This is a genomic window from Cyanobium sp. Cruz-8D1, from assembly GCF_024345975.1.
In the GTDB taxonomy this organism is placed as follows: Bacteria; Cyanobacteriota; Cyanobacteriia; order PCC-6307; family Cyanobiaceae; genus Cyanobium.
This window is the reverse complement of the sequence record NZ_JAGQCD010000008.1, coordinates 57,672-108,477: the sequence shown is the minus strand read 5'-3', so window position 1 is coordinate 108,477 and position 50,806 is coordinate 57,672. Positions and strand designations below refer to the sequence as shown.

Here is a 50,806-nt window from a genome sequence, read left to right as displayed (position 1 = left end):
ATTAGATGGCCCGCAAGCTCGTGGCCGCCGGCCTGCGCGCCGCCGCCCTGGATGCCTCAAGCCCGCGGGAGCAGCGCGCCGAGCAGATCCGCCGCCTGCGAACCGGCGAGCTGCAGATCCTCTTCGCCGTCGACCTGTTCAACGAAGGCCTCGACATCCCCGAGATCGACACGGTGCTGTTCCTGCGGCCCACCGAGAGTGCGATCGTGTTCCTGCAGCAGCTCGGCCGCGGTCTGCGCCTCTGCCGGGGCAAAAGCTGCCTCACGGTGCTCGATTTCATCGGCCAGGCCCACCGGAGCTTCCGCTTCGACCTGCGCTACCGCGCCCTGCTCGGCGGCACGCGCGACCAGCTGGAACAGCAAATCAAAGGAGGGTTTCCCTTCCTGCCGGCCGGCTGCAGCCTGCAGCTCGATCGGGTGTCGAGCGAGCGTGTGCTGGCCAACCTGCGCGAGTCGCTGCCCACGCGCCGGCCCCAGCTGCTCGCCGAAGCTCGCCGCCTCGGGCGTTGTTCGCTGGCGGCGTTGCTGGAGGGGCTTGGGATGGAGCTGAGGGAGTTTTACAAGGTGGCGGGGTCGTGGGCGTTGTTGCAGCGGGAGTTGGGGTGGTTGGCGGCGGCGGAGGCCACCGGCGATGAGGAGCGGCTGGGGCGGGGGATCGCCGGGGGGCTGCTGCATCTGGACGACCCCGAGCGGATGCGCTGGCTGGCGGATCAGCTGCAGCGGCACCTCGCGCCCGATCCGGCGGGTTTCGATCCCGTCACCGAGCGCAGCTGGCGCATGCTGATGGCCCAGCTCTGGGGCAGCGGCCGGCAGCACCTGCCCCTGGCCGAGGCCCTCGTCCGGCTCTGGGCTGCCGCCGACCTGCGCGCCGAGCTGGTGGAGCTGTTCGCGCTGCTTCTTGAGCGCACCGACCACCTGGTGGAACCGCTCGACTGGGGCCGCACCGATCCGCCCCCCATCCCCCTCAAACTCCACGGCCGCTACTCCCGCGCCGAGGTGTTCGCCGCCTTCGGGTTGTTGAACGAGGCCCGCCCTTTCCCCGGCCGCGAGGGGGTGTTATTCGATGAAACCACCCAGTGCGACGTCTTCTTCATCACCCTCAAGAAGAGTGAGCGGCTGTTCTCCCCCAGCACCCGCTACAACGACTACGCCATCTCCCCCTGGGAGTTCCACTGGGAGAGCCAGAGCCTCACCCGGGAAGCGTCCGCCACCGGCCAGCGCTACATCCACCATGTGGAGCGTGGCAGCAGGGTGATGCTGTTCGTGCGGGAGGAAAGCAAGCGCGGTGGGGTGACGCTGCCGTTTCTGTGCCTGGGGTTCGCGGATTACGTGAGCCACGAGGGCGAGCGGCCGATGGCGATCCGTTGGCGGCTGCAGCGGGCGATTCCGGCGGCGTTCGTGCCGGAGTTGGCGTTGGCGGTTTGAGGGGGGCGATCCCCTTTCGACCTCTCCTATCCTTGGGGCTCTGGAGGTCTGCCATGGCTCTGGCCATTGAGCTCAACGAAGAACAGTCCCGTGCCCTGGCCGAGGTGGCCGGGCTGCTCAACGTGTCTCAGGAGGTCCTGGCCTCGGCCGCCGTACGCGATCTCCTGAGCCGACCCTCCGCAGACTTCGAAGCAGCCGCATCCAACGTGCTGGCAAAAAATGAGGAGCTTTACCGTCGTCTGGCGTGATTCGCTATCTCCGCCTCGGTGAGGTTCTGGAGCTGCACCGCCGATTGATCGCCACCTCCGGGGGTTCCCCCGGATTGCGAGACCTTCGAGAAGGCTGCCATTCTTGGTTTTTCCCTGATCAAGAACCATCCCTTCGTTGATGGCAACAAGCGTGTCGGCCATGCAGCCCTAGAGGTGATGCTCATGCTCAACGGCTATGAGTTGACCGCTTCCAAAGAATCCACAGAAGCCGTTGTTCTTGCTGTGGCCTCCGGAACGCTTGATCGGCAGGCATGGACCGAGTGGGTCAAGGAGCAGATCAAGCCCTTGGGATGAGGTTGGCGGCCGATGGCGATTCGCTGGCGGCTGCAGCAGCGGATCCCTGCGGCGTTCTATCCGGAGCTGGCGGTGGCGGTGTGAGGGGGGGCCAGACTGGATCAACCAAGCTGCTGGCGACCATGACGACCGCCACCGCCCAGCGCCTGACGGCGATCCTGTACCGGGAAGAGGAGGTGTATGTGGCGGAGTGCCCGGAAGTCGGCACCGCCAGCCAGGACGACACCATCGAGGAAGCCCTGGCCAACCTGCGCGAAGCCACCGAGCTTTACCTGGAGGAATGTCCGAAACCGGCTCGGCTTCGAGATCGTGCGCCAGAAAGGCAACCAGGTGGTGCTGCGAAGACAGTCCCCCAACCCTGAAGGGGGCGACGCCAATGTGACCTGCGTGGTGCCTCTCCATCGGCGTGATCTGGCGGTGGGGACACTGGGAAGCCTGCTTCGCCAGGCAGGAGTTGACGCGGAAACGTTCATCGATGTCCTCTGACGCCATTCATCGCGGAACCTGAACCTGTACGTGCAAGTCCGCTACAGCCGCGCCGAGATCGAAGCCGCCCACTGCTTCTCTACAAGAAGGCTGCGCCTACGCAGAAGCCTGGCGGCTATGGCGTCCTCACCGCCGACGCCCCCTGGATCCACCGCGAAGGCGTGCTCGCTCACCTGTCCCGCGCCACCGACCTGCTTTTCATCACCCTGCGCCTATCTGGCCGCAGATCAGCGTGCCGGAGGCACGAAAGCGAAGCCCTCGTCTCCCCCTCCACCCGCTACCGCGACCTGGCCCTCGGCCCCTCTGGGCTTGGCGCGCCAGGAGAGCCACGAGGGGGAGCGGCCGATGGCGGTGGCCTTTCGGGGCTGGCGGCTGGAGCGGGAGATCCCGGCGGTCTGACTGCTCGGCTGTTGTGTGGCACACCAGCTTTCCTCGCCATCCCTGGCGTTGGCGGTCTAGCGTCAGCTCAAATCTCTCAGCGCTCGACAGGCCTGGAGCGCCCATGCGTCTCGCCGAGCTGCAGCAACTGGCCCCCCAGCTCCATGAGCTGCTCGCCCGCCATGGCGCCAGCAATCCGGCCGTGTTCGGCTCCGTGGCGCGGGATCAGGCCACGCCAAGCAGCGATGTGGATCTGCTCGTGGACCTTCCGGCCGGCGCCAGCCTGTTTGACCGTGTCGAGCTGAAATCGGCCCTTGAGGATCTACTGCTTACCCGGGTGGATCTGATCCGCCGCCGCAACCTCAAGCCCGAACTCAAAGCCACGGTGGAAGCCGAAGCCATCCCCCTGTGATGGACGCGAGAGATCGCCAGGCTCTGGTCGATATCCGAGGCGTACTGGATCGGGCTCTCGGCTACCCGATTGACAGCGAAGAGACATTCCTCGCCAAGGCTTACCTCCAGGATGCCGTGATCCGTTGTCTTGAGATTCTTGGCGAGGCCACCAAGCGTCTCAGCCCTGAATTCCGCCGTCTTCACCCCGATCTGCCCTGGCGGGCCATGGCAGGGATGCGAGATGTCCTGATTCACGCCTACGACCAGGTGGATCTTGAAGAGGTCTGGATGGCCTATCAGCGCTTTGCTGAGATCCGTCGCCAGATCGACAGCATCCTCAATCAGAGCTGAGGACGCCAGCCACCGCGAAGGCTTGCTCTGGCACCAGGCCACCCAGTGCGACCTGCTGTTCATCACCCTGCGCCTACCTGGACCCAGGCCAGCGTGCCGGAGGCACGAAAGCGAAGCCATTGTCTCCCCCTCCACCAGCACCCGCCACCTGGCCCTGGGCCCTCCCTGTCCCCGTGGGAAAGCCACGAGGGCGAGCGGCCGATGGCGATCCGCTGGCGGTTGGAGCGGGAGTGTCCCGGCGGCGTGGCTGCACGGCTGTTGCTTGGCATAGCGGCGGCGTTGGCGGTTTGAGAGGGCCGAAGCGGCTAACTTGAGCCCATGGATCATTCCCGCATCACCCACAACCCAGCCCAGTGCGGGGGCAAGGCTTGCATCAGAGGCATGAGGATCCGCGTCAGCGATGTGCTCAACCTTTATGCCGCTGGGCTGTCCCCCGATCAGATCCTTTCCGAGCTTCCTGATCTGGAGCCCGATGATCTGCAGGCCGCCCTCAGCTACGCCGCACGCGAGCTTGATCACCCTGTGCTGGTGGCGTGATTCTCTGGCTTGATGCCCAGTTGTCGCCAGCCCTCGCGAGTTGGATCACAGCACAATTCGATTCGATCCAGGCGGTGCCAGTCAGAGAGCTCGGCCTCAGGGATGCAGATGACCGTGTGATCTTCGCCCAGGCGAGATCGGCTGGCGCCGTGGTGATGACCAAGGATCGCGACTTCCTGCATCTCCTCTTCGAGCTGGGCCCACCACCTCAGGTGATCTGGCTTCGTGTGGGGAACAGTTCCAAGCAGGCTCTTCAGGCCGCGCTGCTGCGCACACTCCAGCCGGCTGTGGCCAGCCTTGGCGAAGGGGACCCCTGGGTCGAAATTCGCTCGCCACGCTGAGCTGCTGCTGCGGCGAGCGGCCGATGGCGATCCGCTGGCGGTTGGGGCGGGAGATCTCGGCGATGTGGCTGCACGGCTGTTGTGTGGCACACCAGCTGTTCCTCGCCATCCCTGACGTTGGCGTTTTGAGGGGGTCAGCACCCACGCCCAGCCCCCGTCAGGCTGAGGCCACGGGACCTGGGCAGATGGAACTCACCGCTGTGCTCACCCCTGCTGAGGAAGGCGGATACGTGGCCTTCAATCCTGAAACGGGCACCACCACGGAGGGGGAATCCATCGAAGAGACCCTCGCCAACCTGCGCGAAGCCACCACGCTCTACCTCGAGGAGTTTCCCGCTGCCATCAAGGGCCATCCCCTTGTGACGATGTTCAGCGTTCCTGCGCATGCCTAAATTCCCGCACCTTGCCGGACGGGAGATCATCCGAGCCCTGGAGCGCATGGGCTTCGCAGCCGTTCGCCAGAGCGGCAGCCATGTGGTGATGCGGAGCGGCAGCCGGGGTTGCGTCGTTCCTCTCCACAAGCCGGTAAAGTTGGAACATTCGCAGGTCTGCTGAGGCAGGCCCAACTTGATCTGCGCGAGTTCCTGGATCTTCTCTGAACTGGCTCGCAAGCGGATCACACCGGCCCGTACAGCCATGGAGGGGCGCTGACGGGCCTGCTGTTCATCACCCTGCGCAAAAGCGAAGCCCTCTTCTCCCCCTCCACCCGCTACCGCGACCTGGCCCCCGGTGCCTCCCTGTTCCACTGGGAGAGCCAGAGCAGCCCAGCAGGCAGCCTGGCTGCTGGTGATGGGATTGGCGGTTTAACCTTAATGAAGGACTCGACTGAGCATTCACTGCCGGCCATGGACGTCAGTTCCGCATCGTTGATCAGTCGGTTGCGCCAGCACGCGCCCGTCTGGAGTGAACGTTTCGGCGTGCGCAGCCTGCGGATGTTCGGCTCCTGGGCCCGCGGCACGGCAACACCCAGCAGCGATGTTGATCTGCTGGTGGAGTTTGATGGCCCCGCCACAGCCAGGCGCTTCTATGGCCTCCAGCTGTTTCTTGAAGACCTTCTTCAGCAACCGATCGATCTGGTGACGGAACGAGCACTGAGAGAAGAGCTCAGGTCTGCGGTTGAAGCGGATGCCATCACCCTCTGACGGCAGTCCGAAACGTGACTGGCGCCTCTATGCGCAGGATATGGATCGGTTTGCCCATCGTGCCGTGAGCTATTGCAAAGGTTTCGATCGGGAACAATTCAATGCCGATCAACTGGTGCAGGATGCCGTTCTTCGCAACATCGAGCTGATCGGCGAAGCGGCTACTCGCCTTCCAGAAAGCGTGAGACTCGCTCATCCTGAGATCCCCTGGCGGGAGATCATCGCGATGCGCCATCAACTCATCCACGCCTATCTGGGGGTCGACCTTGATGTGGTGTGGGATGTGATCCAGGTGGAATTGCCCCTTCTGATCCTTCAGCTGAAGACCGTACTGTCCTGATGAGCAGCCTGGTCGTGAGGGAATGAGGAGCCCCCCTGGCTCCACCGCGAAGCCCGCTTCTCCCCCTCCACCCGCTACAGCGACCTGGCCCTCGGCCCCTCCCTGTTCCACTGGGAGAGCCGGGGCCGCGCAGGCGGCGGGCAGCCAAGGCAGGGTGGCTGCCAGGCTGCTGCCACTCTTTGTTGCACCGAAACTGATTGGTATTTTTAACCGAGGCGGGTTTGATTGCCACCATGATCAGCCTGGATCGACGCTTGCCGCGGCTGGCCGAGCGAGTGCTGCCCTGAGCACCCTTCAGGACGAACAGCTGTAGTGCGACACCCCTCCGGCGTTGAAGAATTCCCTGGGCTTCAATCGGTCATACGTCGCCGCCAGCTCCGCAGGCAGCGCGTCGTAGGGATGGCGGAACACCTCCTGCAGCTCCCGGATCAGGCCATAGTCACCCTGCGCCGCCTGTTCGTAGGCGGGGGCGATCAGCCATTCGCGCCAGGTGACCGCGGGATTCACGCGCTTCATCGCAGCGGCTGTCTCGCGGGGGTCGCCACTGCTGGTGATCTGCCCCCGCCAGCGTTGCAGCCAGCTCGTCCATTGGGCATCGAGCTCCTCTGAGCAGGGCACATAGAAGCTCTCCTGCAGGGCCGAGACGTGCTCGGGGATCTCAGACAGCCTGCGGAAGAAGATCGTGACGTCCACCTTGGAGCTCACCATCAGCTGCAGCAGCTCCTGCACCAGCTCGGCGTCGTAGCGGTTCAGGCCGAGCTTGCTGGCCCACATCGCCTCGAGCTCCTGGCCCATCACTTCCGCGAAGCCCTCACGGATCTCATCCAGCCTGGCCAGCGCCTCGATGTTGCCCTCGAGCAGGGGCCGCAGCGAGGCCCAGAACATCTGGAAGTTGGCTTCCGCCGCCAGCGGTTGATTGAAGAAGCTGAAATGCTGGCCGCCTCCGGTCCAGGGCTGGAAGCGGGGATCGAACAGTTCGCAGAAGCCGAAGGGGCCGTAGTCGAGGGTGTAGCCACCGGCGGCGCAGTTGTCGCTGTTGAAATTGCCCTGGCAGTAGCCCACCCGCATCCAGTTCGCCACCAGAGACGTGAGCCGTCCGCCGAACAACCCCGCCAACTCCACCACCTGGTCGCTGAACGCCAGAGCCGGATCGATCTCCTGGCGGTAGTTGCGCTCGATCAGGTGCTGAACGATCATCCGCAGTTCGTTGCGCGCCTCTGGATGGGCACCGCTGCGGACGCGGCGGGCGAACAGCTCCAACTGGCCCACCCTCAGAAACGACGGCGCCACCCGGGTGGTGATCGCCGCCGGGTTGTCCACCAGGATGTCGGGATCGAACGAACGGGAGTTCGCCGAATACCAGGGCCGGCGCACAGTTTCCGATCGCGACACATAGAGCGTCAGCGAGCGGGAGGTGGGAACCCCCAGGGCATGCATCAACTCCTGCGCCAGAAACTCGCGCACGCTGGAGCGCAGCACGGCCCGGCCATCGGCGCCGCGGCAGTAGGGCGTCGGGCCACCACCTTTGAGTTGCATCTCCCAACGCCGTCCGCCAAAGACGCCTTCGAACACGGAAATGGCCCGGCCATCGCCATAGCCGTTGCCGGTGCCGAACGGGCACTGCTGGATGTATTCGCTGCCGTAGATCGAAAGGGCATAGCCGGTGGCCCAGCCATAGGGCCGCATCGGCCCCTGGGCCGCCGTGATATCACCGGAAAACAGACGGCGAAACGGGTCGTCGTGGGCCAGCGCCTCGCCCAGGCCCAGCTCATGGAAGAGGGTGCTGCTGTGCGCCACCAGCTCCGGCGCTGGAAGCGGCGTGGGTGTCACCGGCACGTAATGGCCGGAGAGCACCTGGCGGGGCTGGTGATCGTCGCCATCGCCAGTGGCCTGGGGATCCGCCTGCAGGCCATCCAGCAGCGAATAATCGGCCCGTTGTGCAAACGCCGCGAACGTGGTGGTCGGCACGGCTTTCGCCACTGTTGTTTGCACGGTTGTCGACACGGGTCTCTCGGATGTAGAGCGGCCTGGGCATGGCCCTGACGCTGAGGTCGTCATCCTGGCGAAGCGGACGGCATTGGTGGCGACCTGGCCGCCTTGCCCTTCCTCTCCATCCCTGGTATGGATTGCAACGGGGCCGCTGGAACTGACTGCTGTGCTCACCCCTGCGGAGGAAGGCGGAGACGTGGCCTTCGACCCTGAAACGGGAACCACAACGGAGGGGGAGTCCATCGAGGAGGCCCCCGCCAACCTCCGCGATGCCACCTCGTTCGCGCCGATTCCAGGGGCGTTCCTTCCGGAGCTGGCGATGGCGGTGTGAGGAGAGGGAAGTGGCTGAGTTGAGATCCTGGGTAAACCTGCCGCCAACCCTAAACTGGGGCCAAGCAGCAATCGTCATGAAGGGTGAGCTCACCGCCGTGATTGAGCCTGCTCCTGAGGGTGGGTACTGGGCGATCTGCCTCGAACTACCTGGTGCCAACGGCCAGGGTCAAACCGTGGAAGAAGCCAGGCAGGATCTGCTTGGAGCAGTCGAACTCCTTCTGGCGGATCGGGAAGCCGACATCAGCCGTGGCCTGCCGGCTGACGCTCTGCGCATGCCCCTGCCCATCGGATGAAGCGGTGCCTGAAACGCGAGGGCAGTGCCCATTCGCTCTGGATCATTCCAACCACAGGAGTGATTGAGGCGATACCACGCCATGCAGAGATCAAAGAACCTCTTGCCAGAAAGATCCTGAGAAGCCTGGGAGCCAATGGACAATAAACATCAATCCATTTTTGTTGATCCCGCATCATCCAGATTGAACATCTTGGCCAGCAACACATTATCTCCGCATGAGAATCAAGCCCAGACCTTTCTCTGTAAAACGCAAGTGCGGCAGATGACAATAGGCGCGGCGACTTGACCTGACCTGACTCTCCTGAGAGTTGCGATCCGCTGGCGGTGTGAGCGTCGAGATCCAGACCCGTCTACACACAGGCTGCGCAAGGTGTCCTCCCGCTCTGCCGCCAGCGGCGCCGCAACCACGCTGTCCAGCCGGTCGGCCAGGCTCACGTTTGGCCTTCCGGCCCTTCCCCCAGCGCCTGATGCCAATGGCACAGCGGCCCCTGGCCGGCGCCGATCGCCAGGGCATGGCGCAAGCCGCCAGCCACGAAGGCCTTGGCCGTGCGGATCGCCGCTTCCAGGGCGGCCCCACGGGCCAGCTCGGCTGTGATCGCCGCCGAGAGGGTGCAGCCACTGCCATGGCTGTGGGGCGTGTCGATCGGCTCCAAGCGAAACCACTGGATCCGGCCGTCACGCCACAGCACGTCGCTGCCGCGCAGACCCGGCAGCCCGCCCCCCTTGATCAGCACCGCCTTGGGCCCCAGGGCGGCGATGCGCTTCGCCGCCAGCTCCAGATCGCCGGCGCTCTCCAGCGACCCCCCGGCCAGCAGCCGTGCCTCCTGCACGTTGGGGGTGAGCAGATCCGCCAGCGGCAGCAACAGGGCTTTGAGGGCCTCAATCGCCTCCGGCTCCAGCAGCACCGCCCCTGTCCGCGACACCATCACCGGATCGATCACCCGGGCGGCCGCCAGCGGCGCGATCGACGCGGCGGTGGCCTCGATCAAGCCCCGGTTGAGCAGCATCCCCGTCTTGAGGGCCGCCACCGCAAAATCCTTAGTCACCGCGGCCACCTGGGCCCGCAGCGCCTCGGGGGGCAGGGCATCCACCCGCTCCACGCCGAGGCTGTTCTGGGCCGTCACGCAGCTGATCGCCGAGCAGCCGTGCACCTGCAGGGCGCTGAACGTCTTGAGGTCGGCCTGGATGCCGGCGCCGCCGCCGGAGTCACTGCCGCCGATGGTGAGCGCAATCGGGATCAGGGCCATGGCAGCGGAGGCGTTGCGTCGTCTCTATCGCAGCGCCTCCAGAAAGGCGATCACCTCATCGCACCAGCCCGCCCCTCAGCAGACTTGCCAAGGCCTTCGACGCCTCCCAGCGGCATGACCCTCCTCCAAGCCGTGAGCGCACCCCTGCTGGCCCTGGCCGAGTACGCGGTGCCTGGCGCCGCCATCGCCCTGGTGCAGGACGGCCGGCTGGTGCTGGCCGAAGGCTTCGGCGTGCGTGACCTGGCCACGGGCGCGCCCACCACCGCCGGCACGGTCTTCCCGCTGGCCAGTGTCTCGAAGACCTTCACCGCCGCCATGCTGGCGGCCCTGGTGGATCGCCGGAAGCTGGGCTGGGAGCAGCCGATGCTGTCGCTGCGGCCGGGCTTCCGCCTCCATGACGCCGACGCCGGCCAGTGGCTGAACGCCAGGGATCTGCTCAGCCACCGCGCCGGCTTCCGCGACCGTCCCGCCCACTCCACCATCGGTTTTTCCTCGCCGGTGAGCTGGCGGCGCAGGCCGGCGGCCAGCCCTTCGCCGAGCTCAGCAGCGATCTGATCTTCCAGCACCTGGCCATGACCCCACCGGGGTCGCCAGCCGCCTGATCGGCGATGGCACGGGTCCCGGAGCGCTCGCCAATGTGAGCCGCTCCCATGCGCTGGTAGGGGATGTACCACCACAACGGCCTCAAGGTGCTGGAGAAGGGCGGCGCCCTCGATGGCGTTCGCACCCTGCTGCTGGTGGTACCCCAGAAACGCTTCGCCGTGGCGATCCTGACCAACCGCAACCTCACGGCCCTGCCAGAGGCGCTGCGGGCGGCCCTGCTGCAGCAGGCCTTTGGACGGCCGGGTGAGGCCGACCTGCAGCCCCAGATCCGAGCCCAGGCAAGGGAACTCGAGGGCCTGCTGCTGGCCGTGGAGCCCAGACCCGCCCAAGCGCAACCCCCGTCCCGCCCCTGGCGGGCCTACACCGGCACCTACGTCAACGACCTGTTCGGCTCCTGGACGGTGGCCGAGCAGAACGGTGCGCTGGTGGTGCTGGCCGGTCCGGCCCGCTACCGCGCCTCCCTGGGCCCCTGGAACGGCGACACACTGCACCGGCTCTGGCCCGGGGTGCTCTCCGCACCGGTGCAGGTGCCCGTTCCAGAGCGATGGCGGCGGCCGGGTGAGCGGCTTCGACTACCTGGGCTACAGCTTCCGGCGCGTGGCGCCCTGAGCGGCCATTGTGATCACTGGATCGCCGCGATTCCACCATGCCGCCATCCCTCGGCCGCCGCCAGCTGCTCTCGCTCTCCGGCCTGGCCCTGGGGGCAGGCCTCTGGCAGCTCTGGCAGCCAGGCGCCGCCCGGGGCGCCACCGCCCTGGCGGCCCCACCCCGCGGCGGCACCCGCCTGGTGCTGATCAGCGACCTCAACAGCTCCTACGGCTCCACCACCTACGTCGCCGAGGTGCACCGGGGCGTGGCCCTGATCCCGCCGCTGCGCCCGGATCTGGTGATCTGCGCCGGCGACATGGTGGCGGGCCAGAAGGCGGGGCTGGGCCGCCAGCGGCTGGCCGCCATGTGGGCGGGCTTCGATCGCAGCGTGCTCAGCCCACTGCAGCGGGCCGGCCTGCCGTTCGCGCCGGCCATGGGCAACCACGACGCCTCCGGCGCCAGCGCCGCCGGCCGCTTCCTCTTCGCCGACGACCGCGCCGAGGCGGCCCGCTTCTGGAACGCGCGCCGTGATGCCCTCGGGCTCAGCTTTGTTGACACGGGCAACTTCCCCTTCCATTACGCCATCCGCCAGAACGACGTCTTCGTGCTGGTGTGGGATGCCTCCACCGCCCAGGTGCCGGCGGAGCAGCTGCGCTGGGCCGAGCGGATCCTGGCGGGCCCCGCCGCCCGCTCCGCCAGCCGGCGTCTGGTGGTGGGCCACCTGCCGCTGCGGGCCGTGAGCCAGGGCCGCGACCGCCCCGGGGAGGTGCTGGCGCGCTCGGCGGCCCTGCAGCCACTGCTGGAGCGCCATGGGGTGGAGGCCTACGTGAGCGGCCATCAGCACGCCTACTTCCCGGCCCGCCTCGGCCAGCTGGATCTGTTCCAGCTCGGGGCCATGGGCAGCGGCCCCCGCCGGCTGCTGGGCCAGAACGCCCCGGCCTTCCAGACCCTCACCGTGCTGGATCTGGTCGGCAGCCCGCCCCGCCTGGTGGACACCAGCTTCGATCTGCGCACCCTGCGGCGCATCGACCCGCAGCGGCTGCCCCGCTCGCTCAGCGATACCGCTGGCCGGGTGCTGCAGCGGCGGCCCAGCGCCTGAGGCGGCCGGGCCAGCGCCGCCAGTTCTATCGTCGCTGGCATCGCAAGCCAACGCCATGAAGCTGCCGGAAGGTTGGCGGATCTACGCCCTGATCCTCGGATTGAACGTGGTGGCGCTTTCGCTCTGGTGGGTCGATCGCGACGCGGTGCCCCACCCCGCCGCCGGCGGCATGGGCGCCTGGATCGCCGCCCGCCTGGGCTCCTGAGCCGCCCGTGACCCCGATGCACACCCAACCACTGCGGCGCCCCTCAGGCCCGCGGCTCCTGGTCGCGTTGCTGGCCCTGCTGCCATCGGCGCCGCAAGCCGCGGCCCTGGCGGCGACTCCGTCCCCCTCCCGCCTCGAGGGGACCGCCTGGGTGCTGGAAAGGCTGGGACAGCGCCAACCCGTCGGCGGCACCACCCTCACGTTGCGCTTCGAGGCTGGCCGGGTGGCGGGCAGCGATGGCTGCAACCGCTTCGGTGCCCCCGTCACGGTTCGGGGCACGGCCCTGCAGGTGTCACCCCGGGGCCTGAGCACGAAGATGGCCTGCCCGCCGGCGGTGATGCAGCAGGCGGAGGCCTTCCAGACGGCACTCACAACCAGCCGGGGTTTCCGCCTCGAAGGCGAGCGCCTGCGGCTGCTTTCCGCCGACGGCCGTCCCCTGCTGGTGCTGGTGGCCCAGTCGCAGCGGCTGGTGGGGAGCACCTGGCGGGTGGCGGGGTTCAACAACGGCCGCCAGGCGCTGGTGAGCCCGATCCTGGGCACGGCCCTCTCGCTGCGGTTCGTCAAGGCCGGCCAGCTGGCCGGCTCGGCCGGCTGCAACCGCTTCACGGCCCCGGTTCGGCTGGAGGCCACCCGCCTGAGCATCGGCACCCCGGTGGCGACCCGCCAGCGCTGCCCCGGCGCCGGCGTGATGGAGCAGGAGCGCCAATTCCTGGCGGCCCTGCCCACGGCCACCAGCCTGCGGCTTGAGGGGGACTCCCTGGAGCTGCGCCGGGCCGACGGTGCCATCGCCCTCAGCCTGCGGCGCGTTCCGGGGCCCTGAGAACCACGTATGGATCTGCCAAGGGTGGTGTTCTTCGGTCGCACCGGGGCTGACGCGCTGGCGTTCTTCAACCTCGATCTGGCGGCCTGGCGGGGCTGCCGGGTGCTGGATTGCCCCGGCGGCCCCGGTTCGTTCACCGCCCTGGCCCGCGCTGCCGGGGTGGAGAGCGTGGCCGCCGACCCCCTGTACGACCTGTCGCTGCCGGAGCTGGAGCACCGCTGCCGCGACGACGTCGCCTTCACCATGGAGCGCCTGGCCCTGAGCCCGACACTGCGCCCGGACTTCGACCTGTCCCGCTTTCGCCAGGGAAAACTGGAGGCCCTCGAGGCCTTCCTGGCCGACCGGCGGGACCATCCGGAGGCCTACCGAGCCGCGGCGCTGCCCTCCCTTCCCTTCGAGGCGGCCAGCTTCGATCTGGTGCTCTGCGGCCATCTCCTCTTCTGTTACGCCCCCATCGCTGACGGCGGCCTCAGCGAGCGGCCCGACTTCGACCTCGACTGGCACCGGCGGGCCCTGGCCGAACTGCTGCGGGTGAGCCGGCGGGAGGTGCGGATCTACCCGGCCCACACGATCGAACGCCACCCCCGGGCCCATCCCTGGGTGGCACCCCTGCTGGCCTCCCTGCCGCCGGGGTGGCAGGGGCAACTGGAGCCCACTGCCTACGACGAGGGCTTCGAGGGCGAGACGCCGATGCTGCGGCTACAGCGCCACAGTGCCGCTGGACCCAGCCAGCCAGAGGGCCTTTGATCACGGTTTCAGCACCTCATTCTGTAAATTTCGATACCAAAAACCGGGAATGTAACGGGCCGTGGCTTGTTTTCGCCCATGGCGACACACTGACAAAAAATTGCACCAGGAGCGAATTCCCATGACGTATCTGACCTGGAGGCGGGAGCTCGTGCGCTCCGCCATCGATCAGATGCTCGCCGCCACCGATTCCGACCGCGGTCCATTCGGGGATGGGGGTGTGCTGTTCAACGCGATGATGCAGGACCTCAGCCAGAGCCTGCCGGCCCTCGAGATCGTGTCGGCGGCCGACGACATCCTCACCGCCCACCGGGGGTTCTGCGAGGGACGCAGCTGCGAGGTGGCCCAGGCCCTCAAGGTGTGCCTGTCGATGCCTGCGGAGAAACAGGGCCTGGAACGGCGCCTCGTGCTGGATCGAGAGCGGGTGGAGCAGAACGCCTTTGGCCATGACGCCAACCTGCTGCTCGTCTGGGATGGGCAGCGCCGTAGCCCCATTGAGGAGCTCAGCGCCGCCGGCCTCAGCCAGCGCTTCCCCTGCCAGGGCGGTGAGGCCCGCTGGAACAGCGGCGAGTTCGTAGCGCTGCTGGAGGCCCGAGCCCTGCAGTGCCGCCGCACCCGAGTGGCCCAGGAGATCGTGGCGGAAGATCCCGCCACCACCCCCTCCGGCGCCACCGTGGTGCTGGTGTTCCCCACCGACCCCGGCACGCGCCCCTGGGTCGCCACCGTGGCCGTGGCCCTGCACTCCGAGGAGCTGGCCGCAAACGAGCCGCCCTCCCTCGACGGCTACCAGGCCATGCGGGTGCTGGTCGGTCCCACCAGGACGTCGGCATAACGGCCGAAGGCCTCCCCCTCGCGGAGGAACAGCCGGGGGATCACCAGCTCGCACTCCAGCAGCAGCAGCTCACCGCCCTCGTTGCGGATCCCATCAATGCGGGCATAGGGCAACACCCCGAAGCGCCGCCGCAGCCGCTCCTCCACCGCAACAGCCCAGCACCGTTCCGCCGCACTCGCCTGCCGCAGCCGGTTGCGGCCGCCGAACCCTTCGTGGGCGATCCAGCCCCCCGCCGCCACGCTCTTGGCCACGGCGTGGGAGAACTCTCCGCCCAGGAACACGGCGCTGAACTCCCCCGCCCGGCAGATCCCTGGCAGGAACCGCTGCACGCACACCTCCCCGTCCAGCGCCAGGCCGGCCAACCAAGCATCGGCGTCAACGGCGTCCAAGGCGGCGGCGGGGCTGGAGCCATCGGCCGCGGTGATCGCCAGGCCCGGGCCCTGGCGGCGCACCCGGTAGGTCTGCCAGCTCTTGGCGCCGATCGCCGGCTTGAGCACCGCCTCACGCCAGCCGCACGCCTCCAGAAGCCCCGTCAACGAACCGCGCCAGCCGCGGGGCAGCCAGCGACTGGGGATCAGGGCCACCCCCTGCCGCTCCAGCTGGGGCAGGTAATGGCTCTTGGCATGGCCCGCCTCGATCACCGCCAGCGGATTGGCCAGCGGCACCTTGAGGACCTCGAGGTGCGCGGCAAGGGCCCTGATCCGGGCCAGGAAGTCGGGGTGGCGATGGCTGTCGCGGCAGTCGCGCACGCTCACCCGATCGAAACGCCCCCAGTCGATGCTGTCGCCATCCGTGGCACCGGAATCCGTGGCACCCCAATCGGCCAAGGCAGGCAGGGGCACCAGTTCGCTGGCAATGCCGCCCTCGGCGAGGAAGGCCCGCAGCTCAGGCGTCTCGTCGTGGATCCGCCCCAGGTGCAGCAGGCCGATCAGGCCGGCAGGATGCCCCACTCGCGCTTCACCTGCACGCTGGTGATCTCCCAGGCCTCCTCGGCCGCCACAACCGGTCCATGCTGTTCCACCGGCGTCAGACCCCGCCTGGCGAATTCGTTCTGCAGCAGCAACTGGAACAGCACGCTCTGGGACACCAGCCCATGCAAGCGCTCCTCACCCCCCACCCGGGCCATCAACACCGGATGGCCCTGGCAATCGCGCAGGGCCCGCAGCTGCTGCTGCAGCCACACCCGCTCGTACTGGAGCATCGCGTCGCTGCAGCGGGACAGATTCTCCCGGTAGCAGCCGGCATGGCACTTGATGGCCCCTTCTGACAGGCCCGCCGCAGCGCCGGCGCCCTCCAGGAGCTGCATCGCCTCGCTCAGGAAACTCACTGTCCGTTCACCGACATCTTGAAGAACCCTAGAAACAGCCGCCATCGATGCCCACCAACATTGGCAAGCGGCAATGATCCGTAGCGAAAAGGAAGTAAAGCCAAATTTGGTGTCGCTTGCTACGCAAGTCAAGTGCTGCGGATCGGCGGCATCAAAGCCACTGCTTGCGGCGGAAAAAGAGGTACAGGCTGGCACTGATCACAAGCATCACTGCCCACACTGAATAGTACCCGCCTCGCCACTCCAGCTCGGGCATTTCCTTGAAGTTCATGCCATACACACCGGCAATGAAGGTGAGGGGAATGAAGATCGTCGAGATGATGGTCAGCACCTTCATCACCTCATTCATCCGATGGCTGAGGGTCGACAGATAGGTGTCATGCATACCCCCGAGAATGTCGCGGTGGGTTTCCACCAGATCGATGATCTGGATGCAGTGGTCGTAGAGATCACGCCAGAACACCCGACAATCAGCCGACAGCAGCTTAGATTCGCTCTTGCAGATCATGGCCACCTCCTCGCGAATCGGCCAGACGGCCTTGCGCAGGCTCAGAATGCCCCGCTTCAGACCATGGATCTCCTTGATGTCGCCGGGGTGGGGATCCTCAAGCAGCCGGTCGTCCACCTCCTCGATGATGTCGCCCATCCGCTCCACCGCGAGGAAGTAATGGTCGACAACGGCGTCCAGCAGAGAGTAGGCGAGGTAGTCGGCCTGCATCCAGCGGATCCGGCCACTGGCGGCGCGGATGCGATCACGCACCCCATCGAAGACATCACCATCATCCTCGAGGAAGGAGATCACGAAGTGATCGCCGAGGATCACGCTCACATGTTCGACGTCAATGGTCTTGGTATCTTCGTTGAAGGCGATCATCTTCAACACCATGAAGACGTAATCTGGAAACTCCTCCACCTTGGGACGCTGGGTGGTGTTGGCGATGTCCTCCAGGGTCATCGGATGGATGCCGAAGCACTCGCCGAGGCGCTCCACCAGGTCGACGTCATGGACGCCGCTGACGTTCATCCAGGTGATGCTGTCCTGGCGCACCACATCGGCGCCACTTCGCGCCGACACATCCAACTGCTCCGACCAGCCGTCACCGTCGTAGTGGATGACATCGATCTGCACCTTCGCCAGCCGTTGTTCGCCCACGAACACCACGGCACCCGGGAAGGATCCGGGCCTGATCCGCTTGCCACGGATGCCGCTGCTGCCGGCGGCAACACGGATGCGCGGGGATTGTCTCGGCGGCCTGGTCTTCATCGGCCGGCCCGGATGCGAAGGAGTTGCTGGGAGCCTATCGGCAGCCCAGGTTCAGAGAAAGTCGGGCCGTAGCCGCTGGCTGAGTTCCAACGACTGCTGCAAGTCCGACCATTGCTCCCCAGCCACCATCGCTTCCAGACAGGCCAGGGAGTGGCGGTAGTGCCCCAGAGCCTCCAGCAGCGCCGCCCGGTTGGCGCGGGCCATCAACATCCCCAGCTCCGGATTGCCGCCGCCGACCCGGGTGGTGTCGGCAAAACCACTGGAGGCCAGGGCCCGCACCAGAGCCGCTCCGGCCTCCGCCCCTCCACCCGCATTGGCCGCCTGCAGCAGGGCTGCCCCCACCAGCACCGGCAGATGGGAGATGAGGGCCACGGCCCGGTCGTGGGCCTCGGCGTCGCAACAGAGCCAGCGGGCCCCTAAGGCCTCCGCCAGCTCTCGCATCGCCTCCAGGGCCGCCGGATCGGTGCCCGCCTCGGGGGTCGCCACCCAGGGCCGGCCGCGGAACAGCCCAGGCTCCCCTGCCTCGACCCCGGCCCGGGCGGTGCCCGCCATCGGATGGGAGGCCACGAAGCGCCAGGGAGCCGGGCCGCCGCCTGTCGCCGCCAGCAGTTCCCGCCAGCGGCGCAGCACCGGCGCCTTCACCGAACCCACATCGGTGATCACGGCCCCGGCCGGCAGGGCCGCCACCAGGGCGGGCTCCGGATCCAGCAGACGGTCGAGGGGCAGGGCCAGCACCACCAGGCCGCACCCTTCCAGCACGGCCGGATCAGTGCTCACCTCGGTGGCCAGCCCGCGCTGAGCGGCCCGCTCGGCGGTGGCCGGACGGTGCACCAGGGCCCGCACCTGCGCTCCCATCGCCATCAGATCGAGGCCCAGCGAGCCCCCGATCAACCCCAGGCCCACCACGCCCACCGGTTCGCGCTGCCAGAGGGGTGTCATCGTCGCTGCGGATCGGCTGGGGCCAGCTTCCTACGATCCAGCCATGTTGGAAGCCCGCGCCCACCAGCACCTCAAGGCTCTCCTTCAGCGAGAGGGGGTGGAACGCTGGCCCCATCACCTCACCCTCAGCCGCCTGGTGGCCCGCAGCCTGCGCCGCGTCGACCACACCCTGGTGCGCCTGGCCCCCGGCACCGCCCCCAGCTGGTGGATCAGCCTGCTGGTGCCCCTGGCCCTCAGCGAAACGCCCCTGGCCCTGGTGGTCACGCCGGCCCTGCGCCAGCGGTTGCTGTTGGTGGAATGGCCGCGCCTGCGCAGCGTGGGGCTGGAGCTTCCCTGCTGGGAAGGGCCCGGGCCCCCGCCCGGCAGCCGGCTCTGGCTGCTCGACCATCGGGAGCTGGTGGTGGCCTGGCGCAACGGCGAGCTGGGGGAGCGGCAACTGGTGATCCCCGAGGCGGAGACCCTGGAAGTGGCCCTGCGCCAGGCCCTTGAGGTGGAACTGGAGCCCCGTCACTGGGATCAGCTGCGCCGCGCCCAGCCCTGCGCCGAAGCCTGCCTGCTCAACCTGCACGAACGGCTCAGCCGCCGGGTGATGGCCCATCCCCGCTCCCCCCACCGGCTGGTGGCCCTCGCCGACGATGACGAAGCCCCCCTGCGCCACCTGCTGCGCCTGCTCGAGCCGCTGCCGGAGCCCTGGCCCCACTGGCTGAGCGCCGGCGCCGGCTGGAGCAGCTGGGCCCGGGTGGATCCGACGTTGTTGCAGTGGAGCCTGCTTCGCCAACCGCTCGAACCCCTGAGCGAACTGGCCGGCCTGCTGGTGGGACGGGGGGCGGTGCTGATCGGGGAGCTGGCCACCGGCCGGGCGGCGGAGGGCCAGCCCGCCTCCGGCGCCGCCCTGGGGCTGGAGCCCGCGGTGGTGCTGGATCTGGCCGATCCCCCCCTGTCCGACCCCTTGCCCCTGTTCGCCCCCTTGCGCCAGCCGCTGCCCAACAGCCCCCACTACGCCCAGCACCTGCTCGAGCAGGGCCGGCGGCTGGTGCTGGGCCAGAGCGGCCTGACGGTGGTGCTGATCGACGATTCGGCCCTCTGCCTGGGCCTGGCCAGCGGCCTGGCCGCCGAGTTCGGCAGCCGGGTGTGCCACCAGAACACGTCACCGGAGAGCAATGGTGTGGTGTGCTGCAGCTGGAGCTGGTGGCTGGAGCACCAGTCACGGCTGCCCCAGCCCTGCCAGGTGGTGGTGGGACTCCTTCCGATCGCCAGCCTGGAGGATCCGCTCACCGCTGCCCGGGTCGGGGTGCTGCGCCAGCAGGGCCGTGACTGGTTCCGGGAACTGCTACTGCCCGAGGCCCTCAACCGGCTGCAGCGAGGCGTGGCTGGGCTACGGCGCAGCGGCGGTCGGCTGGCGGTGCTGGACGGTCGCCTGCGGGGCCGCAGCTGGGGACAGCTGGTGTTCACCGCCCTCGAGCCCTGGGTCGAACTGGTGCGGCTGCGGCCCGACCCCTAGCCTGCCCCCAGTTGCCGTCTGAACCCTGATGGGGGAAGCCAAACGCCGGGCCGAACAGGGACTGCCGCCCCGTGACAAGCCGCGCGTCAGCAAGGCCAAGGACATCGACACCTCACCCCGGATCGTCACCTGGCTGCCCCTGACCCGCAACCAGGCCTCCCGCTTCGTGGCGATCACCACCAAGGCTGCCTGGATCGGCATCGGCGGCCTGGCCCTGTTCTGGATCACTGTGCGCTTCATCGGCCCGGCGGTGGGCTGGTGGTCCCTGTCGGACGGCTGAGCAGGCTGCCGCCGTGGCGTTGAGGTGCCGGTCTGCACATACGGGCCTTAGCGCCTGGCCTGAATCGGAAGAAATTCTTATGATCTGCGGATCGTAATGGACACCTCCCATGTTTCTCCGGCTGGCCGAGCAGTACCGCTCGGCCGTTAAGGATCTGATCCTGAGCCTCCAGGCCCTGGCAGTGTCTCTGCGGAGACAGGGCCATGTGGCCACCTGCTACACCTGCGGCGATGGCCGCGACGGCCAAGGCGCCTCCTTCGTGGCCGACCTGGGCGACAACCACATGGTGCGGCTGCTCGTCTCCGATTTCGGCATCAGCTGGGTGGAATCCCGCAACGGCCAGGAGCTGGTCAAGCTGGAGGGCGCCGATGCCATCCAGGAACTCCAGCGGGTGGTGCTGGTGCTGCAGCCCAGCGAGCCCGTCGCGGCCCCCGAGGGGGCGACCGAAGCCGCCCTGGCCAAGGCCTGAGCCGGGCCCGTGTCTCCGCTGGAGCCCGGTGATCAGCCGGCGGCGGGCAACTCCTCCAACGCAGCGGCGTCTTCACCAGCCTGGGGCTTGGACGCCGCCAACTTGGCCGCCGCCGCCAGCGGCTTCATCGAGTTGGCGGTGACCTCGGAGCCCTCGGTGAGCTTCTTGCGGGTGAGCTGCTCAATCACCTCCTTCGGCCCGGGGTTCTGCTCCAGCCAGGTGATTGTGTTGTCGCGGCCCTGGCCGATGTTGTCGCCCTCGTAGCTGTACCAGGCGCCCTTGCGGGTGACCACACCCGTTTCCTCCGCCAGATCCAGCAGACAGCCCAGGGTGCTGATGCCGCGGCCGAAGAGAATGTCGAACTCGGCGATCCGGAAGGGGGGCGCCACCTTGTTCTTGGCCACCTTCACCTTGGCCCGGATGCCGTACTCCTCGGTGCCGCGCTTGAGGGTCTGGATGCGGCGGATGTCGAGCCGCACCGAGGCATAGAACTTGAGGGCGTTGCCACCGGTGGTGGTTTCCGGGTTGCCGTAGGTGACGCCGATCTTCTGGCGCAGTTGGTTAAGGAAGATCACCGTGCAGCCGGATTTGCCGATGTTGCCGGTGATCTTGCGCATGGCCTGGCTCATCAGCCGGGCCTGGCTGCCCACCGCCAGATCGCCCATCTCCCCCTCGATCTCCGCCCGGGGCGTCAGGGCCGCCACCGAGTCGACGACGACGATGTCGACGGCGGCCGAGCGCACCAGCTGGTCGACGATCTCCAGGGCCATCTCGCCGGTGTCCGGCTGGGAGACCAGCAGGTTCTCGATGTCGACCCCCAGGGCGGCGGCATAGACCGGGTCGAGGGCGTGTTCGGCATCGACGAAGGCCGCCACGCCGCCGCGCTTCTGAACCTCGGCAATGGCGTGGAGGGTGAGGGTGGTCTTGCCGGAGCTCTCCGGCCCGTAAACCTCCACCACCCTCCCCTTGGGATAGCCGCCCCCCAGGGCCAGGTCGAGGGTGAGGGCCCCAGTGGGGACCGTTTCCACCCGCATGCGGGAGGCATCCCCCAGCCGCATGATCGAACCCTTGCCGAAATTGCGCTCGATCTGGGTCAGCACCAGGCCCAGGGCCTTGTCGCGCTCCGCAGCGGCCTTGGGGTCGCCGCTGGGGGCGGCGGCGGAGACATAGGAGGTGGACGTGGAGGGAGAGCCGGAGGAAAGAGAGGCCCTGGAATCGGCAGGCATGGTGGGAATGGGTGATGGAACGGGCCGCAGCAGGCCGGAGCCGTCGAGGCGGTGGGTGGAGGAGGAGATGGGGAGCCGGAACCGGGCGCCGTCGTGCGACCTCTGGACAACCAGTGCCACCCGGAGAGGCCGGCGTATCAATGTGTAGTACGGGCGTACTCTAGCGGCTCAGGGCCATTGCGCCAGGGGGGCCTCGAAACCGGAGGGCTCCAGCCAGCGGATCCCCAGGGGGGCCAACCCCTGCCCGTCCCCCGGGCCCAGATACCCCCATGACACCAGATAGCAGCGCACGTCCTCCAGCCCCGGCGTCCGCCGCACCAGCTCCAGGGTGGGACGGCGGTCCTCCACGAACCACAGGGGCCGCTCGCCCGGATCCCGCTCGGCCAGCAGCCGCCCCAGCACCGAGGGCTTGCTGCCCTGTTCGTGGCCGTAGAGCGCCAGGGGCGTGAGGCCAGCGGCGGCCAGCAGCCGGGCGGCGAAGGCCCCACCCTTGGTGGTGAGCACAGCCCAGTCGGCCCCCTCCGCCGCCAGCCGGCCCAGGCGGGCCTCGACGCCGGGGTAGAAGCGGTGTAGGGCCAGCCAGGCGTCCAGATCGGTGGCGATCGCCTCCTGGCGCAGGTCCTCGAGCGCCCGCTGCAGCTGCTCGGTGCTCCAGCCCCAGCGCTCCAGAGCCCGGGCCAGGAAGGTGTCGTAGTCGGCCAGGGCGGCGTCGAGATCCATCTCGGGCCGCCCCAGCTCGGCCGCCATCAGCACCATCTCCCAACCCTTGTGAATCAGGGGCCGCAGCCGGGCGAAGCCCGCCGGTGCCTGCTCCGGCAGCTGCCAGGCGGCCGGGGCGCTTCGGGCGCCCTCCCCAGCCACCAAGGCCAGGGCCGCCCTCCGGGCCGACCACCAGTACTCGGCCATGCCGTCCACCAGCACGCCATCGAAATCGAACACCAGCAGAGGGCGTTCAGGCACCGGCAGGAAAGAGTAAAAAACTGGGCCGCTAGGATTCGAACCTAGGAATGTCGGGACCAAAACCCGATGCCTTACCGCTTGGCGACGGCCCAATCAACCCATGGGATGGGAAAGACGTCGGTCTGGTACCGGCGCCTTGCTAGTTACCCACAGCGGCTGGTCCTTCGTCAACTCGCCCGCGTCCACCCTGACGGCAGGCCCCCTCAGGCGGGAAAGACGCGCAGCCGCTGCTGACGGCCGCGGCCGAACACAGCACTGCGCAGCCCGTAGTGGTGCACCAGCTCGGCCTGCAGGCCCCGCACCGCTTCGCTGCGGGGCAGCAGCTCCACCGGGCGGCCCTGGGGCAGCACCACCTGCTCCACCGCCAGCCGGCATTCCTCCAGGGCCGCATGGGCGTCATCAGGGCGGACCGCAGCGGGGCTGGCCGGGTCTTCCCTTGGCGCCTCGCCGCCTCCCCCCTGGCGCCGCTCCAGCAGGCGTTCCATGGCCCGCTGCAGCTGGTGGGGGGTGTCCGACTTGATCACCAGGATCGGCAGGCCGAGGTCGCGGGCCTGGCGCCGCAGCTCCGGATCAAGGCCCAGCTGGCCGCGCACGCTCAGCACCGCATCCGCCTGCTCCGGCTCCTCCACCACCTGCACCGGCAGCTGACGGCGGCGCACCGCCTCTTCCAGCTGCTGGGCCGCCAGCCCCACCCCGAAGACCCGCAGGGCCGGAACCGCCAGGGAGGCGCTGGCCACCGTTGGCCGGGGCGCCGCAGGATCGGGCAGGGGCACCATCGCCAGGGGGGCGGGGCCCGGGCGCCGGGGGGCCGGGGCGGTGGCCCAGGCGGGCGGCGGGGCCGGGCGGAGGGGGCCCTCATCGCGCAGCACCAGGCGGCCATCACGGCCCAGTTCCCGCACCTGGGGATGGCTGAGCTGGCCGCGCAGCAGCAGGTCCACGGTGCCGGCCACATCGCGGTGCACAAGCCAGCGGTGGCGGCTGTGCATCTCCACCGCCAGGGGGAAGGTGGGCTCGGCCGCCCGTTCCAGCACGGTCTTCTGGGTGCGGCGGCGACGGGCCTCCTCGTCCCCCAGGGTCACCGACTGGATGCCGCCCACCAGGTCGCTGAGGGTGGGATTGCGGATCAGGTTGGCCAGTTCGTTGCCGTGGGCCGTGGCCACCAGCATCACGCCCCGTTCGGCGATGGTGCGGGCCGCCTGGGCCTCCAGTTCGGTGCCGATCTCATCGATCACGATGACCTCGGGCATGTGGTTCTCCACCGCCTCGATCATCACCTGGTGCTGCAGCTCCGGGCGCGCCACCTGCATCCGCCTGGCCCGCCCGATGGCGGGATGGGGGATGTCGCCGTCACCGGCGATCTCGTTGCTGGTGTCGATCACCACCACCCGACGCTGCAGGTCGTCGGCGAGCACCCGGGCGATCTCCCGCAGGGCGGTGGTCTTGCCGACCCCGGGGCGGCCCATCAGCAGCAGCGACTGCCCCGTGTCCAGCAGGTCGCGCACCATCGCCACCGTGCCGAACACCGCCCGGCCCACCCGGCAGGTGAGGCCGACCACGTCACCGGTGCGGTTGCGGATGGCGCTGATGCGGTGCAGCGTGCGCTCGATGCCGGCCCGGTTGTCGCCACCGAAGGGACCGAGACGCTGCAGCACCGCCGCCAGATCGGAGCGCTCGATGGCGTCGGCCCCCAGGGCCAGCACCCGGCCTGGATAGCGGGCCTCCGGCACCCGGCCCAGGTCGAGCACCACCTCCAGCAACCCCTCCCGTTGCTCCGGCCCCGCCAGGGCCCGCTGCACCACGGGCGGCAGCACGGCCAGCAGACGATCCAGATCGTCGCTGACCCGCTGGGCGGAGAGGGAGGGGTGGGGCGAAGGCTCCAGGGGGGCGCCGGGGGGAGCTGCCCGTTCGTTCTAGCCAGACCTCAGGGGCCGGCGACATCGCGGGCCAGCCAGGGGCCCACCAGGGCCACGGCGATCTCCAGGGCCCGGGGCCAGAGCCGGGGCAGGTCCAGCAGCCGCCGTCCCTCCGCCTGGGCCTCCAGCAGCAGGGGCTGCAACTGCCGCCGGGCTACGCCACCGAAGGCCACCCCGGCCGCCCGCGGTCCGGCGGCGGAGCGCGCCAACACGGCCAGGGTGTGGGCGTTGGTGCCACCGGCCAGCTGCAGCGGGCCCGGCGGCGCCAGCGGACCCAGCCGCTCCAGCAGCCCCACCGCCGCATGGGCCGTGCCGGCCCCCACATCCCCGCTCATCGGCCGCCCATCCAGCTGCCAGAGCGGCCGGAAGCCGGCCCCGCGCAGCAGGCGGAAACGCTGCCAGAGCTCCGTCGCCAGCCCCTCGGCCGTGGCGCCCCCCTCCAGGCCGGCGCTGACCGCCACCCTGCGCAGGGCCACACCGCTGGCGGCCAGCTGCGCCACCCGTTCGGCGAAGGCCTCCAACCGCCCGGGCTGGGTGTGCAGCTCCACCGCGTCGGGGGCCAGCTGCGCCAGCAGGGCCCCCACGGCAGCCGGCTCCAGCACCTGGCTGCGCTCCTCGATCAGCCCCAGGGGACAGGCGCTCAGGCAGCGGCCGCAGCCGTAGCAGCGCGCCGCCACGACGCCGTGTGCATCGATGGCCAGGGCGGGGCAGACCCGCTCGCAGGGCCTCGGGCAGGAGGGCGGACAGCGCCGCGCATCGAACCAGGCCTTGCGGAAGTGGGGGTCGAGGCCATCACTGAGGCTGACCATCAGCCACGGGCGCGCCGCGCCATGGGCTTCGGCCCAGGCCAGGCCGCGCCGGGTGGCGGCCACCACGGCCGGATCGGCCGCCACATCGATGCAGTGCACGCCGGCCAGGGCATGGATGCCGGCCAGATCCTCGATGGCAGCCAGATCCTGGTTGCTGGCTCCGCCGATCAGCTTCACCCAGCCCCCCCGGGCCAGGGCGTGCTCCGGGTCCCGGGCCATGGCAGCCATCGGTTTGGCAACGGGATGGGCCGATCCTGGCACCGCCTCGGGGCTCAGCCGCCCTGAGGCAGCTCCGGCGCCGCCTCGGGCTGGGCGAGCCCCAGGCGGTTCGCCAGCCAGGGTGCGGTGAACCCCTGCAGGCCCACGGTCATCAGGATCGTCAGGAACACCAGCCCCTTGAGGGCGCCGCCGCCGGGGACCTCGGCCCGGTCCAGTTCGAGGGCGAAGAGGCTGACCACCGCCGCAGTGACGATGCCCCGCGGGGCAATCCAGCTGAGCAGCGTCTTCTCCTTCCAGTCGAGGCTGGGCAGGCCCAGGCCCGTCAGCTGGATCAGCGGCCAGCGCGCCAGCATCAGGGCCACGACGCAGCCCACGCCTCCCAGGCCGAGGGGGCTCAGCTCCGCCCAGGAGACATCGGCCGCCAGCAGAGGAAACAGCACGGTGATGGCCAGCATGGCCAGCTGGCGAATCAGTGCATCGAGCTGGGTCGCGGCCGCATCGAGGCGCAGTCCCACCACCACCCCGGCGCTCACCGCCGCCGGCAAGCCCGATTCCGGCAGCAGGGCCTCACAGCCGCTGAACATCAGAAAGAGAACCCCCAGGGTGAGCTGCAGTTCGAGGCCGTTGGCTTCCGCCAGGGCAGACCCGTCCCCCCCCCTGGTCGTCGCCAGGGTGCCGAGCCGCCGCAGAGCCTCCGAAAGCAGCAGCCCCGCCAGTCCGCCGAGGGCCACCCCGCCCCCCAGCCGCAGCAACAGCCGGGAGGCCACCTCCTGCCAGCCGCCGAAATCGCCCAGGGTCACCTGGAGCAGCACCAGGCCCAGCACGGCGCTGACCGGTTCGAGGATCAGTCCTTCCGCCTCCAGAAGCTGGCCCAGCTTCGGAGCCAGGCGCAGCTGGCGCACCATCGGCGTGACCACGGTGGGACCGGTGGCCAGGGCGATCGCGCCATAAACCAGCGACAGGGACCAGGGCAGACCCGCCAGGGCGTGGGCCAACAGGGCGGCCACAGGCAGCCCCAACACCAGGCGCACCAGCACCAGCTGGAGCACCGAGCGTTGCAGGTCGCGGCCAGCCAGGCGCAGGTTGAGCCCACCATCGAAGAGCACCAGGCTCACCAGCAGACCCACCAAGGGCTCCAGGCCGGCGCCGAGGTTCTCGGGATGGACGATGTCGAAGCCGGCATGGCCCGCCAGCAGACCCATGCCCAGCAGCAGCACCACCGCGGGCTGGCCGGTGACCCAGGCCGTGGCCTGGGCGAGGGAGCCGGCGAAGAAGGCCGAACCCCAGATCAGTGCCAGCCGCTCACTCAACGCCCATGGAGTCCGCGGGACGGGCCCAGGCTATGGGCTGGACCAGCTCAGGCAGGAACGAGCTGCTCCAGCGGCTGCCAACGCAGGGCCCGGGCGCCTCCCATCTCCACCACCAGCTTCAGCCGCGGTTCGCGGCGGCAGAGGTCGCAGAGGGCGCTGAGCTCGGAGCTGCTGAGCACCTGACCCTCCAGCAGCCACAGCAGCACCGGCCCATCGCCGGCCAGCTGGGGGCCCAGCAGGGGCATCACCCGCTGCACCTCGCCCACGGCGGCCGCCCGCCCGACGCTGTGGTGGCCCAGGTGGGGCGGACGGATGCCATGCAATTGCAGGAGATAGGCCTCCGGATCGCCCAGCCCCCGGGCGGAGGTGAGGTGAGCCCGGTAGCCGGCCGCCCGCAGCCGCCGCAGCAGGCGGGTTTCGGCGCCCCCCTCCAGGGGAACGAGCAGGGCGAGGGCGCCGCAGCGCTCCAGCTCGGTGCGGAAACCACGGCCGGTCATCAGCAGAGGCATCGGGAGCTTGAAGCGGATCGCTGGCTGAGTCTGGCAGCCGGTGAGGGGCTCGGGGGGTGGTGGTGCACACCATGGGGTAGGGTTGGCTCTTGTGCTGATGATTTGTGCCCGTCCGCTAGCCGGGCCTCCAGAGAACAGCACGGGGTTTGTCACTGATGACGAACCCTTTCTGGCCCGTACGACTCCTGCCGCGCTCGTCGCAGCTGTGAGCGTCGGGATACTGCCCGAGGCCTCCACGCTTCCGGCAAGTCCCAGCCCGCTGATTCGCCTCGCTAGCCCCTGACCTTCGGGTCAATCTGCGATTCCACGAATTCAGCCCCCCGCCGCCCAGCGGGTCCTCCAAGGATTTCGGGCCTCGGCCTTCGATCCATGGCGGCTCGCCGCGGCCGTCCAGCTGGTGTTGTTCTCCCTCCCATGTCCATCGGCATTCTCGGGAAGAAGCTGGGTATGTCCCAGTTCTTCGACGAAGATGGCAAATCCATTCCGGTCACTTTGATCGAAGCGGGTCCCTGCCGCATCACCCAACTCAAGAGCGAAGCCACCGACGGTTACACCGCGGTGCAGCTCGGCTTCGGCGACATCCGCGAGAAGCTCGTCAACAAGCCCGCCAAGGGCCACCTGGCCAAATCCGGCGAGGAGCCCCTGCGGCACCTCAAGGAATACCGGCTGGAGGCCATCGACGGCCTTGAGTTGGGAGCGCCCGTCACCGTCGGTGACTTCAGCCCCGGCCAGAAAGTTGACGTCAGCGGCGACACGATCGGTCGCGGCTTCTCAGGCTTGCAGAAGCGTCACGGCTTCAGCCGTGGTCCCATGAGCCACGGTTCCAAGAACCACCGCGAACCAGGCTCCATCGGCGCCGGCACCACCCCCGGCCGGGTCTACCCCGGCAAGCGGATGGCTGGCCGTTACGGCGGCAAGCAGATCACCACCCGCGGCCTCACCATCCTCAAGGTGGATGCGGAACGCAATCTGCTGGTCGTGAAGGGCTCGGTACCCGGCAAGCCCGGCGCCCTGCTCGACATCCGCCCGGCCCGGCGGGTTGGCGTCCCCGCCGCGAACTGAGGAGAACACCCATGACTGACTGTGTGATTCGCGACTGGCAAGGCAAGGAGAGCGGCAAGGCTCCCCTCGACCTCAAGGTCGCCAAGGAAACATCCGCCAACGGCCTGCTGCACAGGGCCGTGGTGCGCCAGCTGGCCCATGCCCGTCAGGGCACCGCCAGCACCCTCACCCGCGCCGAAGTGGCCGGCGGCGGCCGCAAGCCCTACAAGCAGAAAGGCACCGGCCGGGCCCGCCAGGGCTCGATCCGCACCCCGCTGCGGCCCGGCGGTGGCGTGATCTTCGGACCCAAGCCCCGCAGCTATGCCGTGGCGATGAACCGCAAGGAGCGTCGCCTGGCCCTGCGCACCGCCCTGATGAGTCGCGTCGCGGACATCACCGTGGTGAAGGGCTTCGGCGCCGGACTCGACACCCCGAAGACCAAGGAGATCATCGCCGCCCTGTCCCGCTTCGGCATCGAGGCCGGCGACAAGGTGCTGCTGATCCTCGACGGTGCCCCCGAAGCGGTGACCCGCTCGGTGCGCAACCTCGAGAAGGTGAAGCTGATCGCCGCTGATCAGCTCAACGTGTTCGATCTGCTCCATGCCAACAAGCTGGTGCTCAGCGAAGAGGCACTGGCGAAGATTCAGGAGGTCTACGGCGATGTCTGAGCGTTTTGCAGGCCGGCTGGCGGACGTGATCCGTCGCCCGCTGATCACTGAGAAGGCCACCCGGGCCATCGAGATCAACCAGTACACCTTTGAGGTGGACCATCGGGCCGCCAAGCCCGACATCAAGGCGGCCGTCGAGCATCTGTTCGACGTCAAGGTCGTCGGCGTCAGCACCATGAATCCCCCCCGCCGCTCCCGTCGGGTGGGCCGCTTCGCCGGCAAACGCGCCCAGGTGAAGAAAGCCGTGGTGCGCCTTGCCGAAGGCAACGCCATCCAGTTGTTCCCTGAGTCCTGAGGGATCTGAAACGTCATGGCAATCCGTAACTACAGGCCCATCACCCCCGGCACCCGCACGCTGGTCGTCACCGACTTCAGCGACATCACGGGCAAGAACCGGGAACGGGGCCTGGTGGTGTCCAAGCACCGCCACAAGGGCCGCAACAACCGCGGCGTGATCACCTGCCGCCACCGCGGCGGCGGCCACAAGCGCCTCTACCGCATCGTCGACTTCCGTCGCGATAAGCACGGGGTGAGCGCCAAGGTGGCCGCGATCCACTACGACCCACACCGCAACGCCCGTCTGGCGCTGCTTTATTACACCGACGGCGAGAAGCGTTACATCCTGGCGCCCGCCAACGTGGCCGTGGGCCAGAGCGTCATCTCCGGTCCCGAGGCCCCGATCGAGAACGGCAACGCCCTGCCCCTCTCGGCCATCCCCCTGGGCTCAAGCGTTCACAACGTTGAGCTCTACGCCGGTCGCGGCGGCCAGATGGTGCGCACCGCCGGGGCGAGCGCCCAGGTGGTGGCCAAGGAAGGCGACTACGTCGCCCTCAAGCTGCCCTCCACCGAGGTGCGGCTGGTGCGCCGGGAGTGCTACGCCACCCTCGGTGAAGTCGGCAACTCCGAACAGCGCAACACCAGCCTGGGCAAGGCCGGCCGCAAGCGCTGGCTGGGGCGCCGTCCGCAAGTGCGCGGCAGCGTGATGAACCCCTGCGACCACCCCCATGGGGGCGGCGAGGGCCGGGCACCGATCGGCCGTTCCGGTCCTGTCACGCCCTGGGGCAAACCCGCCTTGGGCTTCAAGACCCGTAAGCGCAACAAGCCGAGCAACCGGTTCGTGCTGCGGAAACGACGCCGCACCTCCAAACGGAGCCGTGGCGGACGCGATTCCTGATGACCAACACCGCTCTGCTGTTCGCCTGATCCGCCATGGGACGCTCACTCAAAAAAGGTCCGTTCGTCGCCGACCACCTGCTTCGCAAGGTGGAGAGGCAGAACGCTGCCGACGACAAGACCGTGATCAAAACCTGGTCACGGGCCTCCACCATCCTGCCGATGATGATCGGTCACACCATTGCCGTTCACAACGGCAAGGCCCACGTGCCCGTCTACGTGACGGAGCAGATGGTGGGCCACAAGCTGGGCGAATTCGCCCCCACCCGCACATTCCGCGGTCACATCAAAGACAAGAAGGGAGGCCGCTGATCCGATGGCAACCACCACACCCGACACCCAGGCCCTGGCACACGGTCGCTTCATCCGCGGTTCCGTGTCGAAGGTGCGCCGGGTTCTCGATCAGATCCGGGGTCGCACCTACCGCGACGCCCTGATCATGCTCGAGTTCATGCCCTACCGCTCCACCGGCCCGATCACCAAGGTGCTCCGCTCCGCGGTCGCCAATGCCGAGCACAACCTCGGCCTCGATCCGGCCACCCTGGTCATCTGCCAGGCCAGTGCCGACATGGGCCCCTCCCTGAAGCGGTTCCGGCCCCGAGCCCAGGGCCGCGCCTTCGCCATCAAGAAACAGACCTGCCACATCAGCATTGCTGTGGCAGCGCCCACCGCCTGACCCCCGAGGACACCGCCCGATGGGACACAAGATCCATCCAACCGGCCTGCGCCTGGGGATCACCCAGGATCACCGCTCCCGCTGGTACGCCCCAAGCAAGACCTATCCCGTCCTCCTTCAGGAGGACGACCGGATCCGGTCGTTCATCAACAAGAAGTATGCCGCCGCCGGCATCAGCGACGTGCTGATCGCCCGTAAGGCCGACCAGCTCGAAGTGGAACTCAAGACCGCCCGTCCGGGCGTTCTCGTGGGCCGCCAGGGAAGCGGCATTGAGGAGCTGCGCGCCGGCATCCAGAAGACCCTCGGCGATGCCCACCGTCAGGTGCGCATCAACGTGGTCGAGGTGGAGCGGGTCGACGCTGACGCCTTCCTGCTGGCCGAGTACATCGCCCAGCAGCTGGAGAAGCGGGTGGCCTTCCGGCGCGTCATGCGCATGGCGGTGCAACGCGCCCAGCGGGCCGGGGTGCTGGGTCTCAAGCTCCAGGTGAGCGGCCGCCTCAACGGCGCCGAAATCGCCCGGACGGAATGGACCCGCGAGGGTCGCGTGCCCCTGCACACGCTCCGCGCCGACATCGATTACGCCACCAAGGTGGCCACCACCACCTACGGGGTCCTGGGCATCAAGGTCTGGGTGTTCAAAGGGGAGCTGCTTCCCGGTCAGCAAGATCAGCTGCCCGTGGGTGGAGCACCGAAACGCCGGGCCAACCGCCGGCCGCAACAGTTTGAAGACCGCTCCAACGAGGAGTGATCAGGAGGCCTGAACCATGCTGAGTCCAAAACGCGTCAAGTTCCGAAAACAGCAGCGAGGCCGTATGCGCGGCGTCGCCACGCGCGGCAACACGATCGCCTTCGGCGATTTCGCCCTGCAGGCCCAAGAGTGCGGGTGGATCACCTCCCGACAGATCGAAGCCAGCCGCCGTGCCATGACCCGCCATGTCAAGCGGGGGGGCAAGATCTGGATCCGGATCTTCCCCGACAAGCCCGTCACCATGCGACCCGCCGAAACCCGCATGGGTTCCGGTAAGGGCAACCCGGAATTCTGGGTGGCCGTGATCAAGCCGGGCCGAATTCTCTTCGAGATGGGTGGTCCCGAGATCACGCCCGAAATCGCCAAGGAAGCCATGCGTCTGGCCCAGTACAAACTGCCGGTCAAGACGAAGTTCCTTGCCCTGGCCGATCAGGTGGCAGCCGCCCCCGAACCCGCCCTCGCAGTGGAGTCCTGACCATGGCCCGTCCCACCATCACCGACGTGCGTTCGCTCAGCGACGCCCAGATCGGCGAACAGATCGACGGCGTCCGTCGCGAACTGTTCGACCTCCGCTTCCAGCAGGCCACCCGCCGTCTGGAGCAGCCGCACCGCTTCAAGGAGGCCCGCATCAAGCTGGCCCACCTGCTGACGGTGCAGGAGGAGCGTCAGCGCTCCACCGTCGCCTCCTGATTCCCCCCTCGATCCCCATGGCACTCAAGGAAAGGGTCGGCACCGTCGTCAGCGACAAGATGGACAAAACGGTGGTGGTGGCGGTGGAAAACCGCTTCCCTCACCCCATCTATCAGAAGACCGTCCGCCGCACCACCCGCTACAAAGCCCACGACGAAGCCAACAGCTGCCGCGTGGGCGACAGGGTCCGCATCACCGAGACCCGTCCCCTCAGCCGCACCAAACGTTGGGCCGTGGCCGAAGTTCTCTCCACAACCAGCGCCGGCTGAGGAACCCCCCATGATTCAGCAGGAAACTTTCCTCAACGTCGCTGACAACAGCGGCGCCAAGCGCATCCAGTGCATCCGGGTGCTCGGCACCAACCGTCGCTACGCCCACGTGGGCGATGTGATCGTGGCCGCCGTCAAGGACGCCATGCCCAACATGGGCGTCAAGAAGTCGGATGTGGTCAAGGCCGTGGTGGTGCGCACCCGGGCCACACTGCGCCGTGACACCGGCAACGCCATCCGCTTCGACGACAACGCCGCGGTGATCCTGGGCAACGACAACAACCCCAAGGGCACCCGGGTCTTCGGTCCGGTCGCCAGGGAGCTGCGTGAGCGCAACTTCACCAAGATCGTGTCCCTCGCTCCGGAGGTGATCTGACATGGCCGCCGCAACCCCCAAAGCCAGGCCCGTCGAGCGCATCAAGATGCGCATCCGCAAAGGTGACACCGTCCAGGTGATCGCCGGCAAGGATCGGGGCAAGACCGGCGAGGTGCTCCGCACCCTGCCCAACGAAAACCGTGTCGTGGTGCAGGGCATCAACCTGCGCACCCGCCACGTCAAACCCGCCCAGGAAGGCGAGACGGGCCGCATCGTCACCGAGGAAGCGTCCCTGCATGCCTCCAACGTGATGCTGTATTCCACCGCCAACAAGGTCGCCAGCCGGGTGGGGATCGTCGTCCAGGACGACGGCAGCAAGAAGCGCCGTCTCAAGAAGACCGGGGAGGTGATCGACTGACCGCCCCCCACCGCGTCGCCCCCCACGCCCCACCGCGCGACGTCCCCCCCGCTCCGCGTCCCTGCTCCCCTCCCCCGTCCGCCTTCTGACCACGTCCAGAAGCGCACCACCATTCCCCCGTCATGTCACTCAAACAGCGCTACCGGGAGACGATCCAGCCGAAACTGCTGAAGGATCTCAACCTCTCCAACGTCCACGAGGTTCCCAAGGTGGTCAAGGTCACCGTCAACCGGGGCCTCGGTGAAGCCGCCCAGAACGCCAAGTCCCTCGAGGCTTCGATCACCGAACTGGCGACCATCACCGGTCAGAAGGTGGTGGTGACCCGCGCCAAGAAGGCCATCGCCGGCTTCAAGATCCGCCAGGGCATGCCGATCGGCGTGGCCGTCACCCTGCGGGGCGAGCGGATGTATGCCTTCCTGGAGCGTCTCATCCACCTGGCGCTGCCACGCATTCGCGACTTCCGCGGCGTGAGCCCCAAGAGCTTCGACGGCCGGGGCAACTACACCCTGGGGATCCGGGAGCAGATCATCTTCCCCGAGATCTCCTTCGACAAGATCGATGCCATCCGGGGGATGGACGTCACGATCGTGACCAACGCCCGTAACGACGAAGAGGGCCGGGCCCTCCTCCGCGAAATGGGAATGCCGTTCCGCAATACCTGAGCCCCCTCCCGGACACGACCATGGCCAACCACGACCCAGTTTCAGACATGCTCACCCGCCTTCGCAACGCGAGTGAGAAGCGCCACGAGCGCACCAAGATTCCCGCCTCGCGGCTTATCCGCAGCATCGCCAACGTGCTGCAACAGGAAGGCTTCATCGCCACCATCGCTGAAGAAGGCGAAGGCGTGCAGCGCCAGCTGGTGCTTGAGCTGAAATACAGCGGCAAGCACCGCCAGCCCACCATCCGCTCCGTGCAGCGGGTGAGCAAGCCCGGTCTGCGCATCTACAAAAACACCCGCCAGCTGCCCAAGGTGCTGGGCGGCCTCGGCGTGGCGATCATCTCCACCTCCCGGGGTGTGATGAGCGACCGTGATGCCCGCAAGCAGGGCGTCGGCGGCGAAGTGCTCTGCTACGTCTACTGATCCCAGGAGTTGTTCCATGTCTCGTATCGGTAAAGCCCCGATCCCCATTCCCGACAAGGTCACCGTCAGCCTCAATGGCTTGGCGGTCACCGTGAAGGGACCCAAAGGGGAACTCAGCCGCGTTCTCCCGGAGGGCGTCAGCGTCAGCCAGGACGGCGGCACGGTGGTGGTGAGCCCCACCAGCAGCCACCGTCGCTCCCGCGAGCGCCACGGCCTCAGCCGCACCCTCGTCGCCAACATGGTGGAAGGGGTCAGCCAAGGCTTCACCCGCAAGCTCGAGATCATCGGTGTCGGCTACCGCGCCCAGGTCCAGGGGCGCAAGCTCGTGGTCAGCGCCGGCTACAGCCACCCGGTGGAGATGGTCCCCCCCGAAGGGGTCACCTTCTCGGTCGAGAACAACACCTCGGTCTTCGTCTCCGGCCCCGACAAGGAGCTGGTGGGCAACGAGGCGGCCAAGATCCGCGGCATTCGTCCCCCCGAGCCCTACAAAGGCAAAGGCATCAAGTACGAAGGTGAGCGGATTCTGCGCAAGGCCGGCAAGACCGGCAAGAAATGAGGTCTGCTCGAGCGTCATCCGTCTGATCCCCCATGTCTACCCTCTCCCGCAAACAGCAGACCCAGAAGCGTCACCGCCGCCTGCGTCGTCTGCTCTCCGGCACCGCCAGCCGTCCCAGGCTGGCGGTGTTCCGCTCCAACAATCACATCTACGCCCAGGTCATCGACGACGACGCCCAGAGCACCCTCTGCGCTGCGTCCACCCTCGACAAGGACCTGCGCACCAGCGTCCAGGCCAGCTCCACCTGTGACGCCTCCGTCGCCGTGGGCCAGCTCGTCGCCCAGCGCGCCCTCGCCAAGGGCATCCAGCAGGTGGTCTTCGATCGCGGCGGCAACCTGTACCACGGCAGGGTCAAGGCCCTTGCTGACGCCGCCCGGGAAGCGGGCCTTCAGTTCTGATCCCTGCTCTCACCATGACCGAAACCAACGACCAGATCCAGACCGGCGCCGTACCTGCGGCCTCCGACGTCCCCGCCGCTGCTGAAGGCCAGCAGGAGCAGCGCCGGGGCGGCGGTGGCGGCCGCGGCGATGCCAAGGGCGACCGCCGGGGCGGCGGCGGCGGCCGTGGCCGCGACAACCGCCGCGGCCAGGAACGCGACTCCGAATGGCAGGAGCGGGTGGTGCAGATCCGCCGTGTCTCCAAGACCGTCAAAGGCGGCAAGAAGATGAGCTTCCGGGCCATCGTCGTCGTCGGCAACGAGCGCGGCCAGGTGGGCGTGGGCGTCGGTAAGGCCGGCGATGTCATCGGCGCCGTCCGCAAGGGCGTGGCCGATGGCAAGAAACATCTGGTCAAGGTGCCCCTCACCCGCAACAGTTCGATCCCCACCCTCAGCAACGGCCGCGACGGCGCCGCCAGCGTGCTGATCCGCCCGGCTGCCCCCGGTACCGGGGTGATCGCGGGCGGTTCGATCCGCACCGTGCTCGAACTGGCCGGTATCAAAAACGTGCTGGCGAAGCGGCTGGGCTCCAAGACCCCGCTCAACAACGCCCGCGCCGCCATGCAGGCCCTCGAAGGCCTGCGCACCCACAAGGAGACCGCCAAGGAGCGGGGCATCTCCCTCGAGCAGATTTACTCCTGAGGCCCGCCATGACGTCCTTCTCTCTCAACAACCTCCAGCCCCAGAAGGGGTCCCGCAAGCGCAAGCTGCGCAAGGGTCGCGGCATCGCCGCCGGCCAGGGCGCCAGCTGCGGCTTCGGCATGCGTGGCCAGAAGTCCCGCTCCGGCAGCCCCACCCGCCCCGGCTTCGAGGGTGGCCAGATGCCCCTTTACCGCCGGATTCCGAAGCTCAAGCACTTCCCGGTCATCAACCCCACCCACTACACCGTGATCAACGTGTCACGGCTGGGTGAGCTGAAGGCGGGCAGCAGCGTCAGCCTCGACTCCCTGGAGCAGGCCGGTCTGGTCACCAGCCCCCGCTACCCGCTCAAGGTGCTCGGCAATGGTGAACTCACGGTGAAACTGACGGTCCAGGCCGCCGCCTTCACCGCTTCGGCCCGCGCCAAGATCGAAGCCGCCGGCGGCAGCTGCGAAGTCATCGACTGAGCCCGGGCCGTTGCCCTGCCTCCAGCCCGGAGCCGTCTGCCCGTAGCCTTGTGCTGCGGCAGGCGGCTCCGGTCGTATCGACCCGTTCCATCCACTCCCGACATCACCATGCTCCTCAGCAGGGGGCGCAATCCGAGCGCCGCTGAAATCCTCGTCCAGCTGGTCCAGTCGAAGGGCCTGCGGGATCGGGTGCTCACCACCCTGGGCCTGCTGCTGCTGGTGCGACTCGGCATCTACATCCCGGTGCCAGGCATCGACCGGGTGGCCTTCCAGGACTTCATCCGCCAGGGCGGCCAGCTGATCGGCTTCCTGGACATCTTCACCGGCGGCGGCCTCTCCACCCTGGGGGTGTTCGCCCTGGGCATCCTGCCCTTCATCAATGCCTCGATCATCATCCAGCTGATGACGGCGGCCCTGCCCCAGCTCGAGGAGCTGCAGAAGAACGAAGGCGAGGCCGGCCGACGCAAGCTGGCCCAGATCACCCGCTATGTGGCCCTCGGCTGGGGCATCCTGCAGAGCGTCGTTTTTGCCCTCATCTTGCGGCAATACGCCCTGCCGGGCCTGCCGGAATGGTTGTTCGTCGTCCAGACAAGCCTGGCCCTGGTCACCGGTTCGATGGTGGTGATGTGGGTCAGCGAGGTGATCACCGAACGGGGCATCGGCCAGGGGGCCTCCCTGGTGATCTTCATCAACATCGTGGCCACCCTGCCCAAGGCCCTGGGCTCCACCATCCAGCTGGCCCAGAGCGGTGACCGGGCCACGGTGGGCGGCATCGTCGTCCTCGTGCTCGTCTTCCTGGTGACGATCGTGGGGATCATCTTTCTTCAGGAAGGCAGTCGCCGCATCCCGATCGTGAGCGCCAAGCGCCAGGTGGGCGGTGCCAGCACCCTGGCCTCGCGCCAGAGCTACCTGCCCCTGAAGCTCAACGCCGGCGGCGTCATGCCGATCATCTTCGCCTCGGCGGTGGTGTTCCTGCCGCTCACCATCGCCAACCTCACCAAAAGCGCCTGGCTGATCCGGGTGGCGGGCTATCTCAACCCCACCAGCAGCACCCCCTGGGTCTATGCGTTGGTGTACTTCGCCCTGATCTGCGGCTTCGCCTTCTTCTACGCCTCCCTCACCGTCAACCCGGTGGACATCGCCACCAACCTGAAGCGCTCCGGCGTCGCCATCCCCGGGGTGCGCCCCGGCTCGGCCACCGCCGACTACCTCTCCGGGGTGTCCAACCGGCTCACCCTGCTGGGGGGGCTGTTCCTCGGGGCCATCGCGATCATCCCCTCGGCCGTCGAAGGCGCCACCCAGGTGCGCACCTTCCAGGGCCTGGGGGCCACCTCCCTGCTGATCCTGGTGGGCGTGGCCATCGACACCGCCAAGCAGGTCCAGACCTACGTGATCTCCCAGCGCTACGAAGGACTGGTCCGGCAGTAGGCCCCTTTCCCCCGTCTCCTCTTCCATGAAACAGCGACTCCTCTTCCTCGGCCCCCCCGGCGCCGGCAAGGGCACCCAGGCCGAGCGTCTGGCCGAACACCAGCAGCTGCTGCACCTCTCCACCGGTGAACTGCTGCGGGCGGAGGTGAAGGCCGGCAGCGCCCTCGGCCAGGAGGCGGAAGCGGTGATGGCCCGCGGCGAGCTGGTCAGCGATGCCCTGGTGCTGGCCATCGTGCGCAGCCGCCTGGAGGGGCACCAGGGGGGCTGGCTCCTGGATGGTTTTCCCCGCAACCTGGCCCAGGCGGAGGCCCTCGACGGGCTGCTGGCCGAGCTCGACCAGCGCATCGAACGGGTGCTGCTGCTGGAGCTGGAGGACGGGGTGCTGATCCAGCGCCTGCTCTCCCGCGGCCGGGCCGACGACAACGAAGCGGTGATCCGCCATCGCCTGGTGGTGTACCAGGAGCAGACCGCCCCCCTGATCGACCACTACCGCCAGCTGGGCCTGCTCCGCAGCGTTGAAGCCTCCGGCACGGTGGCGGAGATCGGGGAGAGGATCGTAGCCAGCCTGATGGACTGATGTGATAGGATAGCTGTTTGCAAATTCGGAGAGCACAACGCCCATGAAGGTGCGTGCCTCAGTCAAGAAGATGTGCGACAAATGCCGGGTGATTCGTCGCCACGGCCGGGTCATGGTGATCTGCACCAACCCGAAGCACAAGCAGCGTCAGGGTTGACTCCCCACGCCTGCACGGCAGCCGCCTTCGGCCGCCACCCCCATTGCCCTCTGATCGTTTCCTGACGTGGCTCGGATCGCCGGTGTCGATATCCCTCGTGACAAGAGGGTTGAGATCTCACTCACTTACGTGTACGGGATCGGGCTCACCAGGGCCCGCAAAATTCTCGCCAAATCGGGGGTCAGCCCCGACATCCGGGTGAAGGACCTCAGCGATGGCGACGTGCAGAAGCTGCGCGGCGCCGCCGATTCCTTCGTGCTCGAGGGCGACCTGCGCCGCGAAGAGGGCATGGCCCTCAAGCGCCTGCAGGACATCGGCTGCCTGCGGGGTCGCCGCCATCGCATGGGACTGCCCGTGCGTGGTCAGCGCACCCGCACCAATGCCCGCACCCGCCGCGGCGCCCGCAAGACCGTGGCCGGCAAGAAGAAGTGAGTTCCGGGCCTCCGGGCCCATTCTCCCCTCTGTACCTGCATTTCTTCCAGGCCCGTGGTTCCTTGCGGCAGCCACCGGGCCCGAGTCCCGCCGGCCTCCATCTCCGGAGGCCGTCACCGGGACTCCCCCCCAGTCCTCCGATCACCTCCCTGCCTTTGCAGGGTCACCGCCATGGCCAAACCAACCAAGAAGACAGGCCCCAAGAAGGCCAAACGCAACGTCCCCAACGGGGTCGCGCACATCCAGAGCACCTTCAACAACACGATCGTCTCCATCACTGATACCGCCGGTGAAGTGGTGAGTTGGTCGTCAGCCGGTGCGAGCGGCTTCAAGGGAGCCCGCAAGGGCACCCCCTTCGCCGCCCAGACCGCCGCCGAAGCGGCCGGCCGCCGGGCCCTCGAGCAAGGCATGCGTCAGATCGAGGTGCTGGTGCGCGGTCCCGGCTCCGGGCGTGAAACCGCCATCCGGGCGCTGCAGGTGGCCGGTCTCGAGATCACCCTGATCCGCGACGTCACCCCCTTGCCCCACAACGGCTGCCGCCGGGCCAAGCGCCGCCGGGTCTGAGTCCTCCGGACTCCTCCGGACTCCCGCCCGATTCCCCAGGGCCGCTGTCGCGGCCACCTTTCCTTTCTCACCTCCTCAGACCGTGTTGCACTACCAGATCGATCGGGTCGAGCACCAGGTTGCCGACGACCGTTCCCAGACGGGCGTCTTCCTGATCGGCCCCCTGGATCGGGGCCAGGCGACCACCCTCGGCAACGCCCTGCGGCGCGTGCTGATCGGTGGTCTTGAAGGAAGCGCCATCACGGCGGTGCGTCTCTCCGGGGTCAACCACGAATACGCCACGGTGCCCGGGGTGCGCGAGGACGTGCTCGACATCCTGCTCAACTGCAAGTCGGTTCCCGTCAACAGCCGCAGCCGTGATCTGGAGATCGGCCGCCTGATGGTCAACGGTCCGGCGCGGGTCACCGCCTCGGATCTGCAGTTCTCCCCCCAGGTGCAGGTCATCGATGGCGATCGGGAGATCGCCACCGTGGCCGAGGGCCACAGCCTCGAGATGGAGGTCCACGTGGAGCGTGGCATCGGCTACCGGCCGGTGGATCGCCACAACGAAGACACCACCGCCATCGACCTGCTCCAGATCGACGCGGTCTTCATGCCGGTGCGCCGGGTCAACTACACCGTCGATGAAACGGCGGTCGGCGAAGGCGGTTCGGCCCGCGAGCGCCTGCGCATCGAGATCGAGACCAACGGCAGCGTCACCCCCGACGACGCCATGGCCCAGGCCGCCAACCAGCTGATGGAGCTGTTCCAGCCCCTGGCCACCCTCTCCATGACCGAGGAGCCAGGCCTGGAGCCCGAGCCTTCGGCCGAGGCCCAGATCCCCCTGGAGGAACTGAACCTCTCCGTCCGCGCCTACAACTGTCTGAAGCGGGCCCAGGTCAATTCCGTCTCCGACCTCATGGGCTTCAGCTACGAAGACCTCCTGGAGATCAAGAACTTCGGATCCAAGTCCGCCGACGAGGTGATCGAGGCTCTCGAGAGGATCGGCATCTCCCTGCCCCAGAGCCGCACCAGCGGCTGAAAGGCGGTTTCCCCTTCCCCGTTACGCCACCCGCCCCCGTCCCCACCATGCGACACCAGTGCCGAGTCCCCCTGCTGGGACGCCCCGCCGACCAACGCAAGGCCATGCTGCGTGGTCTGACCACCCAGCTCATCCGTGAAGGCCGCGTCACCACCACCAAGGCCAGGGCCAAGGCCCTGCGTGATGAAGCCGAGCGCATGATCACCCTGGCCAAGGACGGCACCCTCGCCGCCCGCCGCCGCGCCATCGGCTACATCTACGACAAGCAGCTCGTTCACGCCCTGTTCGACAAGGCCCAGGACCGTTACGGCGAACGCCAGGGTGGCTACACCCGCATCATCCGTACGGTGCGCCGCCGTGGCGACAACGCCGAGATGGCGATCATCGAGCTGGTCTGAAAAGGATCGCCCTCTCGCTGCAGTACGAGGGCTCCTCGTTCCACGGCTGGCAGCGTCAGGCTCACCACAGCAGCGTTCAGGAAACCCTGGAAGGGGCGATCGCCGCGCTCGACCCCCATCGCCCCGCCCAGGCGGTGGCCGCGGGTCGCACCGACACTGGCGTCCATGCCGCCGCCCAGGTGGTCCACTTTGATGCCAGTGGCCCCATCCCCGTGGCCCGCTGGGCCAAGGCCCTCAACGGCCGCCTGCCACCCACGATCCGGGTGAGAGCTGCCGCCGAGGTTTCTTCCGACTGGCACGCCTGCTACAGCGCCACCTACCGGCGCTACCGCTACACGATCTTCAACGCCCGCAGCCCCAACCTGTTCCTGGCTCCGTGGAGCTGGCATCGCTATCAGTGGCGCCTCGATGAGGTCCGCATGGCCCGCTGCCTGGAAGCCATGCTCGGGGACCACGACTTCTCCGCCTTCCAGCGGGCCGGCAGCCGCCGCGCCCATGCCCGCACCACCCTGCAGGAGGTGCGGATCGATCGGCAGGGGGATCTGCTGGTCACCGAGGTGCAGGCCAGTGGCTTTCTCTACGGCATGGTGCGCCTGTTGATGGGTCAGCTGGTGGCCGTGGGGGAGGGACGCCTCGAGGCTGAGGAGTTCCTGCAGCGCTGGCGCAGCGGCGCCCGCCACGCCGTGAAGGAGGCGGCGCCGCCCCAGGGCCTCTGCCTGCTGCGGGTGGGGTACCCAGAGGACCTCTTCCCTGATGCCGCCTGGTATGATTGTCAACCGCGATTTCTGTTGGAATCGCGCGATCCTCCCGTCGATCCGTTCGTCGGTGATCCGATCGGTTGAGCGGCCTTGCAGGAGCCCCATTCCGTGGCCCCATGCGGAGCGTGTCTTTGCCGAATTCGCCGGATCCGGCGACACGGTAGGGTCGAATCTCCCTGTCCCGACCCATCCGGCTGCGATGGGCTCACCCCAAACCGGCCCGCCGGCGCGATGAACAAGACAACCACACCCTCCATTGATTCGCTCGACCGCCAGTGGTATCTGGTCGACGCTGCGGATCAGACCCTCGGCCGTCTCGCCAGCGAAGTCGCCCAGGTGCTGCGCGGCAAGAACAAGCCCACTTTCACGCCTCACCTCGACACCGGTGACTTCGTGGTGGTCATCAACGCCGACAAGGTTCGCGTCAGCGGCAACAAGGCCACCCAGAAGATCTACCGGCGCCATTCCGGCCGTCCCGGCGGCATGAAGACCGAAACCTTCGAGCACCTCCAGGCCCGTCTGCCGGAGCGCATCATCGAGAAGGCGATCAAGGGCATGCTTCCCCACAACGCCCTGGGCCGTCAGCTGTTCCGCAAGCTCAAGGTCTACAAGGGCGCCGAGCATCCCCACGCCGCCCAGCAGCCCCAGCCCCTCGCCCTCGATCCCGCCGCCGCCGCCCAATGACCAGCACCTCCAACCGCGTCGTCTACTGGGGCACCGGCCGTCGCAAGACCGCCGTGGCCCGTGTGCGGGTCGTCCCCGGCAGTGGCAGCGTCACCATCAACGGCCGCCCCGCTGACAACTACCTCAACTACAACCCCGTCTACCTGGCGGCGGTGAAGGCCCCTCTGCAGACCCTGGGCCTCGAAGCCCAGTACGACCTGCTGGTCAACGTGCGCGGCGGTGGCCTCACGGGCCAGGCCGATGCCATCAAGCAGGGTGCAGCCCGCGCCCTCTGCGATCTGTCCCCCGACAACCGCAAGCCGCTCAAGATCGAAGGCCACCTGAGCCGCGATCCCCGGGCCAAGGAGCGTCGCAAGTACGGCCTCAAAAAAGCCCGCAAGGCTCCCCAGTTCTCCAAGCGCTGATTTCCGTCATGCCGAAAGCCGACATCCATCCCACCTGGTATCCGGACGCCAAGGTGATCTGCAATGGGGAGGTGGTCATGACCACCGGCTCCACCCACCCCGAGCTCACGGTCGACGTGTGGAGTGGCAACCACCCCTTCTACACAGGCACCCAGAAGATCCTCGACACCGAAGGCCGGGTGGACCGCTTCATGCGCAAGTACGGCATGGGCAGCACCGATTCCGCCTCCGGAGCCAAGAAGGCTGCCAAGCCCGCCGAAGCTCCGGCTGCCGAGGTCGAGGCTGAAACGCCAGTCGCCACCGAAGCCTGAACCGTTCAGCCTGAGATCCTCAGGATGAAGCCGGCCGCCCGAATCGGACAGCCGCTTCGGCCCGGTCTTTCTCTTGCCGGGTGCCACCAGCACCCGGCTTTTTCCGTTTCGGGTGCCGCCCATGGATTCCGAGCTGCTGCAATCCCGGCTGGATACCGCCTGCCGCACCTTCCAGACCCTGGAGCGCCAGTTGGCGGACCCGGCGGTGGCCTCCGATCCGGCCCGTCTGCAATCGATCGCCCGGGAGCGGTCGCGGTTAGAGCCCCTCGTCAATGATTACCAGCGGCTGCGCAAGTTGGAACAGGAACGGGAGGAGGCCCGCTGCCTGCTGAAGACCCACCGCGACGACCCCGCCGCCGAGGAACTGGTGACTCTGGCCAGCGAGGAGCTGGTCAGCCTCGAGGGCCTGATCGCCACCCTGAACAACCGGCTCACCCTGAGCCTGCTGCCCTCCGATCCCCGCGACGAGCGCAGCGTCATGCTGGAAATCCGCGCCGGGGCCGGCGGCGACGAGGCCAGCCTCTGGGCGGGCGATCTGGCCCGCATGTACGAGCGCTATGCCCAGAGCCAGGGCTGGCAGGTACAACCCGTCAGTGCCTCGGAGGCCGACCTGGGCGGCTATAAGGAACTGATCCTCGCCATCCGCGGCGATGGGGTCTACAGCCAGCTGAAGTTCGAAGCGGGCGTGCATCGCGTCCAGCGGGTGCCGTCCACCGAATCCCAGGGTCGGGTGCATACCTCCACCGCCACCGTGGCGGTGATGCCTGAGGCCGATCCGGTGGAGGTGCAGATCGATCCGGGCGATCTGGACATCAGCACGGCCCGCTCAGGCGGCGCCGGTGGCCAGAACGTCAACAAGGTGGAAACGGCCGTCGACCTGCTGCACAAACCCACCGGCATCCGGGTGTTCTGCACCCAGGAACGCTCCCAGATGCAGAACCGGGAGCGGGCGATGGAGATCCTGCGGGCCAAGCTCTACGAGCGCCAGCTGGCGGAAGCGAACGCCGAGGAGCGCTCCGTGCGTCGCGCCCAGGTGGGCAGTGGCGACCGCAGCGAGAAGATCCGCACCTACAACGCCAAGGACAACCGGGTGACCGACCATCGGCTGGGACGCAACTTCTCCCTTGAGCCTGTGCTGGCCGGCCAGATCGAGGACCTGATCGGCGCCTGCATCGCCGAGGAGCAGCGCCAGGGTCTTGAGGCGCTCGCCCTCGAGGCCACCGGCACCGGTGGATGAGAACCGTGGATGAGCTCGGTGGTTGAGCGGGAGGGCGGTTCAGGCGCCGATGACGTACTTGGCCCACTCCTGGTGCTGGCCGGAGCGGATGCGCCGGTTGGCCTCGAAGCTCAGGCTGCCCAGGGGCCGGCGGGGCTCCCGGGCCAGGGGCATGCCCGCCTCCCGTGGGGTGCGGTTGCCCTTGCGCACGTTGCAGGGCAGACAGGCGGTGGTGACGTTCTCCCAGACGTCGGTGCCGCCCCGGCTGCGGGGCACCACATGGTCGATGGAGAGCTGCTCGCCATGGAAGCCGCAGTACTGGCAGGCGTGGCCGTCGCGGTGGAAGACGTTGCGGCGCGTCAGGGGGAGCGGCTTGTAGGGCACCCGCACGAACTGGCGCAGCCGGATCACCGTGGGCAGAAAATGGTCAGGGCGAATGGCTTTTTCAGGGTCGTGCTCCAGACCCTCGGCCTTCCCCTTGAGCAGCATCACCATGGCCCGACGCCAGGTGGTGATGTTCAGCGGTTCGTAGGACGCATTCAGAACGAGTACGTGGCCCATTCCAGTCCGCTGGATAGGCGGCATGCTAACGGGATTCCCATGCATTCCATGGTTCTCCCTTCGCACCGGCGTCCATGACCAGCGCCTCGCTCGCTCCCACCAGCGCGACGGAGGAGTCCCCGCAGCCGCGGCAGCGGGCCTGGGTGGAGGTGAACACCGCGGCCATCCAGGCCAATGTGCGCGCCCTGCAGCGCCACATCGGACCGGCCACCCAGCTGATGGCCGTGGTCAAGGCGGACGCCTACGGCCACGGCGCCCTGCCGGTGGCCCGGGCCGCCCTGGAGGCGGGGGCGGCCTGTTTCGGCGTCGCCACCCTGGCGGAAGGGGTGCAGCTGCGTCGCGCCGGCATCTCCACCCCGGTGCTGGTCCTGGGCAACCTCACCCAGCCCGAGGAACTGCGCAGCTGTCTGCGCTGGCAGCTGATGCCGACGCTCAGCAGCATGCGGGAGGCCCTGCTCTGCCAGAACCTGGCCAGCGGCAGCGGCCGCACCATGGCCGTTCAGCTGAAGCTGGACACCGGCATGGCACGGCTCGGCGCCGATTGGCAGGAGGGCCCGCGGCTGGTGGCGGCCCTGCGGGGCATGGAAGCCATCGAGCTGGCGGGCCTCTATTCACACCTGGCCTGCGCCGATGCCCCTCCAGAGGCAGACGACGGCCTGAGCGAGCTCCAGCAACAGCGCTTCGAGAGCGTCCTCACCAGCCTGGCCGAGCAGGGCCTCACGGCCGGCTGCCGGCACCTCGCCAATTCGGCCGGCACCCTGCGGGGGCACCAGCAGCACTACGACCTGGTCCGGGTGGGGCTGGCTCTCTACGGCCAGCCGCCGGCGGCCCACCTGGCCGGCGTGGTGTCGCTTCAGCCAGCCCTGCAGATCCACGCCCGCGTCACCCTGCTGCGCCAGGTGGGGGCGGGGGTCGGCGTCAGCTATGGCCACCGCTTCCGCACCAGCCGGCCCAGCCGCCTGGCGGTGGTCTCGATCGGCTACGCCGACGGGGTGCCCCGCCAGCTCTCCAACCGCATGGATGTGCTCTTCGACGGCCAGCGCCTGCCCCAGGTGGGTGCCATCACCATGGACCAGCTGGTGATCGACGCCACCGAGGCTCCCCGGATCGAGGTGGGCAGCCTGGTCACCCTCCTGGGTGAACAGGGGGGAGAGAGCATCAGCCCCCTCGACTGGAGCGAGCGCTGCGGCACGATCCCCTGGGAGATCCTGTGCGGCTTCAAGCACCGCCTGCCGCGCCTGGCGCTGCCCACCGAGCCTGAAGCGGCGACCGAGCCCTGATAAGCTCTGATGGCCACTGGAGAGGTGGCTGAGTGGTTGAAAGCGGCTCCCTGCTAAGGAGTTACAGAGGGCAACTTCTGTCGAGGGTTCGAATCCCTCCCTCTCCGTTCCAGGCCCTTCCAGGGCCATCCCGCCAGGTCCGCTCAGAGCCTGGCCAACCCTCCCCGGCCCGTTGAACGGCAGGCTCAGGCGTCCAACAGGGCGGTGGCGATGGCCGGCAGCAGGCTGGCATCGGCGGCCCGGGCCCGTCCCTCGCTGAAGACCACCAGCAGCATCGGCGCCTTGCCCTCCACCTCCACGTAGGCGGCGTCGTGGCGGGCCTGGCTCATCCAGCCGGCCTTGCTCCACAGCCGGGCCCCCTGCGGCAGACCAGCCCCGAGGAAACCATCCACCTGGTTCTCGGGATCGGCGGCCCGCGCCTGGGGATCGAGCGAGCGCCCCAGGAGCGCCATCATGCGACGGCAGGCCGGTGGGGACACCGCCGCTCCAGCCATCACCCCATGCAGCAGGCGGGCCGTGAAATCGGTGCTGAGACGGTTGCGGTTCTCCAGCTGGGGCCCGTAGAACTCCCGCTCCCGGCCATAGGGCCCCTCCGCCCAGGTCTTCTGGCAGGCGTTCACCCCCGCCACCTCGCGCCAGCGGAGGCGGGCCAGCCAGTCGTTGACCACCTGGCGCTGGCGGCACCAGGCCACGGCCCGCCCCGGGGGCAGGGACGGGCCACTGGTGGTGCCGGTGAGCAGATCCACCACGAGGCTGGTGGCGTCGTTGCCGGAGTCGCGCACCATGTCGGCCAGGGCCCGGCGCAGCTCCGGCCCCTCCTCGATCAGCTGGCGTTGCAGCCAGGCTTCGGCGGCCACCAGATAGACCAGCTTCACCACGCTGGCGGGATAGCGCAGGGTCTCGCCAGCCCAGCCGGCGCCGGTCACGGGCTGGCCCCAGAAGGCCTCCTGGTCCAGCCCCTCGGCGGTGCCCACCAGGGAAGCCCCGTAGCGAAGCCAGGTGACGGAGATCTGATCCCCCAGCCCCGGGCGCCCCTCCTGTTCGAGTTGGCCGATGAGCTGGCGCAGGGTCTGGCCCATGGCCGGATCCGGGCTGTAGAACGCCATCAGCGGCGGCACCTTGCGATGGCGACCTTAGGCACCCTGCCGGCGCCGGGCCATGGCTGGACCCTGACCCGGTCGCTGCCGGGCTACAGCCGGCCGCAGGGCCCTGGCCTGGCCACCGAGATCCAGGCGGGCCGGCACCTGAAAGTGCTGACGGCGCCCGGCACCGAGCCCCGCCTGCGAGTGCGGCTGCATGAGGACGGCTACCCCTGCTGGGTGGAGGCGCTCGCCCTCGCCGGCCACGGCCACCTTGCCCCGCCGCCACCGCTGCCCCGGCTCGACCGCGACAGGATCACCGCCCGCCTGGCGGCGGTGCTCGCCTTCGCCGAGGCGGCCCGTCACCGCCCCAACACGTACCTCTGGGGGGGGACCCTGGGCCCCGATTTCGACTGCTCGGGACTGGTGCAGACCGCCTTTGCCCAGGCCGGCATCTGGCTGCCTCGGGATGCCTACCTACAGGAGCGCTTCTGCCGCCCGGTGGCCGCGGCCAGCGGCATCACCAGCCTGCTGCTGCCGGGGGATCTGCTCTTCTTCGGCACCCCACAGCGCTGCACCCACGTGGCCCTGCACCTGGGCGACGGCCGCTACCTGCACAGCTCCGGCTGCCAGCACGGCCGCGACGGCATCGGCATCGACGACCTGAATCCCCGCAACCAGGATCCGGTGGCGTGCCACTACCGCGCCGAACTGCGGGGAGCGGGGCGGGTGATGCACAGCCACGACGGCAGCCCGCTACCGCCCTGAAGTAAGTTCTGATCCCAAGCGCGGGATGGTCATGGCGGAGGCGGCCCTGGCCCACACTTCCGAAGTTGCGCCGGAGCTTTCCGTTGTCGTCCCCCTATACAACGAGGAGGAAAGCCTTCCCCTTCTGGTGGAGAGGTTGCTGGCAGCCCTGCGGCCGCTGGGTCGATCCTTTGAATTGGTTCTGGTCGACGACGGCTCAAAGGACGGTACCCCCGCGGTCCTCCGTGATCTGGCCAGCCGCGTACCGGAGTTGGTGGCCGTGCTGTTGCGGCGCAACTATGGGCAGACGGCCGCCATGGCCGCCGGGTTTGATGCCGGCAGCGGTGGGGTGATCGTCACCCTCGACGGCGACCTCCAGAATGATCCCGCCGACATCCCACTCCTGCTGAACCGGCTGGAGCAGGACGACCTCGACCTGGTGAGCGGCTGGCGCCAACAGCGCCAGGACGGTGCCCTCAACCGACTGCTGCCATCCCTTGTGGCCAACCGCCTGATCGCCCGGGTCACCGGCGTGCGGCTGCACGACTACGGCTGCTCCCTGAAGGCCTACCGGCGGGAGGTGGTCAGCGACATGAATCTGTATGGGGAACTGCACCGCTTCCTGCCGGCCCTGGCCTTCATCGAAGGGGCCCGCATCGGCGAGGTGAGGGTGTCCCATCAGGCCCGGCGCTATGGCCGCAGCAACTACGGCATCGACCGCACCTTCCGGGTCTTGATGGACCTGCTGACGGTGTGGTTCATGAAGCGGTTCCTGACCCGGCCGATGCATGTGTTCGGCTTCGCCGGCCTGCTGGCCCTGGGGGTGGGGCTGGCCATCGCCCTCTGGCTGGTGGGCGAGAAGCTGCTGCTGGGGGCCGACATCGGCAACCGTCCCCTGCTGCTGATGGCGGTGCTGGCGATCGTCAGTGGGGTGCAGCTGTTCAGTTTCGGGCTGCTGGCTGAGCTGCAGATGCGCACCTATCACGAAAGCCAGGGCCGGCCGATCTATCGGGTGCGGGCCACCCTGCGTGGCGGCCCCGGCTGAACTTTTATGTCGCCCCCTGCTTCCCTGAGAAGCCCGGCAGGAAGGGGTCCTTACAGTACCGGCGGTTCCTATTGGCCCAAGCCATGACTGGTGAATTTGCCGTTGCCTGGATGCCGTCCGTGCTGGTTCCCCTGGTGGGAATCCTCGGCGCAGCGGTGGCCATGGCCCTGCTGTTCAACGTGATCGAGGCGACCGACTGACGACCGGCCCAGGCCCCAGCGTCACTCGCCTCCCCTTCCGACGACCCCCCGATCCGCTCCCCCATGACCGTGACCCCCGTCGCCGACCCGACCGTCGGCAATCTGGCCACCCCCGTCAACAGCAGCTATTTCACCAAGGCCTTCCTGAACGCCCTGCCGGCGTACCGACCCTCCCTCTCGCCCAACCGTCGCGGCCTTGAGATTGGCATGGCCCACGGCTATCTCCTCTACGGACCCTTCGCTTACACCGGCCCCCTGCGCGCCACCGAGTTCGCCAGCACCGCCGGCCTGCTCGCCACCATCGGCCTGGTGTCGATCCTGACCATCTGCCTGTCGATCTACGGCACCGCCGGCAGCGGCCCCAACGTCCAGCCCCCCGACGCCACCATCGACAACCCGCCCGCCGACCTGTTCACCAAAGCCGGCTGGGCGGAATTCGCCAGTGGCTTCTGGCTGGGTGGCTGCGGCGGCGCCGCCTTTGCCTGGTTCCTCTGCAGCACCGCCATCCAATCCCCGCTGGCCAACATTGCCGGTGGTGTCTGGAGCGTCGGCTGAGTCCGTCGGTCCAGACACCACCGGCATGATCACCGGGATAGACCTCACGACCCTGCGGCTGCGGCGGCAGGGTTTTTTCATTGTCATTCCGTAGCTCCCACGTCGTCGCCCCCCTTGCTGGTCCAGGATTTCAGCGGCAGGGGTCACGGCGGCATGGACTGACTGGTGGGATGGCAGGACGGGTGGCCCTGCGGCCATGGCCTGAGGGAACCCGCACCAGCCAGCTGTCATCCAAAGGGCATCCCTGGAGACTTGACGAGACGCTCCGTGAAAAGGAAAAGACTCAATAATAGGGTCAATAAGGAACAAACAACAAAGGTGATTCTCAGAGACTTTGGAGACCCGGACGCACTGGAAGCGGCTGCGGACAGCACCACGAGCGGAACAAAGACAACGGCGAGATAACGTGGACTGATAAACCTCAGCAGCAGGGGAGGAAGCAGAGAAAGAAAAGCTGCTGCGCCAAGAAATCTCAGGCTAAGTTGTGTCGAGGACGGGAAGGCACCGAGGCGCAACGCCTGGAAGAAAGGTACCAGCATGAAACCCATCGTCTGCTAGACAGAAAAAAGGCTATAAGCTCCCGACAACAGCAAGAAGTCAAGATACTTTTTGGGGTATCGCAGCACCAAGTCAGTCACAGTCCGCGCACCAGGGAACATGGAACTCATAACATCCTGCCAATCCCACGAATTGGCGACAAGCGACTCAGAGCCCTGAGAGAATTGGTGAGGAGCAAAGATAAGCACATAGGACGAGGCAAAGGTTCGAA

Annotated in this window: 76 protein-coding genes and 2 tRNA genes (2 of these 78 only partly in view); 62 read left to right on the top strand and 16 right to left on the bottom strand. The window is 68.2% G+C overall.

Annotated features, from left to right (window positions below; all coding sequences use genetic code 11):
* The 14 genes from KBZ33_RS07310 to KBZ33_RS07245 form a co-directional block, all read left to right on the top strand.
* Positions 1–5, top strand: the 3' portion of a protein-coding gene (locus KBZ33_RS07310; RefSeq protein WP_254951803.1) for a DEAD/DEAH box helicase family protein. It extends 832 nt beyond the left edge of the window; the window shows 5 of its 837 coding nt (coding positions 833–837); the start codon falls outside the window, past its left edge; the stop codon is at positions 3–5.
* Entirely contained in the window at positions 6–1,424 is a 1,419-nt protein-coding gene (locus tag KBZ33_RS07305; protein WP_254951802.1) for a DUF3427 domain-containing protein, read from the top strand.
* 53 nt (positions 1,425–1,477) lie between these two features.
* Positions 1,478–1,672 (top strand): DNA-binding protein, encoded by a 195-nt coding sequence (locus KBZ33_RS07300; RefSeq protein ID WP_254951800.1) that lies wholly within the window; start codon positions 1,478–1,480, stop codon positions 1,670–1,672.
* 99 nt (positions 1,673–1,771) lie between these two features.
* The gene (locus KBZ33_RS07295; protein ID WP_315859161.1) at positions 1,772–1,987 is read left to right on the top strand and encodes a type II toxin-antitoxin system death-on-curing family toxin; all 216 of its coding nucleotides are present in this window, start codon (positions 1,772–1,774) and stop codon (positions 1,985–1,987) included.
* A 122-nt stretch (positions 1,988–2,109) separates the two neighbouring features.
* Entirely contained in the window at positions 2,110–2,349 is a 240-nt protein-coding gene (locus tag KBZ33_RS07290; RefSeq protein ID WP_254951798.1) for a type II toxin-antitoxin system HicB family antitoxin, read from the top strand.
* Positions 2,297–2,473 (top strand): type II toxin-antitoxin system HicA family toxin, encoded by a 177-nt coding sequence (locus KBZ33_RS07285; RefSeq protein WP_254951796.1) that lies wholly within the window; start codon positions 2,297–2,299, stop codon positions 2,471–2,473. The genes KBZ33_RS07290 and KBZ33_RS07285 overlap by 53 nt, the downstream gene beginning before the upstream one ends.
* Positions 2,474–2,975: 502 nt before the next feature.
* On the top strand, positions 2,976–3,263 hold the full coding sequence (locus tag KBZ33_RS07280) for a nucleotidyltransferase family protein (protein WP_254951794.1): 288 nt from the start codon (positions 2,976–2,978) through the stop codon (positions 3,261–3,263).
* Positions 3,263–3,595, top strand: coding sequence for a DUF86 domain-containing protein (locus tag KBZ33_RS07275; protein WP_254951793.1), 333 nt, complete (start codon positions 3,263–3,265; stop codon positions 3,593–3,595). The genes KBZ33_RS07280 and KBZ33_RS07275 overlap by 1 nt, the downstream gene beginning before the upstream one ends.
* A gap of 318 nt (positions 3,596–3,913) precedes the next feature.
* Complete coding sequence (locus KBZ33_RS07270; protein WP_254951791.1) at positions 3,914–4,132, top strand: DUF433 domain-containing protein; 219 nt, start codon at positions 3,914–3,916, stop codon at positions 4,130–4,132.
* Positions 4,129–4,473 (top strand): DUF5615 family PIN-like protein, encoded by a 345-nt coding sequence (locus KBZ33_RS07265; RefSeq protein ID WP_254951790.1) that lies wholly within the window; start codon positions 4,129–4,131, stop codon positions 4,471–4,473. The genes KBZ33_RS07270 and KBZ33_RS07265 overlap by 4 nt, the downstream gene beginning before the upstream one ends.
* Positions 4,474–4,658: 185 nt before the next feature.
* Complete coding sequence (locus KBZ33_RS07260) at positions 4,659–4,865, top strand: type II toxin-antitoxin system HicB family antitoxin (protein ID WP_254951788.1); 207 nt, start codon at positions 4,659–4,661, stop codon at positions 4,863–4,865.
* A complete protein-coding gene (locus KBZ33_RS07255; protein ID WP_315859158.1) occupies positions 4,858–5,028 on the top strand; it encodes a type II toxin-antitoxin system HicA family toxin in 171 nt (56 codons plus the stop codon). The genes KBZ33_RS07260 and KBZ33_RS07255 overlap by 8 nt, the downstream gene beginning before the upstream one ends.
* Positions 5,029–5,318: 290 nt before the next feature.
* Positions 5,319–5,615: a nucleotidyltransferase family protein gene (locus KBZ33_RS07250; RefSeq protein ID WP_254951787.1), complete on the top strand. Its 297-nt coding sequence runs from the start codon at positions 5,319–5,321 to the stop codon at positions 5,613–5,615.
* The gene (locus KBZ33_RS07245; RefSeq protein WP_254951786.1) at positions 5,599–5,955 is read left to right on the top strand and encodes a DUF86 domain-containing protein; all 357 of its coding nucleotides are present in this window, start codon (positions 5,599–5,601) and stop codon (positions 5,953–5,955) included. Before KBZ33_RS07250 ends, KBZ33_RS07245 begins: the two co-directional genes overlap by 17 nt.
* Positions 5,956–6,249: 294 nt before the next feature.
* Here the strand turns inward: KBZ33_RS07245 and KBZ33_RS07240 are convergent, their stop codons facing one another.
* Positions 6,250–7,923 (bottom strand): YdiU family protein, encoded by a 1,674-nt coding sequence (locus KBZ33_RS07240; RefSeq protein ID WP_254951783.1) that lies wholly within the window; start codon positions 7,921–7,923, stop codon positions 6,250–6,252.
* Between the two features lie 217 nt (positions 7,924–8,140).
* Between KBZ33_RS07240 and KBZ33_RS07235 the strand changes: the two genes are divergently transcribed.
* Positions 8,141–8,275: a hypothetical protein gene (locus KBZ33_RS07235; RefSeq protein ID WP_255011611.1), complete on the top strand. Its 135-nt coding sequence runs from the start codon at positions 8,141–8,143 to the stop codon at positions 8,273–8,275.
* 76 nt (positions 8,276–8,351) lie between these two features.
* Positions 8,352–8,570, top strand: a complete 219-nt coding sequence (locus KBZ33_RS07230) for a type II toxin-antitoxin system HicB family antitoxin (RefSeq protein WP_254951778.1) — start codon at positions 8,352–8,354, stop codon at positions 8,568–8,570.
* 433 nt (positions 8,571–9,003) lie between these two features.
* On the opposite strand, the gene thiD is transcribed toward KBZ33_RS07230, so the two are convergent.
* Positions 9,004–9,819 (bottom strand): bifunctional hydroxymethylpyrimidine kinase/phosphomethylpyrimidine kinase, encoded by an 816-nt coding sequence (gene thiD / locus KBZ33_RS07225; RefSeq protein ID WP_254951777.1) that lies wholly within the window; start codon positions 9,817–9,819, stop codon positions 9,004–9,006.
* Positions 9,820–9,933: 114 nt separating this feature from the next.
* Between thiD and KBZ33_RS07220 the strand changes: the two genes are divergently transcribed.
* The 7 genes from KBZ33_RS07220 to KBZ33_RS07190 all read left to right on the top strand — a co-directional run bounded on the left by KBZ33_RS07220 (position 9,934) and on the right by KBZ33_RS07190 (position 14,713).
* The gene (locus KBZ33_RS07220) at positions 9,934–10,374 is read left to right on the top strand and encodes a serine hydrolase (protein ID WP_254951776.1); all 441 of its coding nucleotides are present in this window, start codon (positions 9,934–9,936) and stop codon (positions 10,372–10,374) included.
* Between the two features lie 110 nt (positions 10,375–10,484).
* Positions 10,485–11,216 (top strand): hypothetical protein, encoded by a 732-nt coding sequence (locus KBZ33_RS07215; protein ID WP_254951774.1) that lies wholly within the window; start codon positions 10,485–10,487, stop codon positions 11,214–11,216.
* Positions 11,210–12,109, top strand: a complete 900-nt coding sequence (locus tag KBZ33_RS07210) for a metallophosphoesterase (RefSeq protein WP_254951849.1) — start codon at positions 11,210–11,212, stop codon at positions 12,107–12,109. The genes KBZ33_RS07215 and KBZ33_RS07210 overlap by 7 nt, the downstream gene beginning before the upstream one ends.
* 55 nt (positions 12,110–12,164) lie before the next feature.
* On the top strand, positions 12,165–12,314 hold the full coding sequence (locus KBZ33_RS07205) for a hypothetical protein (RefSeq protein ID WP_254951772.1): 150 nt from the start codon (positions 12,165–12,167) through the stop codon (positions 12,312–12,314).
* Between the two features lie 16 nt (positions 12,315–12,330).
* The gene (locus KBZ33_RS07200) at positions 12,331–13,134 is read left to right on the top strand and encodes an META domain-containing protein (protein WP_254951770.1); all 804 of its coding nucleotides are present in this window, start codon (positions 12,331–12,333) and stop codon (positions 13,132–13,134) included.
* 9 nt (positions 13,135–13,143) lie between these two features.
* Positions 13,144–13,881, top strand: a complete 738-nt coding sequence (locus tag KBZ33_RS07195) for a hypothetical protein (RefSeq protein WP_254951769.1) — start codon at positions 13,144–13,146, stop codon at positions 13,879–13,881.
* A gap of 121 nt (positions 13,882–14,002) precedes the next feature.
* Complete coding sequence (locus KBZ33_RS07190) at positions 14,003–14,713, top strand: hypothetical protein (RefSeq protein WP_254951768.1); 711 nt, start codon at positions 14,003–14,005, stop codon at positions 14,711–14,713.
* Here the strand turns inward: KBZ33_RS07190 and KBZ33_RS07185 are convergent.
* The 4 genes from KBZ33_RS07185 to KBZ33_RS07170 form a co-directional block, all read right to left on the bottom strand.
* A complete protein-coding gene (locus tag KBZ33_RS07185; RefSeq protein ID WP_254951766.1) occupies positions 14,665–15,663 on the bottom strand; it encodes a RimK family alpha-L-glutamate ligase in 999 nt (332 codons plus the stop codon). The genes KBZ33_RS07190 and KBZ33_RS07185 overlap by 49 nt on opposite strands.
* Entirely contained in the window at positions 15,642–16,040 is a 399-nt protein-coding gene (locus KBZ33_RS07180) for a hypothetical protein (protein ID WP_254951764.1), read from the bottom strand. Before KBZ33_RS07180 ends, KBZ33_RS07185 begins: the two co-directional genes overlap by 22 nt.
* Before the next feature lie 151 nt (positions 16,041–16,191).
* Positions 16,192–17,304: a magnesium/cobalt transporter CorA gene (corA, locus tag KBZ33_RS07175; RefSeq protein WP_254951762.1), complete on the bottom strand. Its 1,113-nt coding sequence runs from the start codon at positions 17,302–17,304 to the stop codon at positions 16,192–16,194.
* A gap of 51 nt (positions 17,305–17,355) precedes the next feature.
* On the bottom strand, positions 17,356–18,243 hold the full coding sequence (locus KBZ33_RS07170) for a prephenate/arogenate dehydrogenase (RefSeq protein WP_254951760.1): 888 nt from the start codon (positions 18,241–18,243) through the stop codon (positions 17,356–17,358).
* 43 nt (positions 18,244–18,286) lie between these two features.
* Here KBZ33_RS07170 and KBZ33_RS07165 point away from each other — a divergent pair, with 43 nt between their 5' ends.
* The 3 genes from KBZ33_RS07165 to KBZ33_RS07155 all read left to right on the top strand — a co-directional run bounded on the left by KBZ33_RS07165 (position 18,287) and on the right by KBZ33_RS07155 (position 20,493).
* Positions 18,287–19,744 (top strand): helicase, encoded by a 1,458-nt coding sequence (locus tag KBZ33_RS07165; RefSeq protein ID WP_254951759.1) that lies wholly within the window; start codon positions 18,287–18,289, stop codon positions 19,742–19,744.
* Positions 19,745–19,772: 28 nt separating this feature from the next.
* Entirely contained in the window at positions 19,773–20,024 is a 252-nt protein-coding gene (locus KBZ33_RS07160) for a DUF2839 domain-containing protein (protein ID WP_254951757.1), read from the top strand.
* Between the two features lie 109 nt (positions 20,025–20,133).
* A complete protein-coding gene (locus KBZ33_RS07155; protein ID WP_254951755.1) occupies positions 20,134–20,493 on the top strand; it encodes a DUF1815 family protein in 360 nt (119 codons plus the stop codon).
* Between the two features lie 32 nt (positions 20,494–20,525).
* Here KBZ33_RS07155 and recA read toward each other — a convergent pair whose 3' ends face one another.
* The 7 genes from recA to KBZ33_RS07120 all read right to left on the bottom strand — a co-directional run bounded on the left by recA (position 20,526) and on the right by KBZ33_RS07120 (position 27,439).
* Positions 20,526–21,719, bottom strand: coding sequence for a recombinase RecA (gene recA / locus KBZ33_RS07150; protein WP_254951848.1), 1,194 nt, complete (start codon positions 21,717–21,719; stop codon positions 20,526–20,528).
* 168 nt (positions 21,720–21,887) lie between these two features.
* A complete protein-coding gene (locus KBZ33_RS07145; RefSeq protein WP_254951754.1) occupies positions 21,888–22,679 on the bottom strand; it encodes an HAD family hydrolase in 792 nt (263 codons plus the stop codon).
* 20 nt (positions 22,680–22,699) lie between these two features.
* A tRNA-Gln gene (locus KBZ33_RS07140) sits at positions 22,700–22,771 on the bottom strand.
* A 111-nt stretch (positions 22,772–22,882) separates the two neighbouring features.
* The gene (locus tag KBZ33_RS07135; protein ID WP_254951752.1) at positions 22,883–24,490 is read right to left on the bottom strand and encodes an AAA family ATPase; all 1,608 of its coding nucleotides are present in this window, start codon (positions 24,488–24,490) and stop codon (positions 22,883–22,885) included.
* 110 nt (positions 24,491–24,600) lie between these two features.
* Entirely contained in the window at positions 24,601–25,620 is a 1,020-nt protein-coding gene (locus KBZ33_RS07130) for an LdpA C-terminal domain-containing domain (protein WP_254951750.1), read from the bottom strand.
* Positions 25,621–25,673: 53 nt separating this feature from the next.
* The gene (locus KBZ33_RS07125) at positions 25,674–26,930 is read right to left on the bottom strand and encodes a sodium:proton antiporter (RefSeq protein WP_254951748.1); all 1,257 of its coding nucleotides are present in this window, start codon (positions 26,928–26,930) and stop codon (positions 25,674–25,676) included.
* Between the two features lie 47 nt (positions 26,931–26,977).
* The gene (locus tag KBZ33_RS07120; RefSeq protein WP_254951746.1) at positions 26,978–27,439 is read right to left on the bottom strand and encodes an NAD(P)H-quinone oxidoreductase subunit N; all 462 of its coding nucleotides are present in this window, start codon (positions 27,437–27,439) and stop codon (positions 26,978–26,980) included.
* A 414-nt stretch (positions 27,440–27,853) separates the two neighbouring features.
* Here KBZ33_RS07120 and rplC point away from each other — a divergent pair, with 414 nt between their 5' ends.
* From rplC to prfA, 30 genes are all read left to right on the top strand, one after another.
* The gene (gene rplC / locus KBZ33_RS07115; protein ID WP_254951744.1) at positions 27,854–28,501 is read left to right on the top strand and encodes a 50S ribosomal protein L3; all 648 of its coding nucleotides are present in this window, start codon (positions 27,854–27,856) and stop codon (positions 28,499–28,501) included.
* Between the two features lie 11 nt (positions 28,502–28,512).
* Positions 28,513–29,148 (top strand): 50S ribosomal protein L4, encoded by a 636-nt coding sequence (rplD, locus tag KBZ33_RS07110; RefSeq protein WP_254951742.1) that lies wholly within the window; start codon positions 28,513–28,515, stop codon positions 29,146–29,148.
* Positions 29,141–29,443 (top strand): 50S ribosomal protein L23, encoded by a 303-nt coding sequence (locus KBZ33_RS07105; protein ID WP_094586023.1) that lies wholly within the window; start codon positions 29,141–29,143, stop codon positions 29,441–29,443. The genes rplD and KBZ33_RS07105 overlap by 8 nt, the downstream gene beginning before the upstream one ends.
* Before the next feature lie 15 nt (positions 29,444–29,458).
* Complete coding sequence (rplB, locus tag KBZ33_RS07100; protein ID WP_254951740.1) at positions 29,459–30,322, top strand: 50S ribosomal protein L2; 864 nt, start codon at positions 29,459–29,461, stop codon at positions 30,320–30,322.
* Positions 30,323–30,357: 35 nt separating this feature from the next.
* Complete coding sequence (gene rpsS, locus KBZ33_RS07095) at positions 30,358–30,633, top strand: 30S ribosomal protein S19 (RefSeq protein WP_216902559.1); 276 nt, start codon at positions 30,358–30,360, stop codon at positions 30,631–30,633.
* A 4-nt stretch (positions 30,634–30,637) separates the two neighbouring features.
* Entirely contained in the window at positions 30,638–30,997 is a 360-nt protein-coding gene (rplV, locus tag KBZ33_RS07090; protein WP_254951737.1) for a 50S ribosomal protein L22, read from the top strand.
* A gap of 19 nt (positions 30,998–31,016) precedes the next feature.
* A complete protein-coding gene (gene rpsC / locus KBZ33_RS07085) occupies positions 31,017–31,745 on the top strand; it encodes a 30S ribosomal protein S3 (RefSeq protein ID WP_254951735.1) in 729 nt (242 codons plus the stop codon).
* A 16-nt stretch (positions 31,746–31,761) separates the two neighbouring features.
* On the top strand, positions 31,762–32,220 hold the full coding sequence (gene rplP / locus KBZ33_RS07080) for a 50S ribosomal protein L16 (protein WP_254951733.1): 459 nt from the start codon (positions 31,762–31,764) through the stop codon (positions 32,218–32,220).
* Positions 32,221–32,222: 2 nt separating this feature from the next.
* On the top strand, positions 32,223–32,435 hold the full coding sequence (gene rpmC, locus KBZ33_RS07075; RefSeq protein ID WP_254951732.1) for a 50S ribosomal protein L29: 213 nt from the start codon (positions 32,223–32,225) through the stop codon (positions 32,433–32,435).
* Positions 32,436–32,452: 17 nt separating this feature from the next.
* On the top strand, positions 32,453–32,704 hold the full coding sequence (gene rpsQ / locus KBZ33_RS07070; protein WP_015109409.1) for a 30S ribosomal protein S17: 252 nt from the start codon (positions 32,453–32,455) through the stop codon (positions 32,702–32,704).
* A gap of 10 nt (positions 32,705–32,714) precedes the next feature.
* On the top strand, positions 32,715–33,080 hold the full coding sequence (gene rplN / locus KBZ33_RS07065) for a 50S ribosomal protein L14 (protein WP_015109410.1): 366 nt from the start codon (positions 32,715–32,717) through the stop codon (positions 33,078–33,080).
* Position 33,081: 1 nt separating this feature from the next.
* Positions 33,082–33,438 carry a 50S ribosomal protein L24 gene (gene rplX / locus KBZ33_RS07060; protein ID WP_254951731.1) on the top strand — a complete coding sequence of 119 codons (357 nt, stop codon included), beginning with the start codon at positions 33,082–33,084 and terminating at the stop codon, positions 33,436–33,438.
* Positions 33,439–33,560: 122 nt separating this feature from the next.
* Positions 33,561–34,100, top strand: a complete 540-nt coding sequence (gene rplE, locus KBZ33_RS07055; RefSeq protein ID WP_254951729.1) for a 50S ribosomal protein L5 — start codon at positions 33,561–33,563, stop codon at positions 34,098–34,100.
* A gap of 20 nt (positions 34,101–34,120) precedes the next feature.
* Positions 34,121–34,522, top strand: coding sequence for a 30S ribosomal protein S8 (gene rpsH / locus KBZ33_RS07050; RefSeq protein ID WP_254951727.1), 402 nt, complete (start codon positions 34,121–34,123; stop codon positions 34,520–34,522).
* Positions 34,523–34,538: 16 nt separating this feature from the next.
* The gene (gene rplF / locus KBZ33_RS07045; RefSeq protein ID WP_254951725.1) at positions 34,539–35,078 is read left to right on the top strand and encodes a 50S ribosomal protein L6; all 540 of its coding nucleotides are present in this window, start codon (positions 34,539–34,541) and stop codon (positions 35,076–35,078) included.
* 32 nt (positions 35,079–35,110) lie between these two features.
* Positions 35,111–35,476, top strand: coding sequence for a 50S ribosomal protein L18 (gene rplR / locus KBZ33_RS07040; protein WP_254951723.1), 366 nt, complete (start codon positions 35,111–35,113; stop codon positions 35,474–35,476).
* 14 nt (positions 35,477–35,490) lie between these two features.
* Complete coding sequence (rpsE, locus tag KBZ33_RS07035) at positions 35,491–36,156, top strand: 30S ribosomal protein S5 (protein WP_254951721.1); 666 nt, start codon at positions 35,491–35,493, stop codon at positions 36,154–36,156.
* Between the two features lie 8 nt (positions 36,157–36,164).
* Entirely contained in the window at positions 36,165–36,620 is a 456-nt protein-coding gene (gene rplO, locus KBZ33_RS07030) for a 50S ribosomal protein L15 (protein ID WP_254951719.1), read from the top strand.
* Positions 36,621–36,728: 108 nt separating this feature from the next.
* Positions 36,729–38,048, top strand: a complete 1,320-nt coding sequence (secY, locus tag KBZ33_RS07025) for a preprotein translocase subunit SecY (RefSeq protein WP_254951718.1) — start codon at positions 36,729–36,731, stop codon at positions 38,046–38,048.
* A gap of 25 nt (positions 38,049–38,073) precedes the next feature.
* A complete protein-coding gene (locus KBZ33_RS07020; RefSeq protein ID WP_254951716.1) occupies positions 38,074–38,625 on the top strand; it encodes an adenylate kinase in 552 nt (183 codons plus the stop codon).
* A gap of 43 nt (positions 38,626–38,668) precedes the next feature.
* A complete protein-coding gene (gene rpmJ / locus KBZ33_RS07015) occupies positions 38,669–38,782 on the top strand; it encodes a 50S ribosomal protein L36 (protein ID WP_006173336.1) in 114 nt (37 codons plus the stop codon).
* Between the two features lie 66 nt (positions 38,783–38,848).
* On the top strand, positions 38,849–39,214 hold the full coding sequence (gene rpsM, locus KBZ33_RS07010) for a 30S ribosomal protein S13 (protein WP_094586010.1): 366 nt from the start codon (positions 38,849–38,851) through the stop codon (positions 39,212–39,214).
* A gap of 171 nt (positions 39,215–39,385) precedes the next feature.
* Positions 39,386–39,778: a 30S ribosomal protein S11 gene (gene rpsK / locus KBZ33_RS07005; protein ID WP_254951715.1), complete on the top strand. Its 393-nt coding sequence runs from the start codon at positions 39,386–39,388 to the stop codon at positions 39,776–39,778.
* Positions 39,779–39,860: 82 nt separating this feature from the next.
* Positions 39,861–40,799 carry a DNA-directed RNA polymerase subunit alpha gene (locus tag KBZ33_RS07000; protein WP_254951714.1) on the top strand — a complete coding sequence of 313 codons (939 nt, stop codon included), beginning with the start codon at positions 39,861–39,863 and terminating at the stop codon, positions 40,797–40,799.
* Between the two features lie 47 nt (positions 40,800–40,846).
* The gene (gene rplQ / locus KBZ33_RS06995; RefSeq protein WP_254951712.1) at positions 40,847–41,197 is read left to right on the top strand and encodes a 50S ribosomal protein L17; all 351 of its coding nucleotides are present in this window, start codon (positions 40,847–40,849) and stop codon (positions 41,195–41,197) included.
* A complete protein-coding gene (gene truA, locus KBZ33_RS06990) occupies positions 41,194–42,039 on the top strand; it encodes a tRNA pseudouridine(38-40) synthase TruA (protein ID WP_254951847.1) in 846 nt (281 codons plus the stop codon). The genes rplQ and truA overlap by 4 nt, the downstream gene beginning before the upstream one ends.
* A 147-nt stretch (positions 42,040–42,186) precedes the next feature.
* Positions 42,187–42,639: a 50S ribosomal protein L13 gene (gene rplM, locus KBZ33_RS06985; protein ID WP_254951710.1), complete on the top strand. Its 453-nt coding sequence runs from the start codon at positions 42,187–42,189 to the stop codon at positions 42,637–42,639.
* Positions 42,636–43,043 (top strand): 30S ribosomal protein S9, encoded by a 408-nt coding sequence (gene rpsI / locus KBZ33_RS06980; RefSeq protein ID WP_254951708.1) that lies wholly within the window; start codon positions 42,636–42,638, stop codon positions 43,041–43,043. Before rplM ends, rpsI begins: the two co-directional genes overlap by 4 nt.
* Positions 43,044–43,051: 8 nt before the next feature.
* Positions 43,052–43,354, top strand: a complete 303-nt coding sequence (rpmE, locus tag KBZ33_RS06975) for a 50S ribosomal protein L31 (protein WP_254951706.1) — start codon at positions 43,052–43,054, stop codon at positions 43,352–43,354.
* Between the two features lie 121 nt (positions 43,355–43,475).
* On the top strand, positions 43,476–44,591 hold the full coding sequence (gene prfA, locus KBZ33_RS06970) for a peptide chain release factor 1 (protein WP_254951704.1): 1,116 nt from the start codon (positions 43,476–43,478) through the stop codon (positions 44,589–44,591).
* Between the two features lie 39 nt (positions 44,592–44,630).
* Here prfA and KBZ33_RS06965 read toward each other — a convergent pair whose 3' ends face one another.
* Positions 44,631–45,131, bottom strand: coding sequence for an HNH endonuclease (locus KBZ33_RS06965; protein WP_254951703.1), 501 nt, complete (start codon positions 45,129–45,131; stop codon positions 44,631–44,633).
* 74 nt (positions 45,132–45,205) lie between these two features.
* On the opposite strand from KBZ33_RS06965, the gene alr reads away from it, so the two are divergent.
* Positions 45,206–46,411 carry an alanine racemase gene (alr, locus tag KBZ33_RS06960; RefSeq protein WP_254951701.1) on the top strand — a complete coding sequence of 402 codons (1,206 nt, stop codon included), beginning with the start codon at positions 45,206–45,208 and terminating at the stop codon, positions 46,409–46,411.
* Positions 46,412–46,429: 18 nt separating this feature from the next.
* Positions 46,430–46,518 (top strand) — tRNA-Ser (locus KBZ33_RS06955).
* A gap of 78 nt (positions 46,519–46,596) precedes the next feature.
* Here KBZ33_RS06955 and KBZ33_RS06950 read toward each other — a convergent pair.
* The gene (locus KBZ33_RS06950) at positions 46,597–47,517 is read right to left on the bottom strand and encodes a serine hydrolase (protein WP_254951699.1); all 921 of its coding nucleotides are present in this window, start codon (positions 47,515–47,517) and stop codon (positions 46,597–46,599) included.
* An 18-nt stretch (positions 47,518–47,535) separates the two neighbouring features.
* On the opposite strand from KBZ33_RS06950, the gene KBZ33_RS06945 reads away from it, so the two are divergent.
* From KBZ33_RS06945 to KBZ33_RS06930, 4 genes are all read left to right on the top strand, one after another.
* A complete protein-coding gene (locus tag KBZ33_RS06945; RefSeq protein ID WP_254951697.1) occupies positions 47,536–48,258 on the top strand; it encodes a C40 family peptidase in 723 nt (240 codons plus the stop codon).
* A 25-nt stretch (positions 48,259–48,283) separates the two neighbouring features.
* On the top strand, positions 48,284–49,282 hold the full coding sequence (locus KBZ33_RS06940; protein WP_254951696.1) for a glycosyltransferase family 2 protein: 999 nt from the start codon (positions 48,284–48,286) through the stop codon (positions 49,280–49,282).
* Between the two features lie 83 nt (positions 49,283–49,365).
* A complete protein-coding gene (locus KBZ33_RS06935) occupies positions 49,366–49,482 on the top strand; it encodes a photosystem I reaction center subunit VIII (RefSeq protein WP_254951695.1) in 117 nt (38 codons plus the stop codon).
* A gap of 63 nt (positions 49,483–49,545) precedes the next feature.
* Positions 49,546–50,037 carry a photosystem I reaction center subunit XI gene (locus tag KBZ33_RS06930; protein ID WP_254951694.1) on the top strand — a complete coding sequence of 164 codons (492 nt, stop codon included), beginning with the start codon at positions 49,546–49,548 and terminating at the stop codon, positions 50,035–50,037.
* Positions 50,038–50,591: 554 nt separating this feature from the next.
* Here the strand turns inward: KBZ33_RS06930 and KBZ33_RS06925 are convergent.
* On the bottom strand, positions 50,592–50,806 hold the 3' portion of the coding sequence (locus tag KBZ33_RS06925; protein WP_254951690.1) for a hypothetical protein. It continues 583 nt past the right edge of the window; only the last 215 of its 798 coding nucleotides appear in the window; its start codon lies off the right edge, out of view; it ends in the stop codon at positions 50,592–50,594.

What these genes read in the sequence shown, in the direction of transcription:
- KBZ33_RS07305 (WP_254951802.1), top strand. Translation starts at nt 6, where the DNA reads ATGGCCCGCAAGCTCGTGGCCGCCGGCCTGCGCGCCGCCGCCCTGGAT.
- KBZ33_RS07300 (WP_254951800.1), top strand. Translation starts at nt 1,478, where the DNA reads ATGGCTCTGGCCATTGAGCTCAACGAAGAACAGTCCCGTGCCCTGGCC.
- KBZ33_RS07290 (WP_254951798.1), top strand. Translation starts at nt 2,110, where the DNA reads ATGACGACCGCCACCGCCCAGCGCCTGACGGCGATCCTGTACCGGGAA.
- KBZ33_RS07280 (WP_254951794.1), top strand. Translation starts at nt 2,976, where the DNA reads ATGCGTCTCGCCGAGCTGCAGCAACTGGCCCCCCAGCTCCATGAGCTG.
- KBZ33_RS07275 (WP_254951793.1), top strand. Translation starts at nt 3,263, where the DNA reads ATGGACGCGAGAGATCGCCAGGCTCTGGTCGATATCCGAGGCGTACTG.
- KBZ33_RS07270 (WP_254951791.1), top strand. Translation starts at nt 3,914, where the DNA reads ATGGATCATTCCCGCATCACCCACAACCCAGCCCAGTGCGGGGGCAAG.
- KBZ33_RS07260 (WP_254951788.1), top strand. Translation starts at nt 4,659, where the DNA reads ATGGAACTCACCGCTGTGCTCACCCCTGCTGAGGAAGGCGGATACGTG.
- KBZ33_RS07255 (WP_315859158.1), top strand. Translation starts at nt 4,858, where the DNA reads ATGCCTAAATTCCCGCACCTTGCCGGACGGGAGATCATCCGAGCCCTG.
- KBZ33_RS07250 (WP_254951787.1), top strand. Translation starts at nt 5,319, where the DNA reads ATGGACGTCAGTTCCGCATCGTTGATCAGTCGGTTGCGCCAGCACGCG.
- KBZ33_RS07245 (WP_254951786.1), top strand. Translation starts at nt 5,599, where the DNA reads ATGCCATCACCCTCTGACGGCAGTCCGAAACGTGACTGGCGCCTCTAT.
- KBZ33_RS07230 (WP_254951778.1), top strand. Translation starts at nt 8,352, where the DNA reads ATGAAGGGTGAGCTCACCGCCGTGATTGAGCCTGCTCCTGAGGGTGGG.
- thiD (WP_254951777.1), bottom strand. Translation starts at nt 9,819, where the DNA reads ATGGCCCTGATCCCGATTGCGCTCACCATCGGCGGCAGTGACTCCGGC.
- KBZ33_RS07220 (WP_254951776.1), top strand. Translation starts at nt 9,934, where the DNA reads ATGACCCTCCTCCAAGCCGTGAGCGCACCCCTGCTGGCCCTGGCCGAG.
- KBZ33_RS07215 (WP_254951774.1), top strand. Translation starts at nt 10,485, where the DNA reads ATGTACCACCACAACGGCCTCAAGGTGCTGGAGAAGGGCGGCGCCCTC.
- KBZ33_RS07205 (WP_254951772.1), top strand. Translation starts at nt 12,165, where the DNA reads ATGAAGCTGCCGGAAGGTTGGCGGATCTACGCCCTGATCCTCGGATTG.
- KBZ33_RS07200 (WP_254951770.1), top strand. Translation starts at nt 12,331, where the DNA reads ATGCACACCCAACCACTGCGGCGCCCCTCAGGCCCGCGGCTCCTGGTC.
- KBZ33_RS07195 (WP_254951769.1), top strand. Translation starts at nt 13,144, where the DNA reads ATGGATCTGCCAAGGGTGGTGTTCTTCGGTCGCACCGGGGCTGACGCG.
- KBZ33_RS07190 (WP_254951768.1), top strand. Translation starts at nt 14,003, where the DNA reads ATGACGTATCTGACCTGGAGGCGGGAGCTCGTGCGCTCCGCCATCGAT.
- corA (WP_254951762.1), bottom strand. Translation starts at nt 17,304, where the DNA reads ATGAAGACCAGGCCGCCGAGACAATCCCCGCGCATCCGTGTTGCCGCC.
- KBZ33_RS07170 (WP_254951760.1), bottom strand. Translation starts at nt 18,243, where the DNA reads ATGACACCCCTCTGGCAGCGCGAACCGGTGGGCGTGGTGGGCCTGGGG.
- KBZ33_RS07165 (WP_254951759.1), top strand. Translation starts at nt 18,287, where the DNA reads ATGTTGGAAGCCCGCGCCCACCAGCACCTCAAGGCTCTCCTTCAGCGA.
- KBZ33_RS07160 (WP_254951757.1), top strand. Translation starts at nt 19,773, where the DNA reads ATGGGGGAAGCCAAACGCCGGGCCGAACAGGGACTGCCGCCCCGTGAC.
- KBZ33_RS07155 (WP_254951755.1), top strand. Translation starts at nt 20,134, where the DNA reads ATGTTTCTCCGGCTGGCCGAGCAGTACCGCTCGGCCGTTAAGGATCTG.
- recA (WP_254951848.1), bottom strand. Translation starts at nt 21,719, where the DNA reads ATGCCTGCCGATTCCAGGGCCTCTCTTTCCTCCGGCTCTCCCTCCACG.
- KBZ33_RS07130 (WP_254951750.1), bottom strand. Translation starts at nt 25,620, where the DNA reads ATGGCCCGGGACCCGGAGCACGCCCTGGCCCGGGGGGGCTGGGTGAAG.
- KBZ33_RS07120 (WP_254951746.1), bottom strand. Translation starts at nt 27,439, where the DNA reads ATGCCTCTGCTGATGACCGGCCGTGGTTTCCGCACCGAGCTGGAGCGC.
- rplC (WP_254951744.1), top strand. Translation starts at nt 27,854, where the DNA reads ATGTCCATCGGCATTCTCGGGAAGAAGCTGGGTATGTCCCAGTTCTTC.
- rplD (WP_254951742.1), top strand. Translation starts at nt 28,513, where the DNA reads ATGACTGACTGTGTGATTCGCGACTGGCAAGGCAAGGAGAGCGGCAAG.
- KBZ33_RS07105 (WP_094586023.1), top strand. Translation starts at nt 29,141, where the DNA reads ATGTCTGAGCGTTTTGCAGGCCGGCTGGCGGACGTGATCCGTCGCCCG.
- rplB (WP_254951740.1), top strand. Translation starts at nt 29,459, where the DNA reads ATGGCAATCCGTAACTACAGGCCCATCACCCCCGGCACCCGCACGCTG.
- rpsS (WP_216902559.1), top strand. Translation starts at nt 30,358, where the DNA reads ATGGGACGCTCACTCAAAAAAGGTCCGTTCGTCGCCGACCACCTGCTT.
- rplV (WP_254951737.1), top strand. Translation starts at nt 30,638, where the DNA reads ATGGCAACCACCACACCCGACACCCAGGCCCTGGCACACGGTCGCTTC.
- rpsC (WP_254951735.1), top strand. Translation starts at nt 31,017, where the DNA reads ATGGGACACAAGATCCATCCAACCGGCCTGCGCCTGGGGATCACCCAG.
- rplP (WP_254951733.1), top strand. Translation starts at nt 31,762, where the DNA reads ATGCTGAGTCCAAAACGCGTCAAGTTCCGAAAACAGCAGCGAGGCCGT.
- rpmC (WP_254951732.1), top strand. Translation starts at nt 32,223, where the DNA reads ATGGCCCGTCCCACCATCACCGACGTGCGTTCGCTCAGCGACGCCCAG.
- rpsQ (WP_015109409.1), top strand. Translation starts at nt 32,453, where the DNA reads ATGGCACTCAAGGAAAGGGTCGGCACCGTCGTCAGCGACAAGATGGAC.
- rplN (WP_015109410.1), top strand. Translation starts at nt 32,715, where the DNA reads ATGATTCAGCAGGAAACTTTCCTCAACGTCGCTGACAACAGCGGCGCC.
- rplX (WP_254951731.1), top strand. Translation starts at nt 33,082, where the DNA reads ATGGCCGCCGCAACCCCCAAAGCCAGGCCCGTCGAGCGCATCAAGATG.
- rplE (WP_254951729.1), top strand. Translation starts at nt 33,561, where the DNA reads ATGTCACTCAAACAGCGCTACCGGGAGACGATCCAGCCGAAACTGCTG.
- rpsH (WP_254951727.1), top strand. Translation starts at nt 34,121, where the DNA reads ATGGCCAACCACGACCCAGTTTCAGACATGCTCACCCGCCTTCGCAAC.
- rplF (WP_254951725.1), top strand. Translation starts at nt 34,539, where the DNA reads ATGTCTCGTATCGGTAAAGCCCCGATCCCCATTCCCGACAAGGTCACC.
- rplR (WP_254951723.1), top strand. Translation starts at nt 35,111, where the DNA reads ATGTCTACCCTCTCCCGCAAACAGCAGACCCAGAAGCGTCACCGCCGC.
- rpsE (WP_254951721.1), top strand. Translation starts at nt 35,491, where the DNA reads ATGACCGAAACCAACGACCAGATCCAGACCGGCGCCGTACCTGCGGCC.
- rplO (WP_254951719.1), top strand. Translation starts at nt 36,165, where the DNA reads ATGACGTCCTTCTCTCTCAACAACCTCCAGCCCCAGAAGGGGTCCCGC.
- secY (WP_254951718.1), top strand. Translation starts at nt 36,729, where the DNA reads ATGCTCCTCAGCAGGGGGCGCAATCCGAGCGCCGCTGAAATCCTCGTC.
- KBZ33_RS07020 (WP_254951716.1), top strand. Translation starts at nt 38,074, where the DNA reads ATGAAACAGCGACTCCTCTTCCTCGGCCCCCCCGGCGCCGGCAAGGGC.
- rpmJ (WP_006173336.1), top strand. Translation starts at nt 38,669, where the DNA reads ATGAAGGTGCGTGCCTCAGTCAAGAAGATGTGCGACAAATGCCGGGTG.
- rpsK (WP_254951715.1), top strand. Translation starts at nt 39,386, where the DNA reads ATGGCCAAACCAACCAAGAAGACAGGCCCCAAGAAGGCCAAACGCAAC.
- rplQ (WP_254951712.1), top strand. Translation starts at nt 40,847, where the DNA reads ATGCGACACCAGTGCCGAGTCCCCCTGCTGGGACGCCCCGCCGACCAA.
- rplM (WP_254951710.1), top strand. Translation starts at nt 42,187, where the DNA reads ATGAACAAGACAACCACACCCTCCATTGATTCGCTCGACCGCCAGTGG.
- rpsI (WP_254951708.1), top strand. Translation starts at nt 42,636, where the DNA reads ATGACCAGCACCTCCAACCGCGTCGTCTACTGGGGCACCGGCCGTCGC.
- rpmE (WP_254951706.1), top strand. Translation starts at nt 43,052, where the DNA reads ATGCCGAAAGCCGACATCCATCCCACCTGGTATCCGGACGCCAAGGTG.
- prfA (WP_254951704.1), top strand. Translation starts at nt 43,476, where the DNA reads ATGGATTCCGAGCTGCTGCAATCCCGGCTGGATACCGCCTGCCGCACC.
- KBZ33_RS06965 (WP_254951703.1), bottom strand. Translation starts at nt 45,131, where the DNA reads ATGGGCCACGTACTCGTTCTGAATGCGTCCTACGAACCGCTGAACATC.
- alr (WP_254951701.1), top strand. Translation starts at nt 45,206, where the DNA reads ATGACCAGCGCCTCGCTCGCTCCCACCAGCGCGACGGAGGAGTCCCCG.
- KBZ33_RS06950 (WP_254951699.1), bottom strand. Translation starts at nt 47,517, where the DNA reads ATGGCGTTCTACAGCCCGGATCCGGCCATGGGCCAGACCCTGCGCCAG.
- KBZ33_RS06945 (WP_254951697.1), top strand. Translation starts at nt 47,536, where the DNA reads ATGGCGACCTTAGGCACCCTGCCGGCGCCGGGCCATGGCTGGACCCTG.
- KBZ33_RS06940 (WP_254951696.1), top strand. Translation starts at nt 48,284, where the DNA reads ATGGTCATGGCGGAGGCGGCCCTGGCCCACACTTCCGAAGTTGCGCCG.
- KBZ33_RS06935 (WP_254951695.1), top strand. Translation starts at nt 49,366, where the DNA reads ATGACTGGTGAATTTGCCGTTGCCTGGATGCCGTCCGTGCTGGTTCCC.
- KBZ33_RS06930 (WP_254951694.1), top strand. Translation starts at nt 49,546, where the DNA reads ATGACCGTGACCCCCGTCGCCGACCCGACCGTCGGCAATCTGGCCACC.